The sequence below is a fragment of the Pseudoalteromonas sp. MMG022 genome, from assembly GCF_021654245.1.
GTDB lineage: Bacteria > Pseudomonadota > Gammaproteobacteria > Enterobacterales > Alteromonadaceae > Pseudoalteromonas > Pseudoalteromonas amylolytica.
Genome location: NZ_JAKFZQ010000001.1, coordinates 346,030 through 403,700 on the forward strand (window position 1 = coordinate 346,030; position 57,671 = coordinate 403,700).

The 57,671-nt window shown below is 42.7% G+C and carries 53 protein-coding genes and 3 tRNA genes (2 of these 56 only partly in view); 17 read left to right on the forward strand and 39 right to left on the reverse strand.

What is annotated here, in order from left to right; translation table 11 throughout:
- The 9 genes from pepN to L1070_RS01350 form a co-directional block, all read right to left on the reverse strand.
- Positions 1-1,293, reverse strand: partial view of an aminopeptidase N gene (gene pepN, locus L1070_RS01310; protein ID WP_237124175.1) — the 5' end (the start) only. Its footprint begins 1,302 nt before the window's first position; only the first 1,293 of its 2,595 coding nucleotides appear in the window; the start codon lies at positions 1,291-1,293; the stop codon falls past the left edge of the window.
- Positions 1,294-1,337: 44 nt separating this feature from the next.
- Positions 1,338-2,795, reverse strand: a complete 1,458-nt coding sequence (gene nhaC, locus L1070_RS01315) for a Na+/H+ antiporter NhaC (RefSeq protein WP_237124176.1) — start codon at positions 2,793-2,795, stop codon at positions 1,338-1,340.
- Between the two features lie 179 nt (positions 2,796-2,974).
- Positions 2,975-5,005 carry a carboxy terminal-processing peptidase gene (prc, locus tag L1070_RS01320; RefSeq protein WP_237124177.1) on the reverse strand — a complete coding sequence of 677 codons (2,031 nt, stop codon included), beginning with the start codon at positions 5,003-5,005 and terminating at the stop codon, positions 2,975-2,977.
- A gap of 12 nt (positions 5,006-5,017) precedes the next feature.
- The gene (gene proQ / locus L1070_RS01325; protein ID WP_070985255.1) at positions 5,018-5,668 is read right to left on the reverse strand and encodes an RNA chaperone ProQ; all 651 of its coding nucleotides are present in this window, start codon (positions 5,666-5,668) and stop codon (positions 5,018-5,020) included.
- Between the two features lie 12 nt (positions 5,669-5,680).
- A complete protein-coding gene (locus L1070_RS01330; protein ID WP_070985253.1) occupies positions 5,681-5,962 on the reverse strand; it encodes a hypothetical protein in 282 nt (93 codons plus the stop codon).
- The gene (locus tag L1070_RS01335) at positions 5,959-6,420 is read right to left on the reverse strand and encodes a GAF domain-containing protein (protein WP_070985251.1); all 462 of its coding nucleotides are present in this window, start codon (positions 6,418-6,420) and stop codon (positions 5,959-5,961) included. Before L1070_RS01335 ends, L1070_RS01330 begins: the two co-directional genes overlap by 4 nt.
- 131 nt (positions 6,421-6,551) lie before the next feature.
- A complete protein-coding gene (locus L1070_RS01340; protein WP_237124178.1) occupies positions 6,552-6,923 on the reverse strand; it encodes a hypothetical protein in 372 nt (123 codons plus the stop codon).
- 143 nt (positions 6,924-7,066) lie between these two features.
- Positions 7,067-7,157, reverse strand: a tRNA-Ser gene (locus tag L1070_RS01345).
- A 42-nt stretch (positions 7,158-7,199) separates the two neighbouring features.
- Positions 7,200-7,290 (reverse strand) — tRNA-Ser (locus L1070_RS01350).
- Positions 7,291-7,528: 238 nt separating this feature from the next.
- On the opposite strand from L1070_RS01350, the gene L1070_RS01355 reads away from it, so the two are divergent.
- From L1070_RS01355 to L1070_RS01375, 5 genes are read left to right on the forward strand one after another with little or no spacing between them, the layout of a single operon-like run.
- Positions 7,529-8,194: a Bax inhibitor-1/YccA family protein gene (locus L1070_RS01355; RefSeq protein WP_070985247.1), complete on the forward strand. Its 666-nt coding sequence runs from the start codon at positions 7,529-7,531 to the stop codon at positions 8,192-8,194.
- 56 nt (positions 8,195-8,250) lie between these two features.
- Positions 8,251-8,604 carry a sulfurtransferase complex subunit TusD gene (gene tusD, locus L1070_RS01360; protein ID WP_237124179.1) on the forward strand — a complete coding sequence of 118 codons (354 nt, stop codon included), beginning with the start codon at positions 8,251-8,253 and terminating at the stop codon, positions 8,602-8,604.
- On the forward strand, positions 8,601-8,957 hold the full coding sequence (gene tusC, locus L1070_RS01365; RefSeq protein WP_237124180.1) for a sulfurtransferase complex subunit TusC: 357 nt from the start codon (positions 8,601-8,603) through the stop codon (positions 8,955-8,957). Before tusD ends, tusC begins: the two co-directional genes overlap by 4 nt.
- Complete coding sequence (locus L1070_RS01370; RefSeq protein ID WP_237124181.1) at positions 8,954-9,226, forward strand: DsrH/TusB family sulfur relay protein; 273 nt, start codon at positions 8,954-8,956, stop codon at positions 9,224-9,226. Before tusC ends, L1070_RS01370 begins: the two co-directional genes overlap by 4 nt.
- A 3-nt stretch (positions 9,227-9,229) precedes the next feature.
- Positions 9,230-9,559: a TusE/DsrC/DsvC family sulfur relay protein gene (locus L1070_RS01375; protein WP_237124182.1), complete on the forward strand. Its 330-nt coding sequence runs from the start codon at positions 9,230-9,232 to the stop codon at positions 9,557-9,559.
- Between the two features lie 66 nt (positions 9,560-9,625).
- Here L1070_RS01375 and L1070_RS01380 read toward each other — a convergent pair whose 3' ends face one another.
- The 6 genes from L1070_RS01380 to L1070_RS01405 all read right to left on the reverse strand — a co-directional run bounded on the left by L1070_RS01380 (position 9,626) and on the right by L1070_RS01405 (position 13,648).
- Positions 9,626-10,126, reverse strand: a complete 501-nt coding sequence (locus tag L1070_RS01380; RefSeq protein ID WP_237124183.1) for a hypothetical protein — start codon at positions 10,124-10,126, stop codon at positions 9,626-9,628.
- Between the two features lie 64 nt (positions 10,127-10,190).
- Positions 10,191-10,481 carry a hypothetical protein gene (locus L1070_RS01385; protein WP_237124184.1) on the reverse strand — a complete coding sequence of 97 codons (291 nt, stop codon included), beginning with the start codon at positions 10,479-10,481 and terminating at the stop codon, positions 10,191-10,193.
- A 375-nt stretch (positions 10,482-10,856) separates the two neighbouring features.
- Positions 10,857-11,474 carry an FKBP-type peptidyl-prolyl cis-trans isomerase gene (locus L1070_RS01390; RefSeq protein ID WP_070985241.1) on the reverse strand — a complete coding sequence of 206 codons (618 nt, stop codon included), beginning with the start codon at positions 11,472-11,474 and terminating at the stop codon, positions 10,857-10,859.
- 73 nt (positions 11,475-11,547) lie between these two features.
- Positions 11,548-11,919, reverse strand: a complete 372-nt coding sequence (locus L1070_RS01395) for a hypothetical protein (RefSeq protein WP_237124185.1) — start codon at positions 11,917-11,919, stop codon at positions 11,548-11,550.
- Between the two features lie 52 nt (positions 11,920-11,971).
- A tRNA-Ser gene (locus tag L1070_RS01400) sits at positions 11,972-12,062 on the reverse strand.
- A 599-nt stretch (positions 12,063-12,661) separates the two neighbouring features.
- Positions 12,662-13,648, reverse strand: coding sequence for a rhodanese-related sulfurtransferase (locus L1070_RS01405; RefSeq protein ID WP_070985239.1), 987 nt, complete (start codon positions 13,646-13,648; stop codon positions 12,662-12,664).
- 222 nt (positions 13,649-13,870) lie between these two features.
- Here L1070_RS01405 and L1070_RS01410 point away from each other — a divergent pair, with 222 nt between their 5' ends.
- The 3 genes from L1070_RS01410 to L1070_RS01420 all read left to right on the forward strand — a co-directional run bounded on the left by L1070_RS01410 (position 13,871) and on the right by L1070_RS01420 (position 17,396).
- Complete coding sequence (locus L1070_RS01410) at positions 13,871-15,193, forward strand: DEAD/DEAH box helicase (RefSeq protein ID WP_237124186.1); 1,323 nt, start codon at positions 13,871-13,873, stop codon at positions 15,191-15,193.
- The gene (locus L1070_RS01415) at positions 15,190-16,023 is read left to right on the forward strand and encodes a S1-like domain-containing RNA-binding protein (protein ID WP_237124246.1); all 834 of its coding nucleotides are present in this window, start codon (positions 15,190-15,192) and stop codon (positions 16,021-16,023) included. The genes L1070_RS01410 and L1070_RS01415 overlap by 4 nt, the downstream gene beginning before the upstream one ends.
- Before the next feature lie 86 nt (positions 16,024-16,109).
- Complete coding sequence (locus L1070_RS01420) at positions 16,110-17,396, forward strand: hypothetical protein (RefSeq protein ID WP_237124187.1); 1,287 nt, start codon at positions 16,110-16,112, stop codon at positions 17,394-17,396.
- A gap of 70 nt (positions 17,397-17,466) precedes the next feature.
- On the opposite strand, the gene L1070_RS01425 is transcribed toward L1070_RS01420, so the two are convergent.
- A complete protein-coding gene (locus tag L1070_RS01425) occupies positions 17,467-19,419 on the reverse strand; it encodes a TonB-dependent receptor (RefSeq protein WP_237124188.1) in 1,953 nt (650 codons plus the stop codon).
- 269 nt (positions 19,420-19,688) lie between these two features.
- On the opposite strand from L1070_RS01425, the gene L1070_RS01430 reads away from it, so the two are divergent.
- Positions 19,689-20,462, forward strand: coding sequence for a hypothetical protein (locus L1070_RS01430; protein ID WP_237124189.1), 774 nt, complete (start codon positions 19,689-19,691; stop codon positions 20,460-20,462).
- 42 nt (positions 20,463-20,504) lie between these two features.
- On the opposite strand, the gene L1070_RS01435 is transcribed toward L1070_RS01430, so the two are convergent.
- A complete protein-coding gene (locus tag L1070_RS01435) occupies positions 20,505-20,819 on the reverse strand; it encodes a DUF1289 domain-containing protein (protein ID WP_343221722.1) in 315 nt (104 codons plus the stop codon).
- Positions 20,820-21,083: 264 nt separating this feature from the next.
- Here L1070_RS01435 and L1070_RS01440 point away from each other — a divergent pair, with 264 nt between their 5' ends.
- The gene (locus tag L1070_RS01440; protein WP_237124191.1) at positions 21,084-21,878 is read left to right on the forward strand and encodes a hypothetical protein; all 795 of its coding nucleotides are present in this window, start codon (positions 21,084-21,086) and stop codon (positions 21,876-21,878) included.
- A 27-nt stretch (positions 21,879-21,905) separates the two neighbouring features.
- Positions 21,906-22,265 carry a hypothetical protein gene (locus L1070_RS01445; RefSeq protein ID WP_237124192.1) on the forward strand — a complete coding sequence of 120 codons (360 nt, stop codon included), beginning with the start codon at positions 21,906-21,908 and terminating at the stop codon, positions 22,263-22,265.
- A gap of 77 nt (positions 22,266-22,342) precedes the next feature.
- Here L1070_RS01445 and serS read toward each other — a convergent pair whose 3' ends face one another.
- The 6 genes from serS to lrp all read right to left on the reverse strand — a co-directional run bounded on the left by serS (position 22,343) and on the right by lrp (position 29,113).
- Positions 22,343-23,644 carry a serine--tRNA ligase gene (gene serS / locus L1070_RS01450; protein WP_237124193.1) on the reverse strand — a complete coding sequence of 434 codons (1,302 nt, stop codon included), beginning with the start codon at positions 23,642-23,644 and terminating at the stop codon, positions 22,343-22,345.
- 9 nt (positions 23,645-23,653) lie between these two features.
- The gene (gene crcB, locus L1070_RS01455; protein ID WP_070985228.1) at positions 23,654-24,034 is read right to left on the reverse strand and encodes a fluoride efflux transporter CrcB; all 381 of its coding nucleotides are present in this window, start codon (positions 24,032-24,034) and stop codon (positions 23,654-23,656) included.
- A complete protein-coding gene (locus tag L1070_RS01460) occupies positions 24,027-25,367 on the reverse strand; it encodes a replication-associated recombination protein A (protein ID WP_237124194.1) in 1,341 nt (446 codons plus the stop codon). Before L1070_RS01460 ends, crcB begins: the two co-directional genes overlap by 8 nt.
- 5 nt (positions 25,368-25,372) lie before the next feature.
- Entirely contained in the window at positions 25,373-26,008 is a 636-nt protein-coding gene (gene lolA, locus L1070_RS01465) for an outer membrane lipoprotein chaperone LolA (RefSeq protein WP_237124195.1), read from the reverse strand.
- Positions 26,008-28,566, reverse strand: coding sequence for a DNA translocase FtsK (locus L1070_RS01470; RefSeq protein ID WP_237124196.1), 2,559 nt, complete (start codon positions 28,564-28,566; stop codon positions 26,008-26,010). The genes lolA and L1070_RS01470 overlap by 1 nt, the downstream gene beginning before the upstream one ends.
- 67 nt (positions 28,567-28,633) lie before the next feature.
- On the reverse strand, positions 28,634-29,113 hold the full coding sequence (gene lrp / locus L1070_RS01475; RefSeq protein ID WP_070985224.1) for a leucine-responsive transcriptional regulator Lrp: 480 nt from the start codon (positions 29,111-29,113) through the stop codon (positions 28,634-28,636).
- Positions 29,114-29,255: 142 nt separating this feature from the next.
- On the opposite strand from lrp, the gene ald reads away from it, so the two are divergent.
- Both ald and L1070_RS01485 read left to right on the forward strand, forming a co-directional pair.
- Positions 29,256-30,377 (forward strand): alanine dehydrogenase, encoded by a 1,122-nt coding sequence (gene ald, locus L1070_RS01480; RefSeq protein ID WP_237124197.1) that lies wholly within the window; start codon positions 29,256-29,258, stop codon positions 30,375-30,377.
- Positions 30,378-30,545: 168 nt separating this feature from the next.
- Entirely contained in the window at positions 30,546-31,601 is a 1,056-nt protein-coding gene (locus L1070_RS01485) for a kelch motif-containing protein (protein WP_237124198.1), read from the forward strand.
- Here L1070_RS01485 and L1070_RS01490 read toward each other — a convergent pair.
- The 3 genes from L1070_RS01490 to L1070_RS01500 form a co-directional block, all read right to left on the reverse strand.
- Complete coding sequence (locus L1070_RS01490) at positions 31,598-34,699, reverse strand: efflux RND transporter permease subunit (RefSeq protein ID WP_237124199.1); 3,102 nt, start codon at positions 34,697-34,699, stop codon at positions 31,598-31,600. The two genes, L1070_RS01485 and L1070_RS01490, sit on opposite strands and share 4 nt — an antisense overlap.
- On the reverse strand, positions 34,699-35,727 hold the full coding sequence (locus L1070_RS01495; protein ID WP_237124200.1) for an efflux RND transporter periplasmic adaptor subunit: 1,029 nt from the start codon (positions 35,725-35,727) through the stop codon (positions 34,699-34,701). Before L1070_RS01495 ends, L1070_RS01490 begins: the two co-directional genes overlap by 1 nt.
- A 279-nt stretch (positions 35,728-36,006) precedes the next feature.
- Positions 36,007-36,981, reverse strand: coding sequence for a DUF4382 domain-containing protein (locus L1070_RS01500; protein WP_237124201.1), 975 nt, complete (start codon positions 36,979-36,981; stop codon positions 36,007-36,009).
- Positions 36,982-37,333: 352 nt separating this feature from the next.
- Between L1070_RS01500 and L1070_RS01505 the strand changes: the two genes are divergently transcribed.
- On the forward strand, positions 37,334-39,202 hold the full coding sequence (locus L1070_RS01505; RefSeq protein WP_237124202.1) for a methyl-accepting chemotaxis protein: 1,869 nt from the start codon (positions 37,334-37,336) through the stop codon (positions 39,200-39,202).
- 32 nt (positions 39,203-39,234) lie between these two features.
- Here L1070_RS01505 and L1070_RS01510 read toward each other — a convergent pair whose 3' ends face one another.
- The 6 genes from L1070_RS01510 to L1070_RS01535 all read right to left on the reverse strand — a co-directional run bounded on the left by L1070_RS01510 (position 39,235) and on the right by L1070_RS01535 (position 44,520).
- The gene (locus tag L1070_RS01510; RefSeq protein ID WP_237124203.1) at positions 39,235-39,603 is read right to left on the reverse strand and encodes a hypothetical protein; all 369 of its coding nucleotides are present in this window, start codon (positions 39,601-39,603) and stop codon (positions 39,235-39,237) included.
- 5 nt (positions 39,604-39,608) lie between these two features.
- A complete protein-coding gene (locus L1070_RS01515; protein ID WP_070985208.1) occupies positions 39,609-40,457 on the reverse strand; it encodes a PhzF family phenazine biosynthesis protein in 849 nt (282 codons plus the stop codon).
- Positions 40,458-40,500: 43 nt separating this feature from the next.
- A complete protein-coding gene (gene upp / locus L1070_RS01520; protein WP_070985205.1) occupies positions 40,501-41,130 on the reverse strand; it encodes a uracil phosphoribosyltransferase in 630 nt (209 codons plus the stop codon).
- 12 nt (positions 41,131-41,142) lie between these two features.
- On the reverse strand, positions 41,143-41,691 hold the full coding sequence (locus L1070_RS01525; RefSeq protein ID WP_237124204.1) for an NAD(P)H nitroreductase: 549 nt from the start codon (positions 41,689-41,691) through the stop codon (positions 41,143-41,145).
- 85 nt (positions 41,692-41,776) lie between these two features.
- On the reverse strand, positions 41,777-42,475 hold the full coding sequence (locus L1070_RS01530) for a DoxX family protein (protein WP_237124205.1): 699 nt from the start codon (positions 42,473-42,475) through the stop codon (positions 41,777-41,779).
- Between the two features lie 83 nt (positions 42,476-42,558).
- A complete protein-coding gene (locus L1070_RS01535; RefSeq protein ID WP_237124206.1) occupies positions 42,559-44,520 on the reverse strand; it encodes an NADPH-dependent 2,4-dienoyl-CoA reductase in 1,962 nt (653 codons plus the stop codon).
- A gap of 265 nt (positions 44,521-44,785) precedes the next feature.
- Here L1070_RS01535 and sppA point away from each other — a divergent pair, with 265 nt between their 5' ends.
- Together sppA and ansA are read left to right on the forward strand one after the other, a co-directional pair.
- Positions 44,786-46,654 (forward strand): signal peptide peptidase SppA, encoded by a 1,869-nt coding sequence (gene sppA / locus L1070_RS01540; RefSeq protein WP_237124247.1) that lies wholly within the window; start codon positions 44,786-44,788, stop codon positions 46,652-46,654.
- 59 nt (positions 46,655-46,713) lie between these two features.
- Positions 46,714-47,724, forward strand: coding sequence for an asparaginase (gene ansA, locus L1070_RS01545; RefSeq protein ID WP_237124207.1), 1,011 nt, complete (start codon positions 46,714-46,716; stop codon positions 47,722-47,724).
- A 47-nt stretch (positions 47,725-47,771) separates the two neighbouring features.
- On the opposite strand, the gene gndA is transcribed toward ansA, so the two are convergent.
- Complete coding sequence (gndA, locus tag L1070_RS01550; protein WP_237124208.1) at positions 47,772-49,145, reverse strand: NADP-dependent phosphogluconate dehydrogenase; 1,374 nt, start codon at positions 49,143-49,145, stop codon at positions 47,772-47,774.
- Between the two features lie 463 nt (positions 49,146-49,608).
- On the opposite strand from gndA, the gene pyk reads away from it, so the two are divergent.
- Entirely contained in the window at positions 49,609-51,042 is a 1,434-nt protein-coding gene (gene pyk, locus L1070_RS01555; RefSeq protein ID WP_237124209.1) for a pyruvate kinase, read from the forward strand.
- A 220-nt stretch (positions 51,043-51,262) separates the two neighbouring features.
- Here the strand turns inward: pyk and L1070_RS01560 are convergent, their stop codons facing one another.
- The 6 genes from L1070_RS01560 to L1070_RS01585 all read right to left on the reverse strand — a co-directional run.
- A complete protein-coding gene (locus L1070_RS01560) occupies positions 51,263-52,087 on the reverse strand; it encodes a LytTR family DNA-binding domain-containing protein (protein WP_070985192.1) in 825 nt (274 codons plus the stop codon).
- Positions 52,087-53,157, reverse strand: a complete 1,071-nt coding sequence (locus L1070_RS01565; RefSeq protein WP_070985191.1) for a histidine kinase — start codon at positions 53,155-53,157, stop codon at positions 52,087-52,089. The genes L1070_RS01560 and L1070_RS01565 overlap by 1 nt, the downstream gene beginning before the upstream one ends.
- 145 nt (positions 53,158-53,302) lie before the next feature.
- Positions 53,303-54,859, reverse strand: a complete 1,557-nt coding sequence (locus tag L1070_RS01570; protein WP_070985189.1) for a SulP family inorganic anion transporter — start codon at positions 54,857-54,859, stop codon at positions 53,303-53,305.
- 122 nt (positions 54,860-54,981) lie between these two features.
- The gene (locus L1070_RS01575) at positions 54,982-55,440 is read right to left on the reverse strand and encodes an Lrp/AsnC family transcriptional regulator (RefSeq protein ID WP_070985187.1); all 459 of its coding nucleotides are present in this window, start codon (positions 55,438-55,440) and stop codon (positions 54,982-54,984) included.
- Positions 55,441-55,511: 71 nt separating this feature from the next.
- Complete coding sequence (locus L1070_RS01580) at positions 55,512-56,153, reverse strand: MBL fold metallo-hydrolase (RefSeq protein ID WP_237124210.1); 642 nt, start codon at positions 56,151-56,153, stop codon at positions 55,512-55,514.
- A 1-nt stretch (position 56,154) separates the two neighbouring features.
- A protein-coding gene (locus tag L1070_RS01585) for a M14 family metallopeptidase (protein ID WP_237124211.1) crosses the window boundary here: on the reverse strand, positions 56,155-57,671 show its 3' portion. Its footprint extends 274 nt past the window's final position; 1,517 of the gene's 1,791 nt are visible here — the last part of the coding sequence; its start codon lies off the right edge, out of view — the gene reads right to left on this strand; its stop codon occupies positions 56,155-56,157.

Here is a 57,671-nt window from a genome sequence, read left to right on the forward strand (position 1 = left end):
TAAGTCAATTTTGCTGGCATCCTGCATCGCTGCTACAAAGTCATCGCAAGTAACCGCCTGACCGTCATGGCGCTCAAAATAAAGCTGCATACCTTTTTGGAAATTTTGCTCACCTAACAAGGTATGCATCATGCGGATAACTTCCGCACCTTTGTTATACACCGTAACTGTATAAAAGTTATTCATTTCAATAACTTTATTGGGTCTTATTGGGTGCGCCATGGGACCTGCATCTTCTGCAAATTGGTGCATTCTCATTGCCATTACCGCATCGATTCGGTTCAGACCTCGAGATCCAAGATCGCTGCTGAATTCTTGGTCTCTGAATACGGTTAGCCCCTCTTTTAATGAAAGCTGGAACCAATCTCGACAAGTGACACGATTACCTGTCCAGTTATGAAAGTACTCATGGCCAACGATAGACTCTATGGTGTGATAATCTCTGTCAGTGGCCGTTTGCTGATTTGCAAGCACACACGCACTGTTGAATACATTTAACCCCTTATTTTCCATCGCTCCCATATTGAAGAAGTCAACTGCGACTATCATATAGATATCAAGATCATACTCTAGGTTAAACCGCTCCTCATCCCACTTCATAGCATTCTTTAGCGATGCCATTGCATGAGGTGCCTTTGCTAGGTTGCCCTTATCCACAAACAGCACCAACTCAACTTTACGGCCTGAGCGGGTAATGAATTCATCCTTCAACTCGTCAAAGTCACCAGCTACAAGCGCAAATAAGTAACTAGGTTTTTTGAATGGGTCATGCCAAGTTGTGTAATGACGTCCCCCTTCCAGCGTGCCCTGCGCAACCTTATTGCCATTAGACAATAGTGATGGCATCGACTGTTCACCGATTACGGTCACTGTATATACGGTCAATACATCCGGACGGTCTAGAAAATAGGTGATTTTGCGAAACCCTTCTGCCTCACATTGCGTACAATACGCCCCACCTGATAAATAAAGCCCTTCTAAAGCGGTATTTGTCTGAGGTGAGATTTCTGTCACTATTTCTAACTCAAACTCATTTGGCAAACTATTCAGTGTGAGCGTAGTGCTCGTAGAATGATAGTCATCAAATGCTTTGTCATTAACTTTAAGAGAAACAAGTTTAAGATCAACACCATCTAGTGTAAGGCTGTCGTGTGCTTCTAGCGCGAGATATTTCGCTCTCGCCGTTACTATAGTTTGTGTTGGGTGTAGGTCAAAAGTAAGCTCTAATTGTTCGACCTGATGGCTAGGTGCTTTGTAGTCTTTTAGAAACTTAGCTTGAGGTTTGGTTTGCATAATATGTCCTCAAAAAAAAGCCCCGAGCTAACGGGGCGGCATGATTAAGCGCTCTGCTCTGTTTGTTTTGGCTTTATGCGTAATATTTTAATACCAAGGTACGCATAAATGACCGCCAGCAAAGGATTTATTAAATTAAAGAATGCATATATTGCATAGTCAAATGGATTGATCAATAAAACACTTTGCATATATGCACCACAGGTATTCCATGGGATCAGCGGGCTTGTGATGGTGCCGCCATCTTCTAAAGTGCGTGATAAGTTAACTGGTTTCAAACCGCGTTTTTCATATTCTTCTTTAAACATACGGCCAGGAACAACAATCGCAATGTACTGATCAGCTGCGATGACGTTTGTGCCGATACACGTTGCAACTGTTGAAGCAATCAATGACCCCGTGCTTTTGGCAACTTTTAAAATACTACGTACAAAAATCTCCAGTAGGCCTGTTTTCTCCATAATGGCACCAAACATTAATGCAGTCATAACCAACCAGGTCGTAGTTAACATGCTAGACATACCACCACCACTGAGTAGGTCGTCCATTTTGGTGTCACCTGTCGAGACAGTAAAGCCTTGATAAAATGTTGCCCAAACGAGCTTGAAGTAGCCAACCAACTCGCCTTGCGATGCATCAATTTGGCTTAGAATAAGATCTCCTTGAAATAGCATCGCCCATACCGCACCAACGACTGCCCCGATTGAAATCGCTGGAAATGCAGGCATTTTTTTAAAAGCCAGCCCAAGTAGTACCAATAGAGGAACTAACATTACTGGGTTAATATTAAAGTTGCCTTGTAAAATATCAACTATCTCTTCAATTCGACCTATATCGCTATTTACATCTGCACTGAAGCCCATAAAAGTAAATATGATCAACGCGATAACAAAGCTAGGTACTGTGGTCCAAAGCATGTGTTGGATATGTTCGAATAGATCACTGCCAGCGACCGCTGGGGCAAGGTTAGTTGTTTCAGAGAGTGGACTTAATTTATCACCAAAATACGCACCAGAAATAACAGCCCCAGCTGTTACGACCTGATCAAGTCCTAGACCCGTTGCAACTCCGAGCAATGCTACACCAATGGTTGCAGCTGTGGTCCAAGAACTACCAATGCTCATTGCTACAATGCCACAGATAAGGCAACTAGCGGCATAAAACCAACTCGGGTTGATGATTTGTAAGCCATAGTAGATAAGCGTTGGTACAGTTCCTGATAACAGCCATGTGCCAATCAAGGCCCCTACCATAAGTAAGATCAAAATTGCCCCCAATGATAGCGTGATCCCTTTTATCATCGCCTCTTCTAGGGTTTTCCATGTATAACCATTTTTCAAGCCGATTAAAGCCGCAGTAAAAGTTGCGAATAGTAGCGCTATCTGGTTAGGTCCAGATGAAGAATTGTCACCATACAGATAAACAGCGGCACCAAGTAAACAGACTAAAACTGAGATGGGTAAAAACGCGTCAAAAAATGAGGGTTGTTTAGGTTGCTTCAAACTGAACTCTCCTATGCATGAGACTCATGCTTATTATTATTTTACGCACAACCTTAGGTCGTGATAATTACTATTAGTTGTTATTCATATATTAACTGGCGTGAATCATAGCAAATTCATCAGCGAAGTCGTAACAAAAAAGGCGCCTAAGCGCCTTTTAACTTCATGTTGGACAATACTTATACATCATTCTTAGCTAAACGGCCAAAGGAAATCAGGTCTTGAGTTATCAATGCTGCTTCCTCTAAATAGGGGTCGAGCTCCGAGATCACCTCTGGTAAGTCATCCAGTTTTTCAACCTGCTCTAAACCCAGCCTTTTCAATCGTTCATTGTTACGGACCAAAGAACGTTGCTCTGCCTCATCTCTCTCTTTTAAACGTTCAGCCTCGACCAAAGAAATCTTCTTTTCTTCTTTTTGCTCGTTATAGCGAGCTATATCATCATAAACATATTTAAACTCAGGCTCACTTTTTACCCGTGCAACGTGTTTAGACTGAATGTACTCAACTACAGGCTGTAAGTTATCCAATGTATTATATCGTGCCTGTTTGATACTGTCCCAAGGTAAAGCATTGTCCTCTTGGCTTTCTCCCCACTCCTCAGGGTCAATCGCTGAAGGTAACAGAATGTCCGGCACTACGCCTTTGTTTTGTGTGCTTCCACCATTTATTCGATAAAACTTAGCAATGGTGTAAGTTACACTGCCTAGCGCATTACTGAACAAATCATAATTTTTAGCTAACCCACGATGTTGCTGAACAGTTCCTTTGCCAAAAGTCTGTTCACCGATTACTACACCTCGTCCATAGTCTTGAATAGCCGCAGCAAAAATCTCTGACGCTGAGGCACTGTATCTATCTACCAATACAGTCATAGGACCATCGTAAAATGTAATGCCATCTCGGTCTTTTTGTTCCTCAACTCGGTTGTAAGCCGTGTGTATTTGAACAACTGGCCCCTGATCAATAAATAAACCTGTTAACTGAGTTGCTTCATACAATGAACCACCACCATTTTGGCGTAAATCAATGACAATGCCATCTACGTTTTGCTCTTTTAGTTTAGTGAGCTCTACTTTCACATCTTTAGATAGGTTATTGTAAAAGCTTGGAATTTCAATCACACCTATTTTACTGGTCAAGTCTGAGTATTTAGCCTCAAATATCTCTGATTTAGCTGCTCTATCTTCTAGACGAATCTTGTCACGAACTATTTCAACAACTTTGGGTGTGCCATGCGTGTCTGAACCTTTAAGGTATTGCAGTCTAACTTTTGTCCCTTTTGGTCCTTTGATAAGGTCAACCACATCATCAAGGCGCCAACCAATCACATCGACGAACTCTTCTTGGTCTTGGGCTACACCGACAATACGGTCATCCGGTTTGATTTTTTCAGATTTATCCGCTGGGCCGCCAGGAACTAAGGAGCGAATAACTGTGTAGTCTTCGTCATAACCAAGTACCGCTCCTATTCCTTCAAGTTCCAGATCCATATCCATCTTGAACTGTTCTGCACGACGTGGAGATAGATAAGATGTGTGAGCTTCAACGCTACGCGCGAAGGAATTCATAACCACTTGAAACACATCTTCGCTGTTGGTTTGTACTAATCGTTTCAAGGTATTGTTGTAACGCTTAGTGAGAATTTCTTTAATTTCTTTCCACTCTTTACCCGTCAGTTTTAAGCGTAGCGCATCAGATTTAACGCGTTGACGCCAATACTCGTCGAGTTCTGCTTTAGACTTAGCGAACTCAATATCTTCCCGGTCATAGAAAAATGCATCGGGTTTATCAAACTTCATTTCGCTATCGAGTAAAGAAATGGCAAACTGAAAGCGTTCAAAGCGACGCTTCATGCTCAGGTTAAATAACTCATAAGCAAAATCTAACTTGCCGCCTTTTATTGCGTCATCGAATTGCTTAGCGTATTTTTTAAACTGTTCAATGTCGCTTTGCAGGAATACTGATCGGTTATAATCTAGCGAATCTATATAACGGTCAAATATCTCTTCCGACAAAGCGTCATCAAAACTAAATCGCTTATAATGCTGTCGAGTAAAATAGTTGGTCACCCTTTTGCTTGCCGTTGTATGCTGAACTTCAGGTGCAAGCACCGGAATATCCTTCTCAGTGACGGTATTTGACGCTGCAAATGTAGCTCCAGATAATAACGCGGCGATAACAGAAATGAGAGTCAACTTTTTACTCATACGCACAACTCCTTAAACGATGTATAGGCTATCTGCTTTAGTTTTAACTTGCATGCCTGTTACTAATTCAACATGAACTTCATCTTTGTTCACTTCAGTAATAGTTGCATTAACAAGTGCTTGGCCTAACTTAACTTTTACTTTGTTATTAACCTTGACCTCATTAGCTGGCAATGGTTCAACTTTTCCTGAACTACGTTTTGCTTGTTGCGGTGCTGGCTTCTTGTTAACTCTAGCGTTTTTGTCACCCGAGCGAGGATGCGCTGGACCTTTCTTTTTGTAAGATTTTGTTTCACCATCCTGACGAGGACGTTGTGGTTTCTTGCGTTTAGCCATTTTAGCACGGCTTTCTTCAAGCGCTTTTTGAGCATGTTCAATATGCTCCTGCTCTACTTTTTCAGCATCGTTTCCATCAAGGTCGATACGAAATTCGTATTTGGTCACGGCTTCGAGATAACGCCAGTTCGAAGTATATTTACGCAGTGCTTGGCGTACCTGAGTTTTGCTCACTTTGTCTGAGCCCTCAATGCGCTCAGCGATATCTTTAAAGATACCAACCTTAAGTGGCTTTATGCCGTCTTTTTGTTTAAAACACTGAGGGAATTCTGAATATAGAAAATCCAGTACCTCATTAATATCTTTTAGCTTGTTTGTGGTTTCCATTTTTGAACCTATTTATGACATCTGTTCATCTAACGATGATTGGATATAGTGTGTTACCCAGTCTGTTAACTCTTCAAACTCAGCTTCTAATAAAGCCAAATCACCACGAAGATGTTCCCATATACCGTTTATCAAATTATCGATGATTTCACATTCGAGATCATCTGGTATTTGTTGCCAAGCAAAATGAATGAGCTCATTCAATGTCTCAGCAACATGTTCCTCTTCACCTTCCCAGTCTCCCACGTCGGCGTTAGAAAATAAGTAATCTTGTACGTTCAGTAGATCTTTCACGATAGCGTCAACTCAAAGCAACGAACCAAAGCTTGTAATCCATCCCTATCCGCTTCATCAAAACGCGCTAAGCTCGGGCTATCAATATCCAAAACGGCGAACACTTCACCGTTTTTGAATACTGGGATGACAATTTCCGAATTTGACGCTGCATCACATGCTATATGGCCATCGAACGCGTGCACATCCTCAACCAGTTGAGTCTCTTTGGCATGGGCTGCAGTGCCGCAGACGCCTTTACCTACAGGAATGCGGATACACGCTGGGTTCCCCTGAAAAGGGCCTAAAACCAACTCATCAGGACTATCAACGAGATAAAATCCAGCCCAGTTAATGTCTTCTAATGAAGTAAATAACAAGGCACTAAGATTAGCCATATTCGCGATAACATTTCTTTCACCGCTGATGAGCGCCTGTGCTTGTTTTACGAGTGACTGGTAAAAATCTTGCTTCTGCATTTAATAAATCACGGTTACAACATACAAAAGTCTAAGGTACTCTTTCGGGCAATTAAATGAAACCTTTTCTGGAGAAAAAGTATTAAATATCCGTAAATATAGTGCTACTTGGCTAAATATAGAGCAAGTGATTATGCAAAACGTCTTAGGCCATACAAAAACAGCCCTGCAGCCATAGTTGCCATGACTGAGTTAATGACAAACCCCGCGCCATTCTGGGCCGCAAATAGATAGCTACAAATAGCACCTCCAAGCATCCCCAATGTTAATATTGCACTATAGTGAACCTTGTTAATTCTGTAGAGTAACAAATAGCCAGGCACTACAAACAAAGCCATGGATAGCCCAACGACATGAGCGTTTACAATCGCACCAGTGAGTAAGCTTAAAAAAATGCTTAATCCTCCTTGGTTTGAAATTGTGAAGTACAAGCCCAGCACACAGCCAGTAAACAGCGGCGATAAGAATGAAAGTGCGACACTTTTAGCGAGTTGTTGTTTCATATTGAAGATAGCCTTAAGTCATACATCACATTTGAGCTTGACGCATATGTACATATCTACAAGTGGACTTTGGTCTAATTTAGCGAACAGCAAGCAATAAAAAAGCCGCTGACTAATCAGCGGCTTGCTATTCATAAGAATAGTGGCGGAGAGATAGGGATTTGAACCCTAGATACGCTATTAACGTATGCCGGTTTTCAAGACCGGTGCTTTCAACCACTCAGCCATCTCTCCAAAAGCGGGTATATAGCAATGTTGCTATATACAAAAATTTAGTGGCGGAGAGATAGGGATTTGAACCCTAGATACGCTATTAACGTATGCCGGTTTTCAAGACCGGTGCTTTCAACCGCTCAGCCATCTCTCCGCAGCGGGGCGAATAATAGGGAATACTGTCGCCAATGTGAAGCTTTTTTTTCATAAAAACGTTTAAGTGCTCAAAAAACCTCACATTTGTTCAAATGTAGAACAACTCTATAGTGCAAACGGAACTTTTCTAGATTTCTGCACTCTATTTGATCGACAATGTTTGCCGAACCATATAACTCTTGGTAATCTTAATCCAGTTTATTTATTGGAACATTTGTTCATTAAGGAGTTTAACCATGGCGTTCAATCACTCGTACGATACCGCTAAGCCGGTAATGTCGACCATTGAAACTAACAAGGTACTAAAGAACACATATTTTCTGCTTGCAATGACACTAGCATTTAGTGCAGTTACGGCAGGGATATCAATGACAATGGCGTTACCGCGCTTCACAGGGCTTGTTTGTTCTCTAATTGGTCTTGGCTTAATTTTCGTTATTCATAAGAAAGCTAATTCATCATCTGCAATTGGTTTAGTGTTTTTGTTCACCGGTATCATGGGCTTTGGCTTAGGGCCACTACTTAACCACTACGCTGCTATGCCAAACGGTGGAATGTTAATTACACAAGCGTTAGGCTCAACCGCGTTGATCTTCTTTGGCTTATCAGCATACGCTTTAACAACGAAAAAAGACTTCTCATTTATGGGCGGCTTTTTGACGGTTGGTTTAATCGTGGTTGTGATTTCAAGCTTAGTTAACTTGTTTATCGGTAGCAGTGTAGCTTTCATGGCATTAAACGCAGCAATCGTACTATTGATGTCAGGTTTCATTCTTTACGATACAAGCCGTATCGTAAATGGTGGTGAAACCAACTATGTACTAGCTACGGTTGGCTTATACCTAAATATCTACAACCTATTCACTTCACTACTTGCTCTTTTAGGTGCAAGTGATGACTAACCAGTTAGTTCTGGTAAACTAAGCCCCTATTATGGGGCTTTTTTTATGGGCGTATTTTGAGCAAATTTGTATTATCCTTACATACGAGTGTTGCAGATCAACATTGTTTGCAAAATCTTTCTCGCTTTGCACACGCCGCTTTGCAAAGTGGCCATCAGATTGACTGTATTTTTTTATATCAAGACGCCGTCAGTCACGCATCTGAACACTTGCAGCTTGCAAGCGATGAACTCGATGTCAAAAGTATTTGGCAAACATTATCAGATCAAGGTATTCCACTAATGCTGTGTGTGACTGCTGCCGAAAAGCGAGCCGTTGATATTGCTCATACCGGTTTATTTAAAGTCGCAGGCTTGGCAGAGTTTGCCATGCTCAGCGCGAAGGCTGATAAGTGGGTGCAGTTTAAATGAAAAATGTACTCATACTTAGTCATAAAAGCCCATTTGATGGCTTAAACATTCGCGATGCACTGGATACAACACTGATATACGCGGCCATTGACCAAAACGTTTCTTGGCTGCTACTCGACAGTGCCCTACTCTCACTTAAAAAAGAGCAGTCCGCAGCTCAGCTGGGTTTAAAAGATTACTTCAAAACAATCAAAACCCTAGAAATATACGATGTTGAACAAGTGTATGTATGTGAGGAAGCAATGCAAAAGTACCAGCTCAATCAACAGCAATTTAGCATTCCTGTCACAGTGCTGAGTAAGTCACAGCAGCAAGCGTTATTGCAACAACAAGATATGGTCGTCAATTTATGAACATTAATACTGTACACATGCTTTCTAAGCCTTACTCATATTACAGTACAATACAATTAGATAAGCTGATTGCGAGTCATGATGCACTGTTACTCATTGGTGACGCCTGTTATGATCACGCTTCATACATGGGTTTATCAGATAAGTGCTACATGCTGGAAAGCTGTGCGACCGCTCGCGCGATAAGCGTTGATACTGGCATTAATTTAATCAGCGATATTGAGTGGGTAGCGCTTGTCGACAACGCGAAAAAATCAATTACTTGGTAATATATGCTGGAATTTAATAATCAAATCATCGAAACCGATAAGCAAGGCTATTTACTCGATCATACACAATGGTGCACGGAGCTGGCCCCTATCATCGCCGAACAAGAAGGGATCACGCTAACTGATGCGCATTGGGAAGTAGTAAATTTTGTTCGAGACTTTTATGAGGAATATAATACCAGCCCTGCAATTCGCATGCTGGTCAAAGCGATGGCAAAAGCACTGGGTGAAGATAAAGGCAATAGCATGTATTTATATAAACTGTTTCCTAAAGGCCCAGCCAAACAGGCCACCAAAATTGCTGGGTTGCCTAAGCCTGCGAGGTGTATTTAAACAATTGAGCTTCTATACAGCCACTATTTAAAAAGTGGCTGTATATTTATACAAGTCCGAAGTTCACTATTCAGCCGCAACACAACCTTTAGGTGGCTCATTGCTGCATATAACTCGCGTTACGGTCACGTTTCCACCTCTATAGATAGTGTCTCCAATGGTTACTTTCACTCCAGATGCGATCATGTGCTGTAAAATTCTTTGTAGTGCATCATTTGGGCCGCTAGCTCTATAGTCAGCATAATTACCTGACTCATTTAAGCGAACGCCTTTATCTCTGCCTGAGTTAATAATCGGCTCAAACGAAATGGTTATATCGCCGTTTAGGTTTGCAATAACTCCTTTAAACATAAAACTATAAGTGCTTCCATCATTAGGAAAGCGCACGTTAACTGCCATATTAACCGTCAATATCTGATTCACAATGCCTGTGCCTAGTTTGACAGCGGCTGACGTTAAAACACCAGCAATATTCCCTGTGAAATACTCTGTTAGCGCCTGTTGAATTGCAGCTTTTTGCTGTACAGACTTCGCGACAGTATGTGCAGAGTTAATATCTGAGTACATTCCCAAATATGACCGCAAATGGTCAATACTCACATAACCTGCAGCTAAATCATCAATCGTATTTTTAGCCAGTTTTGCCAGCTCCAGTTCTAACTGAGTCTTGAACTGGAGCTGGCCAATACATTATTAGACCTTCTTCACGCACCGTTTCAAATGCTTTAACCTTATTACCCTTAATATCCAGTACGTGTACTATTCCGCCATTGGGCGCGTACTGTATGGCTCTATTTTGCATTTGCTGGTCTGAGCATGAATTACATACCGCGATTTTATTTGCAGCAGCACTTAATGAACTGAACAATAAGCTTGACGTTGAAAGTAATACGACTATCCCTAACAAAATGAACTTTCTCATAATATTTCCCTATATATAAAACAAAATGTTAATTGATATGTTTAAAAAACATTGCAATTCTGTTTTTTTTAAAAATACTTAGTCAAGTTAAAATTAAGCGGTTGTTTTACCTTTACGCCTTGAGCTACACAAAGTAGCATCACTGTATGTCCTTCTTGAGCTGTATTTTCTATTTAATTAACCTTACGATATCTTGGTATCGCTAGTTCTGGTTAAGTAATTACGTCTTGTAGTTTTTGGGATTATCAATAAACCATGTTTGGTGGTATCGCTAAAAAAGTATCATAAATCACTACCAAACATGTCACATCTAAAAATAAAAAACCCAGCACTGGGCTGGGTTCTAACATTAAACATTAGCTGTTTAGTATACGATTACAATACGTCTAATAACTCAACATCAAATACAAGTGTTGAGAAAGGCGCGATTGCAGCACCTGCACCACGCTCACCGTATGCTAGCTCATGTGGAACGTATAGACGCCACTTTGAACCTGCAGGCATAAGCTGTAACGCTTCTGTCCAACCTTTAATAACACCGTTTACAGGGAATTCAGCTGGTTGACCACGATCATAAGAGCTGTCAAATACAGTCCCATTGATAAGTGTGCCGTGATAATGAACACGTACCTTTGAATCAGCAGCTGGCTTTGCGCCTTCACCTGTTGCGATAACTTCATACTGAAGACCTGACTCAGTAACCGTGATTTCAGCACGTTTTGCGTTTTCTTCTAAAAATGCAATGCCTTCAGCAGCGAGTACTTTCGCTTCTTCTTCACGACGAGCTTGGATTTCAGCATTGATTTTTTCAAATGCAGCTTGGATCTCTGGGATCTCAACACGGAACGCGTCTCCAGCGTATGCGTCTTTCATTCCCTCAAATACCGAATGCAAGTTAAGGCCTTCGAATGGATTCGCTTTTAGTTGCTCACCCATTTGTAAGCCAATACCATAGCTTGCTTTTTCAGCATCTGTATTAAATAAATCTGACATAAGTTAATTCACTTTTGTTTCTATTAAAAGACGGGACGCAGTGTAACATAGCCAAGGATGAGTTTAAACGCGATCAAGTCGCATTATCCACATGTCGCTTTTTTACTTGCTGAATAACAAAAGTTGCAAACGGTAAACTCAACGTAAGCCCTATCGCCAACTCAACACTATAATCCACCAGACGATCCGTAAAATAAAACCCAAAGCCCACAACCCCAGTCAGGCTAATAACAATCGCACCTAACATTGGCCATAGCGTTTCATATTTTGTCACCAAGTGAGCGGCCAACAAATTAAATAAAAAGGTAAAGGCAAGAGTTTTTAGTAAGGTTGGATCTTGTTGACCGTCAATAGCCAAACGCAATGCCATCTCTAAACCAGTTAGGTAAAAGAAGCCAAATACAATCCACAAACTAGCGTGTTTAACTACTACTGCTGCTGACATAAATGCCCTCCAAACGAAAAAAACCGCCGTTAAGGCGGTTTTGGGAATGAGGTGGCGGAGAGATAGGGATTTGAACCCTAGATACGCTATTAACGTATGCCGGTTTTCAAGACCGGTGCTTTCAACCACTCAGCCATCTCTCCGTTGTTGGCGCGCATATTAGTGGTTTTCGTAGCGACTGTAAAGGGGGAAAGGTAATTTTTTGCTTATTTCAATAATATTGTTTAGGTCGTTTTGCTAACCAAGCACAAACTACGCACAAAATAACCAAAAAAACCAACACCAATACAGCTTTAAATGCCGATACCGCGAGTTCATTTAGAGGTAAAAAAATATCGGCCAATGATGGAACGCATGAAATTGCAGCCACCAAGAGTAAAACTTTGAATGCTCGAAAAAACTCAAACCGCTTGCTATAACTCATCCAAACAGTAATAAAAACACTTAATAGACTAGGCACAACAAAGGCTAAATGTTGCTGCTTGGTCGATACAAGTACGTAGCCACTTAGCACACAGCCTACAGCCCCCCATATGCACCAAACCCACCAGCTTTCGCGTTCTTTTAAAAATAAATTGCCCATGACCGCCATCTATTATTGTTGTTTGAGACACAATTAGCCTAACAAACTTTAGTATAAGAGCACAACCATACAAAAACTGAACATTTGCGCGCATAAACAACAAAAAAGCCTCAACATATGTTGAGGCTTTTTTTAGGTTTTGACCTATCCTAAATAACGTTAGGCAGTCTTTGCTCTTTGTGCTTGTTTTTGTGCCTGTTTGGCCTCTTTGCGCTGACGTAATACTTCTTGAGCTTCGTGACCTATGTGACCTTCGCCACGGGCTTGAGCCAGCTGCATTTGTTTTTGACGCTCAGCAAAACGAGCACGTTGCTCATCCGTCAGTGATTCATGGCAGTGGTGACATGAAACACCTTCCATGTATTCTTCACGTTGCATTTCTTCTTCAGTGATAGGCATACGGCAAGCGTGACATTGCTCATATGAGCCTTTTTGTAAATCGTGATCTACCGCAACACGGTTGTCAAACACAAAGCATTCCCCTTCCCATAATGACTCTTCTTTTGGTACGTCTTCTAGGTACTTTAGGATTCCGCCTTCAAGGTGATATACTTCCTCAAAGCCCTGCTCTTTCATGTATGCGGTTGATTTTTCACAGCGGATGCCGCCAGTACAGAACATCGCTACTTTTTTATGTTTGCTTGGGTCTAAGTTTTCTTTTGCCCATTGTGGGAATTCACGGAACGTTTTCGTGTTTGGGTCAATCGCGTGTTTAAATGTACCGATTTCGATTTCATAGTCATTACGTGTATCAACTACCACCACTTCAGGATCGGAGATCAGCTCATTCCACTGTTGAGGCTTAACATAACTACCAACAACCTTCAGAGGGTCAATACCTTGCACACCCATAGTAACAATTTCTTTTTTAAGCTTTACTTTGGTGCGATAGAAAGGACATGTCTCATCGTATGACTCTTTGTACACAATGTTGTCTAAACCCGGCTGTTTATCAAGCCATGCCAATAAAGTATCAATGCTTTCTCGTTTACCTGCAACGGTACCGTTAATGCCTTCTGCAGCTAGTAGCAAAGTACCTCGTACTTCATTTTGCTCCATAACATTAAGCAATGGTTGACGAATTTGTTCAAAGTTAGGTAGTGACACGAATTTATACATGGCACAAACCACAAATGGTTTAGACATAAAGTTTTCCTAATTTTCAGCTTTTACTTCGCCTCAAGCATTAAGCACAACGCATGAAGCACACAAACCGAACCGTAAATCCGGCGCTAGAGCGCGTATTCTACGGATTTTTGTATTAATTGCAAAAACCCTTTACACAAACAACTTTATTGCTATCGGAGCTGTACATAGCTTTGCTATAATGTGCGGCTAATCATTAGTTAAGTTTTGGAGAAAAACGCTTTGCACTTTACCGAATTAGGCATTGAGGCCCGTCTGGAAAAACAACTTGCTCATCAGGGGATCACACAACCGACGACGATCCAAAGTCAAGCGGTACCCACAGCAATTGCTGGGCACGATGTATTTGCACAATCTAAAACGGGTTCAGGTAAAACTCTGGCTTTTTTATTGCCAGCCGTGCATCGCGTAATGAAACAAAAAGCACTGAGTAAACGCGACCCACGTGTTTTAATTATTGCTCCCACACGAGAGCTGGCGACGCAAGTATTCAGCCAGTGTCGCTTATTGATTGCAGGCACAAGTATCAGCGTGGTCAAAGTACTCGGTGGTGAAAACTTCAATGATCAAATCAAAGCGCTACGAAAAGACCCACAAATCGTTATTGGCACACCTGGGCGTATAGCAGACCATTTGGAACAGCGTTCATTGCAACTAGGTGGCTTAGAGTTGCTAATTTTTGACGAAGCAGACCGCATGTTAGACTTAGGATTTGCAGATCAACTCAATAAAATAAACGATGAAGCGAATCACCGTTTACGTCAAACGCTATTGTTCTCAGCAACACTTGATCATGCGCAGGTCGAAGTAACATCGCGTAATTTGCTGCGCGCACCGAAAAAAATCATCCTAAGTGATGCACATCAACAACATGGTGACATCAAACAAACACTCTATTTTGCTGATCATTTAGATCACAAGGATACTTTGTTGCAACACTTTGTGGCGCAGCCAGATGTTGGACAATGTATCATTTTCACCGCGACACGTTCAGACACGGTGCGCATTAGTGAACAGCTCAATGCGCAAGGTATTAAAGCCACAGCCTTGGCCGGAGATTTGGCGCAAAATAAACGATTAGACATCATGGACGCTTTCAGCCGTGGCCTGTTTAAAGTACTGGTAACGACCGATGTAGCCTCTCGCGGTCTTGACCTATTGAGCGTCACTCATGTTATTAATTTTGACTTGCCCAAGCAGGCTGAAGAATACGTGCACCGCATAGGCCGTACTGGTCGAGCTGGCTTTAAAGGCACAGCAATCTCTCTAGTGGGTCCGAAAGACTGGAACAGCTTTATTGCCATAAAGAATTATTTAAGCGATGAGCTTGAATTCGACAGCATTACCGGTCTTGAAGCGAAGTTTAAGGGCTTTAAACCTAAGAAGCCAAAAGTGACAAAAACCGTTGCTAAAAAGCCTGCTGCGAAAAAAGCACCTAAAAAAATCACCAAAGCTAAGCCCAAAATTAAAAAAGCCATCCCTGCACCATTTGATGTTGATGGCAACGCACCGCTGCGCCGTAAGCCAAAGCCAACTGAGGAATAATCATGTTAGGAAGTATTAATTCATTAATGATCAGCGAAGTGTGTGCTGAAGGTGCTTATCTCGATGGCAAAGAGTTAGGTGAGGTGTTCTTACCCGCACAAGAGTTAGAAGAACATTTGGAAGCAGGAGACAGCGTTCAAGTATTTATCTTCCAAGACGCACAAGGCCACCCCACTGCTACAACCAAAACACCAATAGCACAAGTGGGTCAATTCGCGCTACTTCGAGTCAAAGCTTTGTCTACAGTCGGTGCTTTTATGGACATAGGTATTGATAAGGACGTATTGGCACCATTTAACGAACAAAAGCCTAAAATGCGTGAGGGCCACAGCTACTTAGTCAGATTGTATTTGGACAATGCGAGCAAGCGTTTGTGTGCTTCGAGCAATTTAAATAAGTTTTTAAATAAAACGGAGCCAAATTACAGTAAGTTTGAGGAAGTTGACTTAATTGTCGCCGCTAAAACCGACCTCGGCTATAAGGTTATTATCAATGAGCAACACTTTGGTGTGGTGTTTTTTAATACCGTGTTCAAACGCATGTTTATGGGCCAAAAACTTAAAGGCTACATCAAATCTGTGCGTGAAGACGGTAAAATTGATGTTGTTTTAGAAAAGCCTGGCATGGGTAAAGTAGTTGATTTAGGAGAGCAAATCTTACAGGCCCTAAACGATAATGGTGGATATTTGCCGTTAGGTGATAAATCAGACCCCGAGCAAATCAAAAAAGCGTTTGCAACCAGTAAGGCTAATTATAAAAAAGCCATTGGTGGGTTGTTTAAGCAAGGTAAAATTAATATCGAAGCCAAGTCCATTTCATTGAAAAAGTAACAACACTGGGGAGCTAAACACTCCCCAGAAAAACCTTAAATAATTGTATAGAAAGGTTTTTTAATTTAATTCTTGTTCATCTCCAAATGACTATTGTCATTTCTTTTGTGTGTGCTTCTTCTCAAGCAGCAACTTTGTATCATCAAAGCAGTGAGTGTACGCACGATGCTAACCAAAAACCTGTCAACGTATATTCACTTTATACAGACATATCGGGTAAACCAGCAAAAACAATCGAGGAAGAAGCTAAGCTGCGTATGCTAGGAAAAATCCAAGCTAAAATGGCAGAAACTGGCAGTGATTATGTGATTAAGCATGTTTCTTTTCGATACGATGAAGATCAGTTTGTAAACTCCTATGTATCGATTCTCCCTGTTAAATCATGTGAGAATGGCATTGTAATCAATGAGAAGTATGCACACCGTTTGCATAGCAGGATTATCAATTTTGAAAGTAACCTGGCACTTGATACGACCACAACTCTTAAGTTTAGAAGCCAGCCACATGCCGTTAGCCCCCTTTCTATCAAAAACACTAACGTGACTCACAACATGCCTTTTGGTATTGCACTCGGTAGTCATTTTGACTCTGCTCAAAAAAACGTTGGTCGCTTTAGTGCATTATGGCCGGTAAATGACACCCTCAAGATAGCTTTTCTTGGTAGAGATAACGCATTCATTTTTCAAAATGACAAATTAACTGGGTATCAATACAGCCGCTCTCTATTACCAATCGATTTACGCAACCGAGTTGAACTTATCTCTGAGCAACCCAGCTTTCATTTTGTTCATAACGATCAGAGTCAAACAGTACAAAAGTTTATTGATAGGCAACAGCAAGCTTCACTTGAAAAGTATTTCAATGAGGTTCAAAGCGTCAATATCAAAGTAAGTGATGATCTCATTCGCTCTCAACTTGAAGGACTAACGATTGGTGACAAACTTGAAAAGTCTGTGGTGGTGAATCAAATGCCATGCTTTACAGGGCAAACCAACATCGATGAATTTGTAAGCAAACACCACTCATCTTTATTAAAGCTTATAGGTTTCAATAATAAGGTATCGTATATTACCGGTTGTTCACAAAGTATTGAGCTACACCACTCAGGCAAAGTGAGTTCAATAGAACTATTTGAACCAATCAGCCAAACCAATGGAGCTTTGTATAACCTCAATAGCTTGTTGGCAACCATACAAAATTGGTCTTATTCAGACATTCACTACGGCGACAACCAAAGTGTGTTAAAACAGTTTAAAACTACCACTAAGGGTAATGGTGTCATTGAGGTAGACTCGCAAAACTGGTTTGGTATTTTCAACGTTTATGACCAAACCGTCGCCAGCGCAACTTTATACCCAAAGGCCATACGATAAATCGGGAAGGGACCTCAGTCCCTTCACCTTTCTCTATCAACCTACCTCACAGCCAACTTCTTGTTTTATTTTAAAAGTTATATCTCATTTGTAGGCGAACATTTCTGGGAGCTTGTAGATATTTAACCGGTGAAGTGCCACGAGCATTGCTATGGTAGTAGTCTCTATCAAACAGGTTTTCAATATATAGTCCTATCGAATACCGCTGACTTTGCCTGAACACATGTAAATTTACGGTAGTCCAACTAGGTATTTGTTCCACCACTGTACCACCGCCTAAAAGTGCGTTTGCTTGCGTATTCACTTTTGACCAATGGTCGATAAAGCCCGCCACTCGCCAAGTCTTACTTAATCGATAAACCAACCCAACTTTTAATTTATGCGTAGGGATATCTAGAACCTCTGTTGTTTCACCCACTCTTGTCTTGTCAGGCTGTACAAATCGATAACTCACCTGACCTTGCCAATGGTTTGCCTGAAACTTTAGCTGATTTTCAAAGCCTGTTATTGCATGTTCTCCTGTCACTCTTGTTTGCCAAACCCCCAGTTCTGGGTCGAGTATCTTTTCATAAAAGTTTTCTGCTTTCATATGGTAAACAGCCGCAATGTTGGCAAATGTTATATCATTCCAGCTGAAGCTCTTGCTCCAGTTTAACTCACTCATCTTCATGGTTTGAGAGTCCAGTTCATCATCGACCACTAAGTCAAACTCAAAAATTGTTGGTGGCCTGAACGCTTCTCCATACGTGAATTTAAATGCCTCAGAAGAATCAGGCTGATATACAATACTTGCCCTAGGTAAATAGGCTGAGTTGGTAAAGTCTTGTTGGTTATGCCTAAGCCCTGCGCTAATTTTTAAACTTTTACTCTGCCAATTAAAGGTTTTCGAATACTGTGCAAATAATGCATGCTTCTCGGATTTTTCTTTATCTTGTGCCCACTCAGGTGGCGTAAACAAAATGGTTTTCTCATCTGTTTTACGATATTTTATTTTTCGTCCTATGTGTGTTCGCCAACCATCGTACCCCACAATCCAATCCGTTTGCTCATCAATCTGATACTGCCATTGCGTGTTAACCCGCACTCTGTCAGATGGTCCAATATCTTCCCTTTCGTTGTACTGAAATAAGTCTTCATAGGATTGCGCGTCATCAGGGACTTGCGTTGTAAGTCTATCCTTTTCTTTATACTCACGAAAATAGCTCACTTCAAAAAATCCACTGAGCCTTGGGTTTAGTTCAATGCGTTTGCCAAGGTAATAATTCTCATAGCCACGCCTAGAATCATCTCCGGTGACATAATCATAAGTGACCGCCTCAATGCCACTAACATTTTCCGAACGGCTAACATTCGCACCGACATAAAAGTCTTGATAATTCATCCGACCATCAAGCGTATAGTTTCGTTCATCATTCCTGAAATTATCAGGATTAAGATCACGCAGAGCATCTTTGCTGCTGCGACTAAACTCGTTAGGATTCATCACGAAGGCTCTCAACTGTTCATAGTCCTGAGCACTTTCAAAGTAACTTGCACTTAACGCCACTGATAGCTGATCATATTGATGATTCAGGAGTAAATGAGCATGCTTGGTATCAGCCTCTGCGGCGATCAGGCTCAGCTCACTTTCGTCTTGTCCCAACCGCGTTATGACATTGATTACCCCCTGCGTTGCATTGCCTCCATAAAGCGTAGAGTTTGGCCCCTGCAACACCTCCACTCGCTCAATCCTGCTCGCGGGAAAGTTGTTCATAATAAACGCTTCATTGGCAAGTAGATTTTGCACTTCTCTACCGTCAATCAACATTAAAGTGCCCGACATATTGCCCGTAAACCCTCGCTGCCCCCCTGGTAGCCAACTCCACTGGTAGAAATAATCCATGTTTGGAATACTCGCCAATATTTCCTTTAAGTCACGCCAGCCATAGTTCTCAATTTCACTTTTCCCGATGACATACACAGTTCCTGAAGAAGACAGCCAGGGTTCACTTTTTCTAGCCGCAACCGTTACCTCTAATTGCAACAACTCTTCCACTGGGAGTGAAAATAAACCTTGCTGTTCATTTTTTTCACTAGCAATGACAGGGCAATGTATGAAGCAAAATATTAATGTAACTGCACATAGATAGTTCATATAACACTGAGTTAAGGAAGTATTGTTCAAAAGTATAGTACAAACCTGTCAACTCAAAAGGCAGCTCAGATTTAGAAGCATAAATTAATGTGAGGAATTTTTAATACGCTACATTTAAAGAGCTCTATCAAAGCCATTTGCCATAAAAGGACATAATTATGCTAAAAATTATTGCCATGTGTTTAGGACTTATTTGCACATATACAGTCAACGCTGCAAACACCACAACCCAAGGCTCTCAAAGCAGCTATCAACCATCTCAACCGCTAGTTAAGTGCCCAACGGATGGCAATGTATACAATCGATTTGCACTGTGCGCAACAGCAACATGCTGGACACTAGATAGTGTCGCCTATTGTAAATGCGAGGTGCTAAATGAACAGAGTATCTCTTTATCATTTAATTATCAGGAAAATGGTCAAGATAAAAATGTGTGTGACTTACTACTGCAAGGAAAAGAGGATGAGTTTACTGTGAGTACCTACGCCACCCCAAGACAACTAGAAGCGGACTACAATCCAAAAGAAGAAAAATTGGGCCCACCTATGGGGTTTTATACTTGCTCAGGTCAAACAAGTGATGAAGCATATAGCGCGCAATGTGATGGTGGTATTTGCTTTAATAGCACCCAAGGAGAAAGCTTTCCTGGACTCGGGTACATTAAGGATAATGAGATTGTGTGTGCCTGTCCGCCCAGTCAAAATCCGACAAAGCGATTCCAAATCGCAGGTCCTTGGTCGTGTGAACCCGGTGCAAAAAATGAGAATAATGAGTGTTGTGATCAAGATTACTATAACCAGATGTGCTCGGTCTCTAGCGTATCAACAACTGGCACAAAATTAGCGGTCGGTGCACCTGCTGGCGGTGCAATGGCTTTTTCCAAGTTATTGGATGGCAGTGTTCCTAAACTCAATGCCTGTCGATTCAAATAGCGCTCTTTTTAAACAGTGATGAGATATCGCTTCATCACTGTTTTACCTCTTCACACATCGAGTATTGGTGTATATTGGTGCCGCGATATGCTTTTTTCGCCGCTCGCTGCACTCTAATATCTTTAAACGCTGCACTGTATCCGCCTTACCCCACGCGAGAATTTCAGCTAACGTTCTGCCACACCCTAAACATACATCTTTGTCATTCAAACAGCAGCTCCTCACACAAGGCGACTCTACTGGTTGATTCTCACCATATAGATGTTTATTCATAACTTCGCCTCCTATATTAACTATATAAGAGATCGTTTGATTTAAAATCCCTGGCAGGGCTATTTCCTTAAACTTTAGGCCCATGTCCCTGTAACACTCTATACAAGTATCCCTACCGACCCGACGGTTAACTTCTAACAGTGAAGTCACTGCATTCGCTACTCATAGACACATCTCTAAGCAAATACAATTGACACTAAGTGCTACAAATCCACTCTCTAATAGTCATAAAAATCATTGGCAAAAACTCAAAGAAACAACAAATTAAAATAATTGACCAAAAACACCCCATTATTATAACATAAAACCCCAATATCGGGACCAAATGGAATATAACAAGGAATGAAAATGAAAAAACTAACAGTAATTACAATGAGTGTTGCACTTTCTCTTGCCGCTAACTACACATTTGCGAATGAAGAAAATTTATCCTCAGGTATCGAGCTGGGCAGTGCACTCCAGCAGAGCGATATAACTTCAATAATGGGCAACGCCAAGTATGCATCACTTCCGCACTCTCAATCTAAGGCGCGATTCTACGAATTTATTGAGCAAACAAAGCAGCAAAACCCACACCTTTCTGTTGAAGACATTGTATCTTTAATCGACAACATGCCAAACGGCTTTCAACAAGGGCAGATGCACGCTTTAAATCAAGGCTCTGTTAGCATTCAAGCTTCTTATGAAGTTATTCGTTCTCAATGGAACAGCTTAAATACCTATGAAAAAGCTTTGGTAGTTGCAAGCCCAGCGAACGCATACATAACCGATATAACAAAAGACAAAGCGTATACTTATACAAATAACGAATATGGCTTCAATGGTCTCGGCGATGAGTCCGATGCATTCAGACACGCTATTTGGAATGCCTTAATGAGCAAATACATCAGTGAGTTTTGGGCCTATCAGTTTGCTACTGCGCACGAGCAAAAGTCACAAGAAGAGCTAAATAAAGTAGCCAGAGATGGAAACTTAGAAAGTGAACACCAAAAAATGGACTTACACAATAACAAAGAAGGACGCGATTGTTGGCATTGGAATGACTCGATTGTATATACTTCAGATGATACATTGATAGAGCGCGTACGCGATAAGGTTAAGTCAAATCAGAGAGTTTCTGGTCAGCTATATTGGCTTAACTAACTCTCTCAGCAACCCATGAGGTAAAAAATGAAAGTTATTCATTTAGTCAGTGTATTACTAATTTCTATGTCATTCATGGGTTGCCAACCTTCACCTGTCGGCGTGTCTGTTGTTATAAAAAATAGCACCGAACACAACGAGACTTTGCAGTTCTATACAGTGAACAGTGAGGTATTAGACACATTTTCTGTTGCAGCCAAAAGTACTAAAGAAATTTTTGTACCGGCAAAGCTGATTAACGATGCTATTGCGCAACAGGGCCACGCGGTTGGTGATTTAACTCTGAAATCTAATACATCTCAGTCTAGCCACCTCATATGTGGCTATATAGAGGTGGCTACTAACAAAGTATGTGGAAAAGCAAAGTTTCAGATCGACTTAGATTGAGATTGTGCCTATATCGATACAAAACAAAACGCCCGAGTCGTTTCGGGCGTTTTTATGATTTTTGGTACGAAGTCAGGTTATTTAATAACTTCTAAACTGCCCATATAAGGACGTAATACACTGGGTACTACAACACTGCCATCTGCTCGTTGGTAGTTCTCTAAGATAGCAACTAAAGTGCGCCCTACAGCCAACCCAGAGCCATTTAGTGTATGTAGTAGTTCAGGTTTTTTCTCACCCTGACGACGGAATCTAGCCTGCATACGACGGGCTTGGAAGTCCCACATATTTGAGCAAGAAGAAATTTCACGATACGTATTTTGAGCTGGTAACCACACCTCAAGGTCGTAAGTTTTTGTCGCGCCGAAGCCCATATCACCCGTACAAAGTACAACCTTGCGGTAAGGTAGTTCTAGCGCTTGTAAGATTTGCTCAGCATGGCCTGTTAACTCTTCTAGCGCAGCCATTGAATCTTCTGGTTTAACCAGCTGAACAAGCTCAACTTTATCAAATTGGTGCTGGCGAATAAGTCCACGCGTATCACGACCATAACTGCCCGCTTCGCTTCTAAAACATGGTGTATGCGCGGTCATACGAATTGGTAGCTCTTTCTCATCGAAAATTTCGTCACGTGCACAGTTTGTTAGCGGTACCTCTGCTGTTGGAATTAAGCTAAAGCCGTCTTGCTCAACACCCTCGTCGCTCACCAAACCTTTTGTGTGGAACAAGTCTTCAGCAAACTTAGGTAATTGGCCCGTACCATAAAGACTGTCTTTATTAACCAAATACGGCACATACATTTCTGTATACCCGTTTTTGTCGGTGTGGGTGTCTAACATAAACTGTACAAGGGCACGGTGCATGCGCGCGATACCGCCACGCATCACAGTAAAACGTGAACCACTGAGCTTAACACCTGCTTCAAAGTCGAGTCCTTTGCCCAAAGCTTCCCCCAAATCAACATGATCTTTTACTTCAAAGTCATATTGTTTAGGCTCACCCCACTTCAATATTTCAACATTGTCACTTTCATCATTACCTGCTGGCACGTCTTCAGCGGGTAAATTAGGCAAAGCCATTGCGATATCATTTAACTGCTCAAGAATACGGTCTTGTTCAGCTTTTGCTGCACTTAATTGATCGCCTAAGTTGGCAACTGCATCCATTAAAGGTTGAACGTCTTCACCTTTCGCTTTTGCTTGACCAATGGCTTTGGAACGGCTGTTACGCTCGCTTTGTAGTTCTTGAGTTTGAGTTTGTAGTGCTTTGCGCTTTTCTTCTAGCGCGGTAATTGCTTCAACATCCAGATCAAAGCCTCGCTTCGCTAAGCGTGCTGCTGCTTCTGCAATGTCTTGACGTAAGTATTTTGAATCTAACATTTGCTATATTTAACCTTTTTGCATGACCAAGCAAAGGCCCAACCAAGCCATAAAAATACACACAACCACGTTGAGTGTGACATTAAGAGCCATTTTCATAATCTGCCCTTGCTGCAATAGCAGCACTGAGTCCATTGAAAATGTAGAAAAAGTCGTTAATGCGCCTAAAAAGCCAATTCCTATTAAAGTCTTGGCTGGGCTAACGGAAATAATTTGTTTTTCTATTAAACCGAAAAGAACACCCATTAACAATGAACCGAGAATATTAACGGTCAATGTACCAAAAGGGAATCCCTTACCGAACAGTTTTAACATCATATCACTGATGAAGAACCGTAAACAGGCACCAGCTGCCCCACCAAGTGCAATTGTTAGGTACATTTTAATCATTTTGATATCTTTTGATGTCACTTTGTAGGTTTTGCTGTTGCAGATACTCTAGTTTAGATTTGATTTGCTTTTCAAGACCACGGTCTGTTGGCTGATAATATTGCCTATCTTTTATTTGCTCTGGAAAGTAGTTTTCACCCGCAGCAAACGCGCCGCTTTCGTTATGGGCATAACGGTACTGTTCACCATAACCGAGCTCTTTCATCAAAGATGTTGGTGCATTTCTTAAGTGCAAGGGAACTTCAAAGTCGGGATCACTGGCCGCGTCTTGTTTGGCCTGATTAAACGCCGTATAAACTGCATTACTTTTTGCCGCGCTGGCTAAATAAATTGTGGCTTGAGCAATTGCTCGCTCCCCCTCACTTGGCCCAACTCGTTGATAAATGTCCCAAGCGTTAAGGGCCACTTGCATCGCACGAGGATCTGCGTTGCCTATGTCCTCAGTGGCGATGGCCAGTAGTCGCCTAGCCACATAAAGTGGGTCTCCTCCACCTGCGAGTATCCGACAATACCAATACAAAGCGGCGTCTGGGCTGCTACCTCGAACAGACTTATGAAATGCGGAGATTAAGTCGTAATATATATCCCCGCCTTTGTCGTATTTGGCCAAATGGCTAGGCAATACATGGGCCAGGACATCAGAATCAATTACCACGCGATTTTCATTTCGCTCAGCCAAATCAACGGCTTGCTCTAACAAATTAAGTGCCTTTCGTGCATCACCTGAGCTGGCTTTGGCTATCGCCACAAGGGCTTTTTCTGGGATATCAATGACAAGCTGTTTAAGCTGCTCATCAAGCTCAATTGCCCTTGTTAGTACTTTAACAAGTTCATCTTCTGTTAGCGCCTTTAAAGTGTAAACCCGTGCGCGTGACAAAATAGCGTTATTTAGAGCAAAGCTGGGGTTTTCGGTGGTCGCCCCGATGAAGATAAAGGTGCCATCTTCAATATAAGGTAAAAAGGCATCTTGTTGAGACTTATTAAATCTGTGCACCTCATCAACAAATAACAAGGTTCTACGCCCTTGCGACAAGCGCCCTTTAGCTTCAAGCACAGCTTCACGTATTTCCTTTACCCCTGAGGTCACGGCGGACAATTGAGTTAGCTCGGCGCTGGCGTGATGAGCTATCACTTCTGCAAGTGTAGTTTTCCCAACTCCAGGAGGTCCCCAGACGATCAAACTGTGACAATGACCAGCGGCAATGGCTTTATAGAGCGGCTGCGAAGGGCTGAGGATATGCGATTGTCCAATGTACTGCTCAAGACAAGTTGGCCGCATTCTGGCGGCCAAGGGTCTTACATCGGGTGCAAAATTAAAACCTAGGCTCGTCAAAACTGTTACTCGCCTTGAGTTTGATCATCAACCACCACCCCCTGAGGAACAGTGAAGCTAAACAAAGCGCCTTCTAACTCCCTATTCAACTGCCCATCATGGAAGCGAAATGTTGATGTTTGACCTGATACATCTTTTACACTCACTGAATCTAGGCTCTGCTGCTTTGAAAACTGCACTTCGAGCATTTCAACCTGAGACTCAACGCCCTCTCTGGGCTTTATTTGATATCCCACATCTGTGTGGTTCACCTGATACTTAGCCCACTGTTCGTCTTCTCGTGTAGTCAAAAGTACAAATGGCGTTGTATCAACCAGTCCAGCAGAGTTCATCACCGTAACTTGCTCAGCAAACATATCGTAGTAATAAGCTTTTTTACCATCGGATACAAAAAGGGTTTCATCAGGCTGGGTTTGCTGCCAGCGAATTTTCATTGGGTGAGCAAGTGCAATATTGCCGATCCCTTGTTGTAATATGTTACCTTGTTCATCTAATACTTGCTGAGAGAAAGACGCTTGGAAAGTATTGATATAATTCAATTTCTCCTTAAGCTCACTTGCCGCATCAGCCAAAACATTTGCACTAAAAGCTAAACCTAAAACAACTAAAGCTGATTTGGTTAGGTACTTACTTAAAATCATTAATTTGCTCCACCTCTAGGTACCAATACTTCTCGGGCACCATTATGTCCTGGCGCACTGACAACACCAGATGCTTCCATTTGTTCTACTAAACGTGCAGCTCGGTTATAGCCAACACGTAATTTGCGTTGTACGCTCGACACAGAGACCTTACCGGATTCGATAACAAACCCAACCGCTTCGTCATAAAGTGGGTCCGACTCGTCATCCCCTCCTTCAGGCGCTTCTCCAGGTAACAGAATATCTTCTGCCGCATCACCACACAAAATCTCTTCAATGTAGTTCGGCTTACCACGCGCTTTCCAATCACTCACCACCGCATGTACTTCATGATCATCTACAAACGCGCCATGCACGCGTATAGGAACACTTGTGCCTGGTGGTAAATACAGCATATCACCCATACCCAGCAGGTTTTCTGCGCCTTGTTGGTCTAATATCGTTCTTGAGTCGATTTTACTGGATACCTGAAACGCCATACGAGTTGGGATATTAGCCTTGATCAAACCCGTAATAACATCAACCGAAGGACGCTGAGTTGCTAGCACTAAGTGGATACCCGCTGCACGCGCTTTTTGTGCAATACGCGCTATCAGCTCTTCCACTTTTTTACCCACGATCATCATCATGTCAGCAAACTCGTCTATCACCACAACAATACTCGGTAGCTTGTCAAGCTCCTCTGGGCCCGTTGCCATGCCATCTGTATCTTTAAACAATGGATCGAGTATTGGGTGGCCTGCAGCCTTGGCATCCAGCACTTTTTGATTGTACCCTTTTAGATTACGCACGCCCAGCGCTGACATTAACTTATAGCGACGTTCCATCTCGCCGACACACCAACGCAATGCGTTCGATGCTTCTTTCATGTCAGTAACAACCTCACACAATAAATGAGGTATCCCCTCATAAACTGATAGTTCAAGCATTTTAGGGTCAATCATAATCATTCGCACATCTTCGGGCGGTGACTTGTAGAGCAAGCTTAATATCATCACATTAACGCCCACTGACTTACCCGAGCCAGTTGTACCCGCAACTAGCAGGTGTGGCATTTTTGCAAGGTCAGCAACCACCGGCTGGCCTGCAATATCTTTACCCAGCACCATGGTAAGCGGTGACGCGTTTTGTTCAAATTTAGGTGCATTGATAACCTCTGACAAGCGCACTATCTCACGATGTTTGTTTGGCAGCTCAAGACCGACATAGGTTTTACCTGGGATCACTTCAACAACACGAACGCTAACCGCAGACAACGAACGTGCTAAGTCTTTCGCAAGGCCGGTAATTTTCGCCACCTTAATACCTGGCGCCAGATCTAATTCAAAGCGGGTAACAACTGGACCTGGATATACACCCACCACACTTGCCTGAATATTAAAGTCGAGTAGTTTGACTTCAACTAGACGTGATACTGCGTCCAATTCCTCTTTTGAAATCGGATTTTTTTGCTTATCGGGTCTATCAAGCAAATCCAGTGAAGGTAAAGGGTCCATTGGTGGGCGCTCTTCAAGCAGTGCCTCAAATTTTTCTTTGGCTGTTGGCGGTGGCGTATAGCTAGATTGCGCTTGCTCTGGCTTATTCTGCTTTAGTGGCCTTGCCGGAGAAACAACGGTCGTTTGTTTTACTTGAGGCTCAGCGGCGGACTCGTCCAGAGCATTCAGTGCAGATGCAGTATCAAACCCTTCATCATCAATGGCTGAGAAATTAATCTCCTGCTCCAAAATATCATCTAGTTCGTCGAATACATCTGGGCGTGATTGCTGTTGACTCTGACTCAGCTGCGTATCTGTAGCTGCTTTTTTCGCAAACAACTTATCTTTTAAACTCAGTAGCTTTGTTTTTTGTGCGGGTTCAGGTTGTTCATCCATGTGAACATCAAAGTCGTTATCTTCAGGTACGTTATCCATTGCACTATCAGCAATATTAATTACTTCTGGTTCTTGATGATTTTCACCAGATAAACGCGATTGTCGCTGCGCCAGCTTTCCTGATATCCAACGGAAAAACTGAACCACTTTTGCACCTAGGTAATCAACAAATTCAACCCAAGACACGCCTGTTAGCAATGTTAAACCAGCAAAAAAGAAACACAGCAGTAAAATAGATGTACCGGTAAAATTAAAGGCTGGCATCATAGCCCCAGCTACGACATCCCCTACTACACCGCCAGATGAGACGCTAAATATATCATCAAAATTAATACTGCTAATTGCGCTGGCTGAGGTGACAAATAAGGTTAAGCCAATTACACGTAGCCCCAACGTCGTATAATCGAGCTGTAGAATTTTATGGGGCTTTTTGAACAGCAGGTAACCGAGAACTTGAATACCCGCAGGCACCAAAAAAGCAAGCCAACCTAGACTCACCAACAGAATGTCCGCTACCCAAGCTCCCGCTGAGCCAGTAATATTTTTAACCTGAACATATTCACTGGTTTGCGACCATGCAGGATCAGCTGGGTCAAAGCTAATCAAAGCACACAAAATGAAAATTGCTGTTGCTGTACTGATAATTAACCCAGTTTCAAGGAGGCGTTGTACACCATTTAGACGCATACTGGCGTTTTCCCCTATTTTTGTTCTTTTATTAACAATTTATTGTCACACCTTACCAAGAAATCGCTCATGGTGCATAGGGTTTTATCACCTCACCCTCTTCACCCTTAACTTCTTCCATCACCACATAGGTACGACTCTCACTGACATTGGGTAATTTCAACAGAATTTCTCCGAGTACGCCACGATACTCAGACATATCTGTCACTCGAGTCTTAAGCAAGAAGTCGAAATTTCCCGAAACAAGATGGCATTCTATTATCTCATCATGCTGACGCACAGCTTGATTGAAGCGGTCAAATACATCCGGTGAGTTCTTGTTTATGGTAATTTCAACGTAAACTAGCAGTCCTTGTCCAAGCTTAGCAGGATCCACTACCGCTTTATAACCTCGAATATAGCCTTCGCGTTCTAGTTTTTTTACCCGCTCTAAACACGGCGTCGCGCTCAAACCTATGCGCCGCGCGAGTTCTACATTAGAAATCCGACCATCTTTTTGTAATTCGACTAAAATTTTCCTGTCGATTCGATCTAATTGTTGATGCATTTAATATAGTTTTTTCTACTGTTTGGTGAGTTATATTAGTGTATATCACTACTGAAACAATGTAAAAAGGTAGGACACACTGGATATGCATATATATAATAGTCGAAAATTTTATCCCGTTCTATTTTAGAGGCGATTTATTATGATTATCGGTGTACCTAAAGAAATTAAAAACCACGAGTACCGCGTAGGTATGGTTCCTGCGAGTGTTCGTGAACTAATTAACCACGGCCACCAAGTTATCGTTGAAACCAATGCTGGTATCGGCATCGGTTTTACTGATGAAGATTATGTTGAAGTTGGCGCTACTGTATTAAATACAGCTGCGGAAGTATTTGCTCAAGCAGATATGATCGTAAAAGTAAAAGAGCCTCAAGCTGTTGAACGCGCAATGTTACGTGAAGGTCAAATCCTATTCACTTACCTTCACCTAGCACCAGATCTTCCACAAACAGAAGATCTAGTTAAGAGCAAATCTATCTGTATCGCATACGAAACAGTTACTGATGCTCGTGGTGGTTTACCACTTCTAGCACCAATGTCAGAAGTTGCAGGACGTATGTCTATCCAAGCTGGCGCACAAGCGCTAGAGAAGTCTCGCGAAGGCCGTGGTATGTTGCTAGGTGGCGTGCCAGGTGTTGAACCTGCAAAAGTAGTTGTAATCGGCGGTGGTATGGTTGGCCGTAACGCAGCTCAAATGGCTGTGGGCTTAGGTGCTGATGTAACAATTCTTGATCGTAACATCGACGTTTTACGTTCACTTAACGCACAGTTTGGTAGTCAAGCTAAAGCTGTTTACTCAACGGCTGATGCGCTAGAGAAGCATGTACTAGAGGCTGACCTTGTAATCGGTGGCGTACTTATCCCAGGTGCTGCAGCTCCTAAGCTAGTTACTGCTGAGCACATCAAAGCGATGAAGCCAGGTGCAGCTATCGTAGACGTTGCTATCGACCAAGGTGGTTGTATTGCAACTTCTAAAGCAACTACACATGCTGAGCCAACATACATTGTTGATGAGGTTGTTCACTACTGTGTTGCTAACATGCCAGGCGCTGTGCCACGCACTTCAACGTTTGCTTTAAATAATGCGACACTACCGTACATTATCAAGCTTGCAAACAAAGGCTATAAAGCTGCACTACTTGAAGACAAGCACTTTATGGATGGCTTGAACGTGCTGAACGGTCAAATCACTTGTAAAGAAGTAGCTGAAGGCTTCAATATGGAATATGTTGACCCACGTACAGCACTTGAAAACGCTTAATTAAATAACGTGAAAAACCCACGCACTGCGTGGGTTTTTTTATGTCAGAAATTCATCCTTTACAAATAACATATCTTTTATTTACTTTCATTTACAAGGATGTGCAAAATTTATTGCCAACCGTCCTATATTTGATATGTTTTATGTGTTTATTTTTAAGGGACAAGCATGGATCGTCGGGCGTTTATTAACAAGTTGGCATGTCTAGGGCTTTTAGCAAGCACATCAATGGCGTCCGCTTTGACAACAAGACAAAAAGCTAATTGGGTGAATAAACCAAGTTTACCGAAGCGCTTACAAGAGATTTATCCCTGTTTGTACGAGAACCATATAGTTGTGGCTGGCGCCCTCGAACAAAGCGCTTCCGAACAAGCTACCATGGGGATTATGAATGCATCACATAATTGCTACTTATTTGATCTTAGCAAACAAGTTTGGCGTTTAGGCCCAACCTTACCGGTAAAGCGACATCACCTAGGGTTAGTGAGCAGCCAACAAGGTATCATGGCCATTGGTGGCTTTGCAGCCAGTAAAGCAGACCCTTGGCAAATAAGAGGTGATACCTTTGTCCTTTCTCACTTGGATAATCATTGGCATCAAGCCAAGCCTCTTCCCAACCCTCAGGCGGAGTCAGGGTACGCAAATATCTCGGGAAATGTGCATGTGATTTCGGGACGGGGTATCTCCAGCGGTAATTTAACGGATGTGGCTGACCATGTATTTTTTGATGGAACACAGTGGCAAAGTGCCGCACCTCTTCCATTAGCCAGAAACTCCGGCGCCTGTGTTGAGTTAGATAAAGGCTGTATCTTTATCGGCGGACGCATTCAAGATGAACAACACAACAATCAATCGCGAGTCGACTTCTACGACCACCGAGCCGATAAGTGGTTTGAACTTGCTCCAATGCCGAAGCCATGCTCTGGCATTGCAGCGGCTTTAACGGGTCATAAAATTTATGTATTTGGCGGTGAACAGTACCAATATACAATGAACCAATTCGGTAAACCTATGATGCATACCAAAACCTTTAACCATATCTGGCAATATGATTTTGCTCTAGACAAATGGCAAACACTGCCACTGTCGATGACTAGCACCCGACACGGTTTAGGTGCTGTAGCCACCAAAGAAGGGATATACTTGGTAGGTGGAGCCGAACGCGCTGGCGGCGAAAATACCACCAACGCAGTTGAATTGCTTAAATTAGAGACTCTTCGTTAAATATCCTGTGCCTGCGCCAATTCATTTTGCAACCGCTTGGTTTCATCCGCTCTTGGTTTAGCAAATCGTGCTAAGCCTAAATAAATGACTGGAGTTAAGAATAAGGTGTAAAACACCGAAATTCCTAGCCCGCCAAATACAACCCAGCCTATCGCATTGCGTGCCTCAGCACCTGCTCCCACTGACAATATAAGTGGTAACGCCCCCAATAACGTTGAAAACAAAGTCATGGTGATCGGTCTAAAACGTACCATAGCTGCGCGCTGAATTGCAGTTCTTACGTCATGACCATGATCTCGTAATTGATCTGCAAACTCCACAAGCAATATCGCATTTTTAGCCAATAAGCCTATCAACATCACGAGCCCTATTTGAGAGTAGATGTTTAAGCTTGTACCTGATAGTTCCAACGCAAGAATAGCCGCAGCAATGCCAAAGGGTACGGTTATCATAACCACAACTGCACTGTTCACACTTTCAAACTGCGCCGCTAAAACCAATAGCACTATTACAAAAGCAAGAACATAAGTAAGCATCACTTCATAAGCGGTTTCTTCAAAGGTCAATGCTTCTCCTTTGAACGCCAAATCAATCCCAGCTGGCAACTTTTCATGTGCCAATGAGCGCAATATCTCCACCGCCTCACTCATCGTCATCTCTGTCGGTAACTCTAAATCCATCTCAATCGCTCTTCGCTGCGCGAAACGCTCAAGCTCTGCAGCCACGCCTTCTTCACTTAACGTTGCAACACTAGCTAAAGGCACCAATTTCCCATTACGAGTGTTAACATATAGATTTGCTAAGTCCGCAGGTGTCTGTACCACGTAATTTTGCGCTTGGAGAATAATCGGTATTGATTGGTCTCCCACGTTCAAATCAGCGACGTCATCGCCGTTTATCGCCGCGCGCAACGTTATTGCGATATCTGCAAGCTCCACCCCCAACTCCTCTGCTCTACGGCGATCGATATTCACTCGTAGTTGAGGTTGTGAAGGTTGATAGGAAATATCCGCTTTACTGAACTGGGGATAAGCACGCTCTAGCTCTGCGCTAAACAGCTCAGCCGCCCTAAAAATTTTCAAGTAATCATCACCTAACAGGGCCAGCTCAATGCCCCCGCCTTGACCACGCAAGTTGAGGCTGTTGGAACCAAACGGACGCGCTGGTGCACCTGGTATTTGACCAAGCGGTCCTCTTATTTTGTTAATGATCTGCTGTTGAGTAAACTCTCGTTCAGACCAGTCTTTAAGTGGTACGGTAATAAACACAATGTTGGGATCCCACTGCCCCACTACTGTGTATATCGACTCAATTTCTTGCTGCTCAACATACGGTAAGAGCACGTCTTCCATAGCTTTAGCCTGACGGTCCATAAAGTTGAGTCCAACGCCATCAGGACCTCGCGCAAAAATACGAATATTTCCTCTATCTTCGTCGGGTAATAATTCACTTTCAATTTGTGTGTATAAGAGCCCCGAAGCTAATGCACTCACCATACATATCAACAAAGTTAACCAAGCATGATTGAGCACCCAACCGATTAGATTGCCATAAGTCACCACACACTTTTGTCCAAAACGACTTAAGATATTTGCCCTTTGTGAGTTTTTCTTGGGTAGACGAGAAGTCAACGCAGGAACTAAAGACAGGGCTACGAAGGAAGAAATGATGACGGCACCTGCCAAGACTCCACCAAACTCTCTAAATAAACGCCCTGCAGTAGAGGGCAAGAACGCAATTGGCACAAAAACAGCCACCAGTACTGCCGTTGTCGCAATCACCGCAAAAAACACCTCACGCGTTCCTAATACCGCTGCCGCTCGGCTAGCCAAACCTTGCGCTTTACGTCTTTGAATGTTTTCACTCACAACAATCGCATCATCCACTATTAACCCAGTAGCGAGTACAAGTGCTAGCAGAGTCAGTATATTTATGGAAAACCCAAGCAACCATATAATTGCCACAGACCCCATCAACGACATGGGAATAGCAATGGCTGGCACTATAGTCGCCCGCCAAGAGCCAATAAAAACCCACAGCGTGATCACCACCAACATAATCGTAATTAATAAAGACTGAAGTACTTCATCAACCGATCCTCGAATAAACTGAGCATCATCTTGAGTAACTGTAATATTCAACTCTGGAAAGCGTAGCTTTTGCCTTTCGATAAGCTTCAGCACTTCGTCAGAAATCTCAATAGTGTTTGAGCGCGCCTGACGAATCACCTCAACTCCTATGACCGGCTTACCATCTAGCCTCACCATATTACGTGGATCTGCTGGACCAAAATAAACCGCCGCTATATCACCAATGCGTGTATCACCTCTGATAACCATTGAGCTAACTTGCTCAGCAGTCACAGATGTGGCGTCAGCCCTCACAATAAGTTGCTGATCGACTGACTTTAAACTACCCGCAGGCACGTCAAATGGTGCTTGCTTTAGCACCGATGCAACATCCGCAACAGATAGCCCATAACTGGTCAGTTTGATTGGTTCAAAGGCAACCCGTAATACGCGCTCTCGATCACCATTCAAACGAACATCAGCAACACCAGGAATCGTCAAAAACTGCGGCGCTAAATCACGTTCCACTCTTGCCGTGAGGGATTCCAAGTCGAGGCTATCACTACTGACTGTTAGACTGACTACCGCTTGGGCATTGTTGTCAGCCTTAATGATAGATACTCTTTCCACTTCTTCAGGTAGCTCTCGTTGAATTCGACTAACGGCTTCGCGGGTTTCATTCGCAGCATCTTCGATATTGGTCCCTGGGCGAAACTCCACCACTACTCGGCTAGAGTTTTCTTCACTTTGCGCTCTAATGGATTTAACCCCCGAAACACGCGCTGCGGCACCTTCTAATTTACTGGTTACTTCAGTATCAACTGTTTCAGGCGAGCCACCAGGAAAAGACGCGGATACAGTTAGTCTAGGCCTGTCTACATCTGGTAACTCTCTTACTTCAACACCGCCAAGCGCTGCAATACCCGAAATGATAATCAGTAGGTTCAGCACAACAATCAGAACAGGCCTGCGGATTGCCAGCGAGGGTAAATCAGAATGTATACTTGCCAACAGTTGCTTATTCTCCATCAGTTTACCTTCGCTATTTGTGGGTTAACAGACTGCCCCTCGCGTAGTCGTTGAACTCCCTCAACAACTAACATTTGTTGCTCAGTAATGTCACCATCCACCAATACATGGTTTTTTTGACGTTGAATGACCTGAACGTCAACGCGTTTTGCTATGCCTTGCTCAGCAATCCAAATATATGGTCCTGTAGGGCCCCACATTAATGCGGCTTCCGGTATGGCAGGATATCGTTTACCGATGTTCATTAGAGCAACTTTAAAGCTCATACCGGGAATAAATTTATCGCGCGAATTGTCTATTGCAGCCTTGATACGGATGGTACGACTTGCGATGTCTATTCGCGAGTCTACATGGGCTATCTCGGCGTCGAGTTGGCTTTGGCTGTCATACCATGGGGACACGCGTACATGTGTACTCTCTTTAATTAGATCAATAGCCTGTTCTGGTGCATAAAAGTCAATATACAAAGTTGAACGATCATCTAGTGTTGTCAACCTGGTTTGGTTTGTTACCCAATCCCCCGCTTCAATATCTGTCAGTCCGACCACACCTGAAAAAGGTGCGACCACTTTGTGATCTGCTATATCATTTTGCGCTTGTGTTAGCGCAACCTCTGCAAGCGCTACTTTGGTCTGTGCATCATCTAGTGCGCTTTGCGTCGTTGCGCCATTCTTTATGCTGCTTTGCAGTCGAAGTAAATCGCGTTTTGCATTATCCAGCTGAATTTGCGCTTGTTTTGCTTGGGCCTGCTCCTTTCTATCATCAAGCTGAAATAGAATATCTCCCTTACTCACAATAGTGGCACTTTGAAAATTCACTTTTGTAACTCTATCTGCCACAGCAGGAAACAAAATTACAGAGCGATGCGCTTCACTGGTTCCAATCGCTTCAATCGTGTCTAGCGTTGCCACAAACGCGACTGGCGCTGTAATAACATCGGTAGCAGGTCGTTTCTCATTCGCCTGCAGCGTATTTGACGCCACGACAATATAAAAAAATATAAACGCTAATAATGAGCGAGACTTCATGGTATTCCTTCGTTTAACTTTGCTTAATTGTGTCATTTGGATTTGAGCTTAGACCCATTACGAGGTTTGAACTACAAAGATTAATACGCAATGGCGCAATAACTTAGATCTATCTGCTGAACTTTATAACTGACATGAGATTAGCGTAACAATGATTTTTACACTACTTTACAAGCACTAACAATAACAGGGTCAATAAATAAACAAACACAAAGAAAGCACCCAAAGGGTATGATTTCCTTTGGGTTCTATATTGAAGCGAAGGGGTATCTTAATTACTTAAGAGGCGCTGTCGAATGTCACCGTAGTATCAGCATTCACCTCAATAGATTGTTGCTGATAAATTGAGAAGTCAGGATCGTCAACTTCAGGATCGTCAACGTGACCTAAACAGCTGAATCCAATCTGGTAGTTTGCAGGTGTAATAAAGCCAATAGCAAACTCATTGTCCTCGTCCAACGTCGCAGTAGCAATTGGAGAATTTACATCAACTGGGTCAGTCTCGAAAATATCACTCGGTTGTTCAGCTTGTTCGCTGTACAAGTAAACTACATGCTTGTACTCACCTTCAGCTGGCGCAAGTTCAGAATTATCGGCGATACATGCTTGCTTCAACGCCTCAGAAACAGAGCCAGAAACCGTAAACGTGGTCTGTGTATTCTCAAGACGAATTGTCGTTGGCTTTAAATACACCGTGGTGCCACTTTGAGGCAGTACTAACGAACGGTTGAGATCAAACTCCAATACAAATGCGTTATCGCCTTCGTTGACGACTACATTATTAATTTGAATTTCACCCACCCCATCGTTTCCTTTTCTTCTTACATCAAGTGCTACTTGCACGTCATTATTGTATGTAAGGTGCGATCCCAAAGACAGATTTTCCACGCTCGTACCGTTTACAATATTGGCTCGTAACCATTCATATTCACCAGCTTCTAGTTCTACATCTGCTAACAATGGAAAAACTTGATCGCCCGTGTAATCAAGTAGGTTAATTGAAATTGGATTTCCATCCTCATCTTTGGTTTCAAAGGTTTGCTGTGAATCGCCTTTTTTCATTACGATACCGTCAATCACAATGTTTACCGCACTGACATTGCTTACTGCTGCATCAGACACTCCCAGTGTCATGGTGGTTTTATCTGAAGGGGTCGGCTGTGGGGTATTCGAACCACTATCTGAGCTGCCGCCACCACATGCAGCTAATGCTACTGCCGCCGCCAAGGGTAATAAAGCTCTAAGTTTTGTCATGGTAACCTCTGTAATTATTCTAAAAAACACAACTTGTTTTTAAAGTATAAAGGACCAATCTGAACACACCTTTAATCAGACTTTAGTACCATTTTTGACCACGTTAACGCTTCATTTTCTGTTAAATACGAGCGTAATAACGAATTACTCCACCAGGACTAACCCTCGACACTGAGTAAGAGCCAATATACACGCATGCACAAAACGTAACAAAGTTATTACAGCAATGTGTAAACTATTGGGAGTTTGCTATTTAAAGTTTCACGATATCTGGTACATTAAACTGAAACTAACATTGCAAGTTTTTGTTAATGTTTTACATTTATATGATGTCGGGTGTTGGAGATGTGCCGTGAAGTTCAAACACAAAATTGTTATTGTATCCTCGTTAGTCCTGTTTCTAGCGCTCAGCGTTTTATCCTTTAAGCAGTACTTCTCAATTAAAGCGAATTTAGAACAACAAGTCAGCCACAATGTAAACGAAATAATCCAAGGGATCAGTAACACTGTAACGGCACAAATGCAGGGTAGTACTGACTTAGCGTCGCTGGCTACTTCACTGGTGGCTAGCACTGACTCGTTGCAAGACGCATACCCTATTTTGTCACAGCCAAAACTCACCGAACAATTTCTATTAATAGGTTATGGAGAAGAGAGCACTGGTAAATATGTTGCCAGTGACCCATCTTGGAACCCAGGGCCAACATGGGATCCTCGCAAGCGTCCTTGGTATACAGACGCTAAGAATGCCGGTGAGCTTATCGTAACGGCGCCCTATGCTGATTCAGTCAGTAAAGAGATCGTCGTTTCAATTGGCACCCCTGTATTTAAGCAAGGCCGTTTTCATGGCGCATTATTCTACGATGTTAGCCTAGCGAAGCTTGGCAATATGATTAACTCGTTTAATCTCTTTAATGCTGGATTTGCATTTATGGTCAGTACTGACGGCACCATCATCTCTCACCCCGATGTCGCTCTCAATGGCGATAAAGCCAGTAAGTTTTTAGGCAATACCGCGTTCAGTCAAGAGCTTCAGCACATTACGTTAGACGGCAAAGAATACCTAATAGACTTTCAAAAAGTAGATGGCTTTGACTGGCTAGTTGGCGTTGCTTTAGAAAAGAGCAAAGTCTTTTCAGCTGTTTCTGAACTCACTCAAGACTCGATACTATTCACTGCCCTATTCGTTATCATCAGTATTATCGTGTTATCTTTGGTTATTAACTTACTGCTAAAACCGCTTGCCGACATCAACGATGCTATGGCCAATATCGCCAAAGGCAATGCTGACTTAACCGTACGCCTTAACACCAACAGCGACCCAGAATTCTCATCTCTTGCAGAAAACTTCAATTTATTCACAGCACGCTTGCAACAACTCATTGCTGATATACAGGTTTTGGGACATGAGATTTTAGAAGATGCAAAGCAGACCTCCTCAGGTGCTAATCAATCAAGTAACGCAATTTCTAGGCAGCTTGAGTCACTTACCTCCTTAACCACCGCCACAGAACACATGTCTGAAACAGAGCAACGAGTAGCAAATTCCGCGCAAGAAGCCGCTGAAGCGATTCAAAAAACGGATAGTGCAGCAGTTGAGGGGCAAAAAATTGTCACACAAACCACAGATACCATAGCGCATCTATCTGAACAAATTTCAACTGCCGTTGATGTGGTCAATGATCTTGAAGTCTCCACCAGCGGTATCGAACAAATACTGTCAGTTATCAATGGTATTGCTGAACAAACCAACCTGTTGGCTTTAAACGCAGCCATTGAAGCAGCGCGTGCCGGCGAATCAGGCCGTGGGTTTGCCGTTGTAGCGGATGAAGTACGTACGTTGGCACAGCGCACACAAGAAGCCACAACTGAGATTAAGTCCATGATTGACCAACTTCAAGCGGGCGCCGTAAACGCGGTGCAGGTTATGAAACAAAGTCAAAGCGTGGTTGAGAAAACGGTCGGCAAAGCGGATGAAACCAGTCACTCTTTGCAAGCAATTCGTGCCGCCATCGAACATATTGTACAACTTAACCTGCAAATTGCAGACATGTTGAATGAGCAGCGACAGGTAGTCAGCGAAGTCAATAACAATGCCATGGAAATAAGAAATATCTCGGATATGGTGTTTAATGAAGCAAAAACGGTGGATCATACTATGCAGAGCCAAGTTGAAAAAATCACCGAGCAAGAAAATATGCTTGAGCAGTTTAAAGTGTAATTGGGCTAAACGTGAGGGCGATCTCGCTCTCACTATTTATTCGAGTTAAATAAATGATCTAAGGTTAAAATACACACCGCAATCAACAAGCTCAACCCGCTTAATACCAGCAAGGGTTCACTGAACACCCCTGCATACATTACATAGCCTAGAACGCCACAACCCATTTGCGAAATCAAAACGTGAGATAAACTAACATTTGGGTAACGCAGTGCAGCGACAGACATCACCAACAAAGAAATCAGTCCAATTAGCGCCGCTAGTAGGCTTATCAAAGCCGTGAAATTAGTATCTAGATCACGTAAATATACAAACACACTAATGAGGCTGACCCCAAACCAGCCGAAGCTAGCAGGCCAAATAAGTACTCTCAAAACATATTTGAGCAACACCACTTTCATTGACGTTAATCACTTAATGTAAAATCACCGACGTGGGTTACATAGCCACTGACGACAATATTCACAATGTCCTTGCCATCACACGTTAGCTCCACTTTAATCTCGCTAGGCCTATCCACAAACCGCCCTTGTTGGATGGAAATGTGTGGCTCAGTTGTCAGACCTTGCTGATATAGATACGCTGCAACTGGCCCTGCTGCACTGCCAGTTGCGATATCTTCAACACTACCCAAGTTGTCCCAAGTGCGGCCTTCGAAGTTGTTAACATCAATAAGGTATAAAAATTTTGCCTGATATTGCTCAAGCATCGATTCAAGCTTATTGGTACTAAATGAAACTTTGCTCAACCCATGTTCAATCGGCAAAATTAAATAAGGAAGGCCAGTACTGATCACCTGTACTGGCAAGTCTTGCGGCTGCAATTGTTCAATTCCTAAAGCCGCGTAAAAAGGTTCAGATTGCTTAGCGCTTAGAGTATTGATCAATTCCGGTGCACCTTGATGCATAGCCGCCAAGAAATGCTTACCCCGCCAACGACTAGTCAACTCAACAACCTTATGATTTAGCTCAATCGACCAAGTGTGTGTATCACTGGGTGTGCCAAACTGCTGATGTAAGTAATAGCTCAGTCCAATCAAAGGATGGCCTGCAAAGTCCAGTTCTTCCTCCATGGTAAAGATCCATGCGCGATAAGGTGTGACGTTAGTATCCACAAAAATTGACTCAAACTGGCGCATCTCTCTCGTCCATGCCTGCATTTGCCTTTTGCTTAGGCCCTGACAATCGTGAAATATCGCTAATCCATTGCCTTGCAATTTTTGTTTGCTAAATACATCAACTAATTTGCATTGCATCGTTGCCACCTTTAAAACTATGCTAACTTACTACCTTCACCATTTACACGGTGCCGAATATCTTGTCTCCAGCGTCACCAAGGCCGGGAACAATATAACCATGCTCATTCAAATGACTATCTAATGCAGCCGTATATATTTCAATATCGGGGTGCGCATCCAGTGTTGCTTTGACTCCCTCAGGTGCTGCGACTAATACAATCGCTTTAATGTGTGTACACCCTGCCTTTTTAAGCATGTCGATGGTAGCTATCATGGAGCCTCCAGTTGCCAGCATAGGGTCAATAACAAGGCTTAGACGCTGATCTATTTTGCCCACCAGCTTTTCAAAATATGGTACGGGCTCAAGCGTTTCTTCATTGCGTTGCAAGCCAACAACACTGACTTTGGCCGACGGGATAAGCTCCATTACACCATCCATCATGCCAAGGCCCGCTCGCAAAATGGGCACAACGGTAATTTTCTTACCTTGTAATTTACATACCTGAATATCGTTACCTTCCCAGCCCTTTATCGACTGTTCTTGCAAGGGCATATCTTTAGTCGCTTCATAGGTAAGCAGCGTGCCTATTTCACTTACCAGTTCACGAAAACTTTTTGTACTTATTCCATACTCTCTGAGTAACGCGAGCTTGTGTTGTACTAATGGATGCTCAATAACGTGTAATGACATAGCTATTAGCCCTTATAAATCACTAAAAAATGTTTCAGCTTTGTGGCGTACCGGTTTTGTACAGGCAACCGTAGGTGTACCCAAATAAAGATAGCCGACAATTTCATCCTGTTCGTTTAAACCTAGCAGAGATTTTACTTTTGGGCTTTGTGCAAAATAACCCGTTCTCCAAACTCCAGACAGACGCTGTGCAAAAGCGGCTTGCTGCATCGCAAAAACACTGCATGCTGCACTCTCAATCTGTTCAATTCTCGGCACCTTCGGGTGCTCTTGATAAGGGCTAACAGCAATAATGATCATAGGCGCTCGCTGCGGTAGCTCTTTGGCACGACTGATTGTGCGCTCATCCTGATGCTCGCTGACCGCTGCTTGATGATAAATTTCGCCTAACCTTTCTCTACCTTCGCCCTGCACCACAATAAATTTCCAAGGGGCTAGACCACCATGATCTGGCACCTTCAACGCGGCTTTTTTGATAATCTCTAGTTGGGCTTGAGAGGGCCCAGGAAAAGATAAATTACTGTCTGATTGACGAGTAGTAAGTAGCTCAATGGCATCCATAACACCGTACCTTAATTGCGATATCTAGTTGCCAGTGAGAATACCATCGTCTGCCTCTATCATCTATCAATGATGTGATTTTTTGTTATTTTTCAAGACAGTTGTTTTTTGCTTGCCGTTTGAGCCAGTAATCCATACTGACATACCTTCCGCCACCACTAAAAATAAGACTCAGTAACATCGCAAAATAAATAGCGGCAAACTCAATGCCGTTGTTCAAGATAACTACACTCCCCTTTTCATACAGGTAATCCGGATATCCATGAGTTTCTATCAATGACTTAATTTTATCGAGGCGCTCACTCACCTCGGCGCTGTTTTCTAAGCTCTCTTTCGCAGCAGGTACGCCCAACCAGCTATACGCCAACGCAGCACTGGTTTGTGGGTTTGATGGTGCCACAGAAAACCAACCATTATCCCAATGCACCGTTGTGGCAGCAATGAACATGGTAAACAGTAATGGTATGGATACGACTCTCGTAAACAAGCCAAGTAAAAGTAGCCAACCTCCCAGCAACTCACTCCACCCCGCCAAAAATGCGAGCAGCTCAGGAAAAGGAAGCCCAAGACCCCACTGATCATTACCAAACCAATTTACAACATTTTGATCTGCCAATAAGTTACTGGGCAAGCTGAATTGATCATTCGCTAAATTGAGCTTGCTATACCCTGCTACTATCATTACAGGTGCGAGTATCAGTCTGAATAGTAAAGCGGGAAGCCCGTTGAGTATTTGTATTTTATCGAATAAATATTGATAGGTGTTGTGGAGTTTGCAAAGCATAAGCGGCCTTTCGAATAATCCATAATAAATATAGTTATTAGTCTAGACCGCTTTTGAGCTAGGTTTCTTGCAACAGAAACTTATTATATTAGCCGAGCCGCTTGTAACGCTTCAAATATGGCGCGTTTGGCGTCTATTGCACTGGCAAGTTTTGCCCCGCCTATCACATGGTGATTGTCTGGCAATGCTTCCTTATCGAATAGTTGATCATTGGAAACTTGACCTATACATGCAATGACCGTATCAACATCTAGCCACTTCTCTTCTCCGGCTTGCTTGATAAGCAATCCTTTATCAGAAAATGCCAGATATTCACATTCAGCAATTTGCTCAACTTGATGTTGCTTAGCAACTTGCCTGTGTATCCAACCCGTCGTTTTACCCAGATCACTACCAAAACGACCAGGACTACGTTTTAACATGTACAACTTACGGGGGTCTCTAAGCGGCTGAGCTTCACATTCAATGCCCCAGTGATGCTTAAATTCTTCAATAGATTGTTCACTTTTTTCTGCTAAAAACGCAACCATATCAAATCCAATACCACCTGCTCCCAATATCGCTATTTTGTCACCCAGTTCAACTTCTCTGCGGATCACCTCATCATATGCGAACACGCGCTTGTCGTCACTACACTCAATATTAGAAAGCCTAGGCCTAACACCTGTAGCAAACACCACATCATCAAACTGCTGGGACATATCGGCCTGATATTCAGTGTTTAACTGCATTTCTACATTAAGACGCTTTAACTCCGATAGGTAATAAGCCAAAGTTTTTTGGAAGTCTTCTTTGCCAGGGATGCGCATCGCAAGGTTGAATTGACCGCCTAGTTGAGCGTTTTTATCTATAAGTTTAACCTCATGCCCTTTGCTCGCTAGATAATAACTGGCAGATAGTCCAGCAGGTCCTGCGCCTACAACCAACACTCGTTTTTTGTTAGCAGCAGGTTGCAATGGGTAATCCAGTTCAAAGCCAGCTTGAGGATTCACCAAACACGTGGCCCGCTTACCTCTAAACACATGGTCCAAACAGCCTTGGTTACAGCCGATGCAAATATTAATCTGTTCACTTTGCTGTGCGGCATACTTGTTGAAAAACTCAGGATCAGCAAGTAGAGGCCTCGCCATTGAGATAAGGTCCGCTTCTTGGTTTTGCAAAATACTGTTAGCAATCTCGGGGGTATTGATCCTATTGACTGCAATAACAGGAATATCAACCACATCTTTTAGACGCTTCGAAGCTTCTTTAAATGCGCCTGGCGGAACCATACTCGCGATGGTTGGCACTCTCGCTTCATGCCAGCCAATTCCCGTGTTTAAGATATCTACACCCGCCGCCTCTAACGCCTTTGCTTGCAGGGTTACTTCCTCTGGTGTAGACCCATTTGGGATCAAATCCATCACCGATAATCTAAAAATGATGATGAAGTTATCTTTCACTGCACCACGCACAGCTTTAACAATTTCTACCGCCAAGCGCATACGATTTTCTAAAGTACCACCGTATTCATCGCCTCGTTTATTGGTGTGATTAGCCATAAACTCGTTGATCAGGTAGCCTTCTGAACCCATTATCTCTACACCATCGTAACCGGCTTTTTGAGCTAATTTAGCTGAATGAGCAAAATCTTTTATCGTGCTTTTGATCATGCCCTTTGACATTGCTTTTGGCTTATAAGGATTAATGGGCGCTTTAATGGCACTGGGTGCCACATTAAATGGATGATATGCATAGCGACCTGCATGTAGTAACTGCAGACAAATCTTTGCACCGTGCTTATGAACAGCTTGTGTGTACGCTTTATGTTTGATTACATCATATAAAGTGTTAAACGAGGACGATATTGGCGTCAATTTACCTCGCAAATTAGGACTATATCCTCCAGTGATTAATAATCCTGTGCCGCCTTTAGCACGGGCTTCGTAAAACGCACTTAAACGCTTACGGTTATGCCATCCTTCTTCTAGGCCTGTGTGCATCGACCCCATCACCAAGCGATTACGCAGCTCAGTGTGTTTTAATTCTAATTGTTTTTCTAACATTACTTGCCCCGACAAACTGGTCTAACCTGTGCAACATTAACAATTTTTTGTGATTTAGCAAGCATCGGTTAAAGTAAATTTTTTGTTTATAGGCTGATTATCTATGCTAACTTGCTCTTTCTAAGTATAAACAGCTCAGTTTTAGGCCTAAACAAAGTTGTTAAATACTTCGTTACGTTTTTGAGGTAACAACCAAATATAAACTGAGTTATGATGTTTACATATCATAATTAGCAGTTCGTTCTGATGAGGATTAGTTTTGAATCTGATTGGTAAATTTTTTAAAGCATTATGGCACGGCTTAAACTTTTCACGCCGTTTGGTCTTAAACATCATTTTTTTCATAATCATAGTCGCCGCTATTATCGCGATTTTTAGTGATAAGGAAGAAATCACCGTCTCTGAAAATAGTGTATTGAGGTTAAACTTAAACGGGTATCTGGTTGAAGAACTAACCTACATAGACCCGTTAGACGCAGCATTTCAAGATCTCAGTGAGTCCGGTGATGAGCCTCACGAAATTCTGCTTGATGATGTCTTAGAAGTCATTAACCGAGCCAAAAAAGATGATAGAATTCAGGTGCTTTGGCTTGACCTAGAGAACCTCTATGGTGGCCACCTTGATAAGCTAGAAGTCATAACTCAAGCGTTAGATGAGTTCAAGAACGCTGACAAGAAAGTAATCGCACATGGCTCATACTATTCACAAGCACAATATTATTTGGCCGCACATGCCGATACTATCTCACTTCACCCTTATGGTAGTGTAAAGATACGCGGTTTCTCCTCTTACCCGCTTTATTTCAAAGATGCATTAGACAAGCTGAAAGTCACTCAGCACATTTTCCGTGTTGGTACATACAAATCGGCCATTGAACCGTTAATTCGCAACGACATGTCTGACGCTGCAAAAGAAGCAAACCGTTTATGGCTTGGTGAATTGTGGCAACAATATAAACAAGAGATAGCTGATGCACGACCTTTCGGGTTAGATAATTTTGATGAAACGCTCGATGACTACGGGATGAAAATACAAGCTGTTAAGGGTGACTTCGCACAGTACGCATTGCACAACGGTTGGGTTGATGAGCTGAAAACTGATCAGCAACTACAGTCAGAACTGATTGAACTAGTTGGCTTAGATAAGCGCGGTAAAACGTTCAATCAAATTTCCTTCGATGAATATCTTGAAATGATCAAGCCGCCTGTGCAGTTTGAAAACCCAATAACTGAAAAGGTAGCCGTTATCGTTGCACGTGGTGCTATCGTGGACGGTAAACAAAAAGCTGGAAAAATTGGTGGCGACTCAACAGCTGCGCTACTTAAAAGAGCACGCTTAAATGACAAGGTAAAAGCTGTTGTGCTTCGCATAGATTCAGGCGGCGGCAGTATGTTTGCATCAGAAACCATTCGTAATGAAATTCTAGCGATAAAAGCGGCAGGTAAACCTGTGGTTGCTTCGATGGGCTCAGTAGCGGCGTCAGGTGGCTACTGGATTGCAGCGTCAACGAATGAAATTTGGGCTGCACCAAGTACAATCACAGGGTCTATTGGCGTGTTTGGGGCAATACTAACATTTGAGAACTCCTTAAAAGAGCTGGGCATTCACTCTGATGGGGTGGCAACAACTGAACTCAACGGTATGTCTATCGCCCGTGGAATTAATAAACAACTTGTAGATATTTACCAACTTAGCGTTGAGAACTCTTACGACAAGTTCATCTCACTGGTTGCGCAAGAACGTAATATGACCAAAGAAGCGGTTGATAAAGTTGCTCAAGGCCGCGTATGGACAGCAACACAAGCTAAAGAGTTCGGTCTTATTGATAATCTAGGTTATAAAAAGGATGCCATTGAGGCCGCAGCAAAGCTTGCAAACTTAGACTTCTATGAAGTGATAACAATTGAGCAAGAGTTATCTGAGAAAGAGCAGCTAATTCGTGAGTTCTTGGGTTCAGCTACGGTAAAATCAGCGCTTGCAGGGGTAGCCCCTGATGCGTCTGTAGCCAAATTAGCAAGTGGTTACCTATCACCTATCACATCTCAAGTTGAACAGAATCTTGACCTGCTCAATCAATTTAATGACCCCAATGGGACTTATGTACGCTGTTTAGTATGTGAAGTAAGCTTCTAAACTGCCAAAGTAAGTCAGCAATTGATATACTAAGCCCAGAATATATTCTGGGCTTTTTTATGAAAAGAAAAAAAATATATATCGCTTACACTGGCGGTACTATAGGTATGAAACAATCTAGTCGTGGCTATATTCCTGCTGAAGGCTACTTGACGGAAACCGTAAAGAACAATGCAGAGTTCACCCGCGAAGAAATGCCCCTGTTTGATATCCATGAATATTGTCCGCTGATAGACTCATCAGACATGTCACCATTACATTGGCAGATGATAGCCGACGATATTCAGGAAAAATATGAACAATACGATGGCTTTGTTGTTCTGCATGGTACAGATACCATGGCATATACAGCATCAGCGCTATCTTTTATGTTTGAAAACCTGACCAAGCCCGTGATTGTAACGGGTTCACAGATCCCGCTGTCACAATTGCGCTCTGATGGCCAAGTTAATCTGCTAAACGCTATGTACTTGGCTGCCAATTATCCGATTGCCGAGGTCAGTTTATTTTTCAACAATAAGCTATTTCGTGGTAACAGAGCAACCAAAGCACACGCAGATGGCTTTGACGCGTTTGCCTCACCGAACCTGCAACCGTTGGCACAGTCGGGTATTAATATTCAGCTCAAAGAAGGCAAATTGAGCCCCTATGTTGACCAGGCCTTACAAATCACCCCAGTTGTTCAACAACCGATTGGCATTTTATATCTGTACCCTGGGATCAGCCTTGACATCATTAACAGTATTATCAATAGCAATATCAAGGCACTGATCTTACTTAGCTTTGGAGTTGGCAATGCTCCCCAACAAGGTGAGTTCTTGGCAGCACTGAAAGCCGCCAGTGAACGTGGTGTCGTTATAATTAACCTCACGCAATGTATTCAAGGGCAAGTAAATATGGGTGGCTACGCAACGGGTAATGCGCTACTCAATAGCGGCGTACTCAGTGGCTATGATATGACGCTTGAGGCTTGTATTGCAAAACTGCATTATTTGTTCAGCCAAAACCTCGAGCTTGAAACGGTAAGACATTTGATGCAAGACAACTTGCGTGGCGAACTCACTCGCTAAACAAAAAAGCCGGCTAAATGCCGGCTTTTATCATCTATAGCACCGAATCAACGTACTTTCGATTCTAACTCTACTAGATCGGTTATATGGCATGTCTCACCACTATGAGTCTTGATACCGTGCTCACCAAAGTAATCACGCTGAGCCTGAACTAGGTGACCGTTACTTGGTGTACTCAATGTTGCGATATACGTTTGTGTTGAAGACAACACTGGGAACGCCAAGCCGCTTGCCATAGCTAACCCCGCTACCTTACGAAGCGCAGCAGATTCTTTTTCCAACGTATCTATAAATTCAACGCCTTGTGCAATATCATCCAAGTAATCAGCACGAATAATGCAACCGGCTCTCCAAGTTTGCAGCGTTTTTGCTAAGTCAACTTTCCATTGGTGTTCACGAGATGCGCCCTTAATAAGTGCCAAACCTTGGCGGTAACACAGCAAGCTTGCCATGTAAAACGCATCTTTTAATTCATCAAGGTCAACGTCCACTTTTATGGTTGCCTTTTTGGCATAAGTCATTTCTTTGGCCGCGTGTGTGTCTATCGTGTTAGTGAGGTGTCTGGCTTGCACCGCGGCAACTAGTGATGGTACCGCAATACCAAGCTCAAGTGCATTCTGTGCAGTCCACAGTCCCGTACCTTTTGCACCAACTTTATTATCAATCAAATCAACCAAAGGCTCTGACTGTTCCGTTTCAAGGCTTAAAATATGGCTTGAGATAGATAATAAATAGCTGTTTAACGACCCTTGAGACCACTGTTCAAATATCGCAGCAACTTCCTTTGGTGAGCGCTCAGTTCCATGACGAAGCAATTGATACACCTCAGCAATTAGCTGCATCAGCGCATATTCAATGCCATTGTGTACCATTTTTACGAAATGACCACTGGCTGATTGCCCGACGCGTGCAAAACAAGACTCGCCGTTGTAGCTCGCAGCCACTTTTTCAAACCATGGTTCAATACGCTCCCATCCGCCTTCTGAGCCACTGGCCATCATGGCTGGACCATGGCGCGCTCCTTCTGCACCGCCTGAGATACCCATAGTGGCAAACTCAAACTTATTCTGATATTTCAGCTTCCGTGTAATTCCGTCTTTATAATTACTGTTGCCACAGTCCACAATAATATCTTCTTTGGCGACCCCAGCCTCAATTAAATCAGTGCACACGCGATCAACTAACTCACCAGCTGGTACTAGTAATAAAATCGAACGAGGTGATTCTAGGCGTCGTACCATATCACCGAGATCTGAAACTATGTGTAAACGCTCTGCTAAGCCCAAAGATTGAGCACAACTAATTAACTCAGCGCCCGCGTCAGGGTTTGTGTCATAGGCAACAAGTGTTAACCCCTTTTCGATAAGATTCAGCGCGAGGTTTTTACCCATCACACCCAAACCAACTAATGCAACTTGCATTTAGTTTCCTCCTCGGTAACTACAAATATAGTGAGTATATAAACTTCAAAAACATTATACCCTAGCCCCCTTTAGATGCTAAGGGCTAACTACTGCACAACACACTGTTGATCTCACCTATCAACACAGCAATAATCAGCGACAATCGACGGAAGTCGACTTATTATAATAACGTATTGCCAACGACTTTAGCCGTTTGCGGCATAAAAAACACTCATAAGTAAACTTTTTGGCAATAATATCAGTGATTGACCTACACTGACACCGGTGTCATAATGATGTCATACAGATCATATAATTTAATCTCGCTGTTAAAAAGAGTTTTGAGTTAAATCTTTCTAATTATCGCGGTTAATTTGCAGCAAATATGCTCATTATACAGACTTGTTTGCAAACAAGTGATCTTGTAACTGATTTGCACAAATAACATAACCCTATGGACATAGGCCTACAGGAGCTCCTGATGCTTAGACGCACAAAAATCGTAGCCACACTTGGACCGGCAACGGACAGAGATAACAATTTAGAAAAAATCATCCAAGCTGGTGCCAATGTGGTCAGACTGAATTTCTCCCATGGTGTTGCACAGGATCATAAAGATCGTGCACAGGCAGTACGTGACATAGCACAAAAGCTAGGTAAACACGTTGCTATATTAGCTGATTTACAAGGTCCAAAAATCCGCGTGTCTACCTTTAAAGAAGGTAAAGTCACATTAGACGTTGGCGCTAAATTCACGCTTGATGCAAAAATGGAGAAAGGCCAAGGTACTGTTGAATCGGTAGGTATTGACTACAAAGAGCTGCCACAGGATGTGAGTAAGGGTGACTTATTGTTGCTAAATGATGGCTTGATTCAGCTAGCGGTTGACAGTGTAGATGGTCACCTAGTCCATACTACTGTAACCGTAGGCGGTGTGTTATCAAATAACAAAGGTATTAATCGCCTAGGTGGTGGTCTAACTGCCCCAGCGTTTACAGAAAAAGATAAAGAAGACTTAATCACAGCGGCGGAAATCGGCGTGGACTATATTGCTGTATCTTTCCCTCGTTGTGGTGATGATATGCGTTATGTACGCTCTTTAGCTGAAAAGGCAGGTTCAAACGCGCAACTACTTGCTAAAATTGAACGCGCAGAAGCAGTAGAAACTCAAGAAGCCGTAGACGATATTATCTTAGCTTCAGATGCTGTCATGGTTGCTCGTGGCGACTTGGGTGTTGAAATTGGCGATGCAGCATTAGTGGGCAAGCAGAAGTTGATCATTCGACGTGCTCGCTCATTAAACCGTACCGTAGTCACTGCCACGCAAATGATGGAATCGATGATAGACAATCCGATGCCTACACGAGCAGAGGTTATGGACGTTGCCAACGCTGTATTAGACGGTACTGACGCAGTTATGCTCTCAGCTGAAACCGCTGCTGGTGATTACCCAGAAGAAACCGTAGCAACAATGGCTCGCGTGTGTCTTGGTGCTGAGTCTCAACCAGAAATACACGTCTCCAAACACCGTTTGGATAGCATGTTCTCCGATACATCTGAAACATTGGCTTTATCGGCTATGTATGCTGCCAACCATCTGGACTGTGTAAAGGCTATCGTTGCATTGACCGAATCTGGTAAAACAGCCAAGTTAATGTCACGTATCAGTTCTGGCTTACCCATTTACTCTCTATCTAGACATAAAAGTACATTGGGCCAGACTGCGCTTTATCGCGGTGTATATCCTGTATTCTTCGATTCAACAAAGTGCTCAGATCAAACCATGGTACGTGATGCGCTGAACACACTTGTTGAGGCCGGCTCTCTTGCAAAAGGCGATACCGTCATTCTGACACACGGTGATGCGATGGAAACGATTGGTGCTACCAACACCATGAAGATTGTCACCATATAACTGGTATTTTTATTTGGGGCGGCTTTAAGCTGCCCTATTTTTTAGAGCAAAAACCAGACTCACGCATAAATAAGAAAACAGCAAAACCATTCACATTCGCTAAATAAAATTAAAAGTCACAACTATCGCCGCCACCGCGAATAATAACACAGCGTTTTGAAGAGTATAAATTACCAAATAGCGTACACAACTAAACGAATGTTTGCTCAAGTACCCTGTACTAGCTTGCCAACGCAGCCTTAACTTTATCTCGGTAACTGCGGCTCACTTTAAGTTCTTGTCCATTTTCTAGCACTAACAAATATTCGCCACTGCTTTGCGTCACCAGTTTGCTGATCTGCTTTGTGTTAACAATTGCCGAGCGATGAACGCGAACAAACAGAGCTGGATCGAGTTCTTGTTCTAACTCTTTCATCGTTTTACGTAAAATGTGCGTTTGACCGTCACTGCAATGCAAGCACATATAATCGCCCGCGGCATCAATCCACTGAATTGTTGCTGTCGATACGCGAATAATTTCGCCCTGCTCTTTTACAGCAAGTGACTCTGGGTATTTTTTATCGACTAATGTATCACCAGTTGCGAGCTTCTTTAAAATCTCTTCGCAGTTGTTTCCTGTAATACCTGCCACGAAGCTAGCCAGCTTTTTCTTATGCACGTTGTCTTGTTGTGTTTTTAAATAACTTTGCACTTTTTCCACCGCCTGTTTTAGTCTGTTGTCATCAACGGGTTTTAAAATGTAATCCAATGCATGAATCTCAAACGCTTGAACAGCGTATTGATCAAATGCTGTCACGAATACAATCGCAGGGAGTGGCTTTATACTCTCGCTCAATGCTCTTGCTACCTCGAAACCGTTCATGCCTGGCATTTGGATATCTAAGAAAACTAAATCTATATCTTGCGACTGACACACATCGATTGCTTGTTGCCCACCACTGCATAACTCTACGACTTCAATTTGCGAAAATGACTGTAAGCGCACTGCTAGGCCTTTTCTTGCCAAGGGCTCATCGTCGACAATTAATGCTTTTATTTTGCTCATTACTTCTTAGCCTTTTCAAAAGGAACACGAATATTCACTTTTAAACCATTTGGTTCATTATGTGACAACACAAATGAATAATTATTTTCGTAAAGTGTTTTTAGTCTATCGATGGTGTTTGCAATACCCACACCTTGGGCATTTTTAAGCTGTCCATTATCTAATTCGGCACCTGGACCGTTGTCTCCTACCTCTAGCAACAGCTCATTGGCGAAAACTTGAGCTTTGATCTCTAGCTTACCGCCTTCTGCTAAATGGGCAATGGCATATTTAATAGAATTTTCGATAATGGGCTGTAGAATCAAACTCGGTACCATTGCTTGCTTTGCTTCTTCACTGACATCGATGTCAATTGACAGACGCTCATCAAAACGAACCTTCTCAATTTCTAGATACAACTGTAGAGCATGTAGCTCTTGTTCAAGCGCAACTTTCTTGATCGGATCGGTATTAAGGGTATAACGTAAAAAGTCGCTTAACCTTGCGACCATCAGGTTTGCATCCTTATTCTCTTCGACCAAAATCAAGGTAGAAATCGCATTGAGCGTGTTAAATAAAAAGTGAGGATTTAGCTGGTAACGTAGCATCTTCAATTGCGCTTCATGCGCCATAGTATTCGCTTTTAGCGCTTTTTGACGCTCACTTTGTAGCAACTGGTAATATTTAATACCGAAATACAGGCCGCTCCAACACAGTACAATGTAAACTGAATCTAACCCCTGCTGAAGATAATAAAACCACTCTTCAGGACGATAACCATGACGGTATATCTCCCAGAGGTTAAACTTTTGAACAACCGCCCATAACGTACCTGTTACGTAAGAAGCACCAAATACTACGAGTATCAGTACCCATGGTGAAGCATTCCATATTTTGCGATACAAATATCGCAATGGTACTGTCATTAAACAGCCTGCATAAGCATTCAGCACGATAACAAACACGTAAATATCGCGCATTTCAAATACTTTTGAGCCTATATAGTTAACTAGTGCATAACCCAACCAGCCAGCTATTTGTAAAACCCAAAAAAAACGTTGTCGATTATCGACCAGTGCTTGCCATTTCAAAAGCTTATTAAACTCCTCGTATTCTGTTCTAATTATATCCCAGTGCTCTTGAAAGGATCACTGTAAATTGTCTTAGTTTTCTTACTGTCCAGCGCAAATAAAAAAGGCACCTAAGTGCCTTTTTTAATGATTTTCTATGCGTTATTTATGCAAGTTTATCTGAGGCGACCTTATATTTCGGGTCTTCTATTACATTGACTTCGACAAGATCTCGCGCTTTTTCTAACAGTTGGCGGCAATCTTGACTCAAGTGTCTCAGATGAAGCTTCTTGCCAGCTTTGGTATAACGCTCAGCCAAGCTGTCAATCGCTTCTATTGCACTGTGGTCCGCAACGCGGCTGTACTTAAACTCAATAATAACGTCGGCAGGGTCACTGTTTACATCAAATAAATCAGCAAAATTCTTTACCGAGCCAAAGAACAGCGGTCCATGTAACTCATAAACCTTCGAGCCTTCTTCATCAATATAATTATTTGTGTAGATATGCTTCGCGTGCTCCCATGCAAATACCAAAGCAGAGACTATCACACCAACGCATACCGCAATGGCAAGGTCAGTGATCACCGTCACACCAGACACTAATACAATCACGAAAGCATCAGTTTTTGGTACACGCTTCATTAGTCTAAAACTTGACCACTCAAACGTTCCCAATACTACCATAAACATTACGCCAACAAGCGCTGCCAATGGGATCATCTCGATAAGACTCGCAGCAAATAAAATGAAACCTAAAAGCAGAACCGCTGCTGTAATACCCGACAGGCGACTACGCCCACCCGAGTTAATATTTATCATTGATTGGCCAATCATGGCACAGCCGCCCATCGCTCCAAATACACCACAAGTCATATTCGCTGCGCCTTGACCAATACACTCTCGATTACTGTTACCACGTGTTTCGGTGATTTCATCTATTAATGTTAGAGTCAGTAACGACTCAATTAAACCAATTGCGGCGAGAACTAAGGCATAGGGGAAAATAATAGTAAATGTTTCCCAGTTAAAAGGCACCATTGGTATATGGAACTGCGGGAAACCGCCAGCAATGGTCGCATTCACATCCCCTGACATATCTTTGAGATAATCCAGCACGTTTCGTGCATCAAGGTCTAGGCCAATAACTAATCCAGTAACAACTAAAATAGCGGCAAGCGAAGAGGGGATAGCTGTGGTCACTTTAGGGAGAAAGTGAATAATAAACATCGTCAGCGCTACCAAGCCCAACATGATATACAGTTGAGAGCCTTGCATCCACTGCAGCTGACCTTGTGCATCAGAGACTTTAAACTGCCCTAGCTGCGCGAGGAAGATAACAATTGCTAGGCCGTTTACAAACCCCAACATAACAGGATGTGGTACCATTCGAATGAACTTTCCGAGCTTGAAGACCCCTGCCAGCACTTGCAGGATCCCCATCAGCAGTACCGTGGCAAACAGGTATTCGACACCATGCTCAACAACAAGACTCACCATAACAACGGCCAGAGCACCTGTCGCGCCTGAGATCATACCCGGACGACCGCCAAAGATTGACGTAATTAAACCAACAATAAACGCAGCGTATAAGCCAACGAGTGGATCAACTTGCGCAACAAAGGCAAATGCAACCGCTTCTGGAACTAGCGCAAGTGCGACAGTTAAACCAGATAAGATGTCATTTTTAGCAGAGCTTGGCGCCTTGCTGATTAAATTAAACATTCACATCCTCTTACAACATACAGAAAAGCGCTGGATTTTAACAAAACACAGCGCTTTTAACAAATTAGATTAAAATGTATTAAACTGACAGCAGTATCACGACACAACTAAATTATATCTCGTTATAATGGTAATGCAGTCGTTCTTTTAACACACGTCATGGTCACATTTGAATGTACTTCTTGAACGTATTCAAGGTTGAGTAAATTGTCTCTCACAAACAACTCATACCCTTCTATACCACGAGAGATAATTCTTAGCATAAAGTCCATCGTGCCAGCCATGGTGTAACATTCTGTGACTTCATCATAGCTCATGATAAGCTTTTCAAACTCTGCTAGATTGTTGCGGCCATGGTTGGACAAGCGCACGTGTGCATATACCAGCATATCAAAACCAAGTTGTTTCTCATCCAATAGAGCAACTTTACCCTTGATATAGCCATCTTGTTCTAATTTGGCAATTCTTCGCCAACATGGTGATTGAGAAAGCCCAACTTTATCTGCTATTTCTGCCGTTGAAAGGCTCGCGTCTTGCTGTAATAGTGCCAAAATTTGGCGATCAACCTGATTTAATGACATTGTTTTTTCTTTAAATTTTAGTCAGTGGAAAAAATTATACATGCAGACAAGCAATTTGTCCGCCCCTATGATCACCCATACTGTCCACTCATAAATGGGTTATTATACTTTTCAAAGCCTATGGTGGTGTTTTCACCATGCCCTGATAACACCACGGTTTCTTCTGGCAAGGTAAACAACTGTTCCAGTATAGATTGCTTTAACTGGCTTGCATCACCTTTAGGAAAGTCAGTGCGACCCACTGACCCTTTAAACAACACATCGCCTACAATAACTTGAGAAGAATCACTATGATAAAACACCACATGGCCTGGTGTGTGGCCTGGGCAGTGTCTTACTTCCAATTGCATTTTACCCACACTAACAGGCTCTTTGTGTGACAGCCAGCGATCAGGATAGAATGCAGCCTTTGGTGCAAAACCAAACATTTGCGACTGCATAGGAAGCGCATCGAACCAAAACTTCTCATCTAGGTGTGGACCTATAATTTCTAGACCCAGCGCTTTTTTTAGCTCATCAGCCGCTCCAACATGATCTAGATGTCCATGCGTGAGTAATATGCATTCAATATTAAGCTGACCATCATGAATACATTTGAGCAGCTTATCTGCGTCTCCGCCTGGGTCAACAATGGCTGTTTTACTCGTTTCAGGGCATGTAATAAACCGCGCATTTTGCATAAATGGCGTTACTGGAACTGTTAATACTTGCACCTTATTCCCCCTTAAACGACATTAAAATAGGATATTTTAGATAAGCCTTATCATAAAATGGTGTCTTTGCATACAACCACTCCATGCGCGCATTGGGGTCGTTTGCAAACGCTTTATCTTCGCGGATCTTTCTATCAAACTCTAAAGCTATCGCTGGGTTCTCTTTTAACATAGAACGAGCAAAAGGCTCTAATGCATAATTTTCAACATACTCTGTGCGTTGAAAAATAGTGTTAAACTCACCCCAGCTAAAAAATGAATCAGGTGCCTGAGGATGCAACAAATGTGTAGCAAGTTTACCTCTGATTTGGTCAGTGCTAACTTGATACCAACCTGCAAGTTTTGGAGCTTCTACTTTATCAAAACTAAAAGACGCTGATACCATAAACCGCCCTTCAAAAGGTGCTTTTGCAAACTCGTAACTGGTGACATTAGCGCTTACCAAAGAACCAACCGGTTCAGGCATTTCTTCGACTCTTGCCACTTTAATACCGTGAAGTTTTAACTTTTCTACAATTTCAGGGTATGCCGGAGGAATATAAAATGCGTCTGGCACGTCAATCTTAGTCACAACTTCCTTTTGCCAGTAAATAGGTAAGGCGTCGTACTGTATTTTCTCTCCGAGGTACTTTGCTTCAGTTTGTCCTGAAATAGCACTTTGGAAATGCTTATATTTGATCCCTTTAAACGAAATCGTGTCGGGTTGCTTAGCATACGCCCTTTTTACGACCAATTGCTGTGGCCTATTATTTTGTTCTGCGGCGACGGCTCCGTTTAACTGCGTATGGTACTTTGACAACGCCGAGATAAGGCCATCGTACAATACGTAGGTCCCCAGTACCCGCTGTTTATAGGGTTTTAGAGAATGGTTCTCAACTAAAATAGTGGGAACGCCAGCTAAGTCTCCCCAACCATTGGAAAAACGTGGTGTAGCAACCCAACCAGCAATGCCCTTCTTAAAATCGCGCTTATCCATTGCAAATACCAATGGTCCCGGAATGTGGCCTTGTTTTTCTAGCGCCTTATCTATCACAGGCTTTATCTGGCTCTCAAGCACGCGCGCGATGGCTGGTGACTCACTGGCAAACTCGGGATTAAAGCCATAAGTAATATCGTATTGATAATCCGCACCATCAGTCACATGCACATCCAGGTAAAGCGCTGGCTGATACTCATCAATCACTTTTAAAATTGCTTGAACCTCTGGCGTATCGAGCTTAGTGTAATCACGATTCAAGTTCAGATTATTGGCGTTAGTGCGAAAGCCCATCTCTAGCGGACCACGCTGATTGATCCTATTGTACTTACTACGTCGCTCATGACCATCCACATTAAGGATTGGTACGAATAAGATATTTACTTGGCTCAATAAATCTCTACGCTTACCTAGTGCAATATCTCTGAGCATCATAAACGCAGCATCTTTACCATCAATTTCCCCAGCGTGAATACCCGCTTGGATCAGCAAAGTCGGCTTTTGATTATTTTTTAACATTGAAGCTGTAAAGTGGCTCTGCT

Bases quoted from the DNA above. Each gene is read 5' to 3' on its own strand.
- prc (WP_237124177.1), bottom strand. From the start codon at position 5,005: ATGAGTAAAAAGTTGACTCTCATTTCTGTTATCGCCGCGTTATTATCT.
- proQ (WP_070985255.1), bottom strand. From the start codon at position 5,668: ATGGAAACCACAAACAAGCTAAAAGATATTAATGAGGTACTGGATTTT.
- L1070_RS01335 (WP_070985251.1), bottom strand. From the start codon at position 6,420: ATGCAGAAGCAAGATTTTTACCAGTCACTCGTAAAACAAGCACAGGCG.
- L1070_RS01340 (WP_237124178.1), bottom strand. From the start codon at position 6,923: ATGAAACAACAACTCGCTAAAAGTGTCGCACTTTCATTCTTATCGCCG.
- L1070_RS01355 (WP_070985247.1), top strand. From the start codon at position 7,529: ATGGCGTTCAATCACTCGTACGATACCGCTAAGCCGGTAATGTCGACC.
- tusC (WP_237124180.1), top strand. From the start codon at position 8,601: ATGAAAAATGTACTCATACTTAGTCATAAAAGCCCATTTGATGGCTTA.
- L1070_RS01370 (WP_237124181.1), top strand. From the start codon at position 8,954: ATGAACATTAATACTGTACACATGCTTTCTAAGCCTTACTCATATTAC.
- L1070_RS01375 (WP_237124182.1), top strand. From the start codon at position 9,230: ATGCTGGAATTTAATAATCAAATCATCGAAACCGATAAGCAAGGCTAT.
- L1070_RS01380 (WP_237124183.1), bottom strand. From the start codon at position 10,126: ATGTACTCAGATATTAACTCTGCACATACTGTCGCGAAGTCTGTACAG.
- L1070_RS01385 (WP_237124184.1), bottom strand. From the start codon at position 10,481: ATGAGAAAGTTCATTTTGTTAGGGATAGTCGTATTACTTTCAACGTCA.
- L1070_RS01390 (WP_070985241.1), bottom strand. From the start codon at position 11,474: ATGTCAGATTTATTTAATACAGATGCTGAAAAAGCAAGCTATGGTATT.
- L1070_RS01395 (WP_237124185.1), bottom strand. From the start codon at position 11,919: ATGTCAGCAGCAGTAGTAGTTAAACACGCTAGTTTGTGGATTGTATTT.
- L1070_RS01405 (WP_070985239.1), bottom strand. From the start codon at position 13,648: ATGTCTAAACCATTTGTGGTTTGTGCCATGTATAAATTCGTGTCACTA.
- L1070_RS01420 (WP_237124187.1), top strand. From the start codon at position 16,110: ATGACTATTGTCATTTCTTTTGTGTGTGCTTCTTCTCAAGCAGCAACT.
- L1070_RS01430 (WP_237124189.1), top strand. From the start codon at position 19,689: ATGCTAAAAATTATTGCCATGTGTTTAGGACTTATTTGCACATATACA.
- L1070_RS01435 (WP_343221722.1), bottom strand. From the start codon at position 20,819: ATGGGCCTAAAGTTTAAGGAAATAGCCCTGCCAGGGATTTTAAATCAA.
- L1070_RS01440 (WP_237124191.1), top strand. From the start codon at position 21,084: ATGAAAAAACTAACAGTAATTACAATGAGTGTTGCACTTTCTCTTGCC.
- L1070_RS01445 (WP_237124192.1), top strand. From the start codon at position 21,906: ATGAAAGTTATTCATTTAGTCAGTGTATTACTAATTTCTATGTCATTC.
- serS (WP_237124193.1), bottom strand. From the start codon at position 23,644: ATGTTAGATTCAAAATACTTACGTCAAGACATTGCAGAAGCAGCAGCA.
- crcB (WP_070985228.1), bottom strand. From the start codon at position 24,034: ATGATTAAAATGTACCTAACAATTGCACTTGGTGGGGCAGCTGGTGCC.
- lolA (WP_237124195.1), bottom strand. From the start codon at position 26,008: ATGATTTTAAGTAAGTACCTAACCAAATCAGCTTTAGTTGTTTTAGGT.
- L1070_RS01470 (WP_237124196.1), bottom strand. From the start codon at position 28,566: ATGCGTCTAAATGGTGTACAACGCCTCCTTGAAACTGGGTTAATTATC.
- lrp (WP_070985224.1), bottom strand. From the start codon at position 29,113: ATGCATCAACAATTAGATCGAATCGACAGGAAAATTTTAGTCGAATTA.
- ald (WP_237124197.1), top strand. From the start codon at position 29,256: ATGATTATCGGTGTACCTAAAGAAATTAAAAACCACGAGTACCGCGTA.
- L1070_RS01485 (WP_237124198.1), top strand. From the start codon at position 30,546: ATGGATCGTCGGGCGTTTATTAACAAGTTGGCATGTCTAGGGCTTTTA.
- L1070_RS01490 (WP_237124199.1), bottom strand. From the start codon at position 34,699: ATGGAGAATAAGCAACTGTTGGCAAGTATACATTCTGATTTACCCTCG.
- L1070_RS01495 (WP_237124200.1), bottom strand. From the start codon at position 35,727: ATGAAGTCTCGCTCATTATTAGCGTTTATATTTTTTTATATTGTCGTG.
- L1070_RS01500 (WP_237124201.1), bottom strand. From the start codon at position 36,981: ATGACAAAACTTAGAGCTTTATTACCCTTGGCGGCGGCAGTAGCATTA.
- L1070_RS01510 (WP_237124203.1), bottom strand. From the start codon at position 39,603: ATGAAAGTGGTGTTGCTCAAATATGTTTTGAGAGTACTTATTTGGCCT.
- L1070_RS01515 (WP_070985208.1), bottom strand. From the start codon at position 40,457: ATGCAATGCAAATTAGTTGATGTATTTAGCAAACAAAAATTGCAAGGC.
- upp (WP_070985205.1), bottom strand. From the start codon at position 41,130: ATGTCATTACACGTTATTGAGCATCCATTAGTACAACACAAGCTCGCG.
- L1070_RS01525 (WP_237124204.1), bottom strand. From the start codon at position 41,691: ATGGATGCCATTGAGCTACTTACTACTCGTCAATCAGACAGTAATTTA.
- L1070_RS01530 (WP_237124205.1), bottom strand. From the start codon at position 42,475: ATGCTTTGCAAACTCCACAACACCTATCAATATTTATTCGATAAAATA.
- L1070_RS01535 (WP_237124206.1), bottom strand. From the start codon at position 44,520: ATGTTAGAAAAACAATTAGAATTAAAACACACTGAGCTGCGTAATCGC.
- ansA (WP_237124207.1), top strand. From the start codon at position 46,714: ATGAAAAGAAAAAAAATATATATCGCTTACACTGGCGGTACTATAGGT.
- gndA (WP_237124208.1), bottom strand. From the start codon at position 49,145: ATGCAAGTTGCATTAGTTGGTTTGGGTGTGATGGGTAAAAACCTCGCG.
- pyk (WP_237124209.1), top strand. From the start codon at position 49,609: ATGCTTAGACGCACAAAAATCGTAGCCACACTTGGACCGGCAACGGAC.
- L1070_RS01560 (WP_070985192.1), bottom strand. From the start codon at position 52,087: ATGAGCAAAATAAAAGCATTAATTGTCGACGATGAGCCCTTGGCAAGA.
- L1070_RS01570 (WP_070985189.1), bottom strand. From the start codon at position 54,859: ATGTTTAATTTAATCAGCAAGGCGCCAAGCTCTGCTAAAAATGACATC.
- L1070_RS01575 (WP_070985187.1), bottom strand. From the start codon at position 55,440: ATGTCATTAAATCAGGTTGATCGCCAAATTTTGGCACTATTACAGCAA.